Genomic DNA, 43,572 nt, shown 5'->3' on the forward strand with positions numbered 1-43,572 from the left:
GGCTGAGGGAGCGGAGGGGGCGGAGGGAGCTGAGGGAACGGAGCGAGTAAAAATCGGGCGAGCGACGGCTCGCCCGAAACGGTCGCCGCCCTGAAATCGGTCGCCGCCCTGGGAGCGGTCGCCCGCTCGGAAACGGTCGCCGCCCAGGAAAGCGGTCGCCGCGGCCGAACGGTTGGATTCAAGTCCGCCGCAGGGGAAGCGGGTGGTATGCAACCGGGAGATCGCGTCCGCGTCGAGCGCGGGGACGTCACGAACGAGGGCGTACTGCTCCCCTCGACGACTCGCGACCACCTCGTCGTCAAGCTCGACGGGGGGTACAACGTCGGCGTCGACCGCGACGAGGTCGACGACGGGGCCGACGCGGGCGGCGGCGAGGCCTCCGAGATCACCTTCGACGACGACCTGCCGACGGTGTCGCTCATCTCGACCGGCGGGACGATCGCCTCGACCGTCGACTACCGGACCGGCGCGGTCACCGCCCAGTTCGACGCCGAGGACGTGCTTCGGGCCGTGCCCGACCTGGCCGGCCGCGCGAACTACCGCGGGCGCGTCGTCGCCAACATCCTCTCCGAGAACATGGAGCCGTCCATCTGGCGGGAGCTCGCCGAGGCGGTCGCGGAGGAGGTCGCGGCCGGCGCGGACGGCGTCGTCGTGATGCACGGCACCGACACGATGCAGTACTCCGCCTCCGCGCTCTCCTTCATGCTCGACTCGCCCGTCCCGGTCGTGTTCACCGGGAGCCAGCGCTCCGCGGACCGCCCCTCCTCGGACAACGTGATGAACGCGGTGTGCGCGGTCGAGGCCGCGAAGGCCGACCACGCGGAGACGCTCGTCTGCATGCACGCGAGCCCCTCCGACGACGCCTGCGCGCTCCACCGCGGCACCCGCGTCCGGAAGAACCACACCTCCCGCCGCGACGCCTTCGAGACGGTCGGCGCCCGATCGCTCGGCGTCATCGACTACGAGGCCGCGGCCGAGGCGGGCGCCGAGGGCGACGCGGCCGACGCCGCCATCGAGTGGAACCGAGAGCCGCTCCCGCGGGGGAGTGAGGCGAGCGAGGGCGACGGAGACGCGGAGGCCGGCCTCGCGCCCGACCTCGACGGCGACGTGGAGCTCGCGAAGTTCACGCCGGGCATGGACCCGGCCGCGTGGGACTACCTCGACGGCAAGGACGGCGTCGTGATCGAGGGGACCGGTCTCGGCCACGTCCACACCGACCTCGTCCCGCGGATCGCGGAGCTGGTCGAGGACGGCACCGTCGTCGCGATGACGAGCCAGTGCCTCGACGGCCGCGTCTGCGACCGCGTGTACGACACCGGCCGCGACCTGCTCGACGCGGGCGTCGTCGAGGCGGGCGACACCCTCCCCGGCACCGCGAAGGTGAAGCTCATGTGGGCGCTCGCGAACCTGTCGGACCCCGCCGAGGCGATGGCCCGCGACCTCGCCGGCGAGCTCACCGAGGAGTCGCAGCCCTGGCGATGACGGAGTCGGACGGGGAGCCGCCGCGCGCCCCCGGCTCGACGCCCGCCGGACCGACCGTCGTCGTCCGCGAGGCCCGCCCCGCCGACGCCGACGCGGTCGCGGCGTTCACGCGGGACACGTGGGGCGAGCGGCACGAGGACTACCTCCCGCGGGTGTTCCCCGACTGGGTCGCCGCCGACGACCCTGACCGCGGCACCTTCGTCGCGACGCTCCCGCCCGAGGCGATCGACGGAAGCGACGCGGTCGCGGGGAACGACGACCGCGATCCGGGTGACACCGTGATCGAGGGCGACGGCGCGGGCGCGGCCGCCCCCGGCGAGCCAGAGGCCGTCGTCGGCTGCATCCGGGGCGCCCTGCTCACCGAGTGGGAGGCGTGGGGACAGGGGATCCGCGTCGACCCCGCCGCCCGCGGCTTCGGCGTCGGGACCGCCCTCTCGACCGGCGCGCTCGACTGGGCGCGCGACCGCGGCGCGACGGTCTGCCGGAATATGGTGTTCTCGTGGAACATCGCCGGGCTCGGCCAGTCGCGCGCGGTCGGCTTCGAGCCGGCGACGGAGTTCCGGTTCGCGGAGCCCGAGCCGGCGGCGGACGTCGGCGATCCGGAGACCGCGGCGACTGCCTCCGACTCCGACGGGCTCCGCGTCCTCGACGGTCCGGACCCGAACGCCGCGTGGGCGTTCTGGGCCGACAGCGACGCCCGAGACCACCTCCGGGGCCTCGCGCTCGACGACGGCGAGTCGTGGGCCTGTTCCGAACTCACTCGCGAGCGGCTCCGGGTCGCGGCCGACGACGACCGCCTCCTGGCGGTCGCCGACGCCGACGCGCTCGCCGGGGTCGCGCTCCGGGCCCGCGTCTCGGAGCGGCCGGGCGACGACGAGGACGACGCCCCCGAGCGCGTCGCCGTGTACGGCGTCGCCGCCTGGCGAGACGTCGACGCGGCGGGCGCGCTTTATAAATCGATCGCCGCGGACGCGGCCGCGGTCGACGCCGACGCCGCGCGCGTGCTGATCCCCGAGACGGTGGAGCACGTGAGCGACACCGGCGCGAACCGGGTGCCGGTCGCCGGCGAGCCCGACTTCGTCATGCGGGCCGACCTCACGGGCGAACTATAAGCGTCGCCCGCCGAACAGGGTATCATGACGCTCCTCTCCGGGGTCGCCCTCCCGTGGTCGCTCCCGCTCACGCTCGTGGTCTACGGGGTCGTCGTCGCCGCCGCGGCGTGGATCTACCGCGACGCGAGGGAGCGCGGGAGCCGCTACGCGCCCCTCTGGGCGGTCGCGACCCTCGCGTTCACCATCGTCCCCGTGCTCGCGTACCTCTACCTCCACCGCGACGCCGGCCCGGCGCGGTGAGCGTCGCGGACCGTTTTTAGGCTCGGGACACAGATCGACGATCGGAATGCCCTCCACCGCTCGCTCCGGTCCGTTGAGCGCGCTCGCTCGGGGTCGCCGCTTCAGGGCGCTCGCGCTCTTCGTCTCGAATCTCCTCCCGCTCGCGGGCGTCGTCGCGCTCGGCTGGAACGCGGCCGCGCTGATGACGCTGTACTGGTTCGAACTCGGGATCGCCTCGCTCTGGGCCCTCGTCCGCGCGCTGTTCGCCGGCCGACCGTCCGAGATCGAGCGCACCGCGCTGATCGCCGGGCCGCTCGCGAGCCGCCGCGCCGCGCTCTCCGTCCCTCGCACGGGAGTTCAGATCCGTCTCTCATCGCTGCTCGTGCTCCCGGTCATCGCTCCGATACTCTGTGTCGTCTGGCTGTTCGTCGGGGGACTCACGGTGGGCGTCGTCGCCGACGGCGGCCTCTCGCCGAACGCGCTCGACACCGTGACCCTCGCGGTCCTCGCCGTCTTCGTCGGCGAGGGAGCGACGACGCTCGCCGAGTACTTCGCCGGCGGCGAGTACCGCGACCACAGCGCGCAGACGGCCGTTCGCGGCGTGTTCGTCCACGCCGGAGCCGTGTTCTTCGCCGCGCTGTTCACCGTCGCGCTCGTCGGTGCGGCGACGCTCGACGGGGACGCGCCGATATCGGCGCTCGATCCCGGCGCGGTCGGCCTCCCCCTCCTGCTCGGCGTGATCGGGTTGAAGGCCGCCGTCGACCTCGCGGGGCTGTACCGCGACCGGCTCGACGCGTTCGACGAGTCGCAGGCGTTGGACCTCGGGTTCTCGTACGACCCGCCGACCACCGACTCGGTCCACAGCTCCCTCGACGGTCCGGTCGATGCGGTCCGTCTCCCCCGGCGCTCGCGGTTCGCCGGGGCGCTCGCGACGGTCTCCGTCCACCCGGGGCTGTGGTGGCTCGCCGCTGTCCCCGCGTTCGTCGCGGCGCTGTTCGCGATCGGCGGCGACTGGACGACCGTCACCGTCCTCTCGGTCGTCGCCGTCGCAGTCCCGCTCTCTCTCGCCGCGGTCGACCACGAGCTCCGGCACGGTCTCGTCGCGTACCGCGCCGGCGACGACGCGCTCGTCGCCCGCGACCGCCTGTTCGGTGCGACGCTGTGGCGCGTCGAGTCGTGGGATGAGACCGGCTTGCGCGTGGAACGGACGTGGCTCGACCGCCGGCTCGGCACCGAGACGGTCGTGATCGAACTCCGCGACGAGGAGCACCGGGTCCCGGGGCTGTCGGACCCCGACACGGTGCTCGCGGCGTTCGATCGGCGCGCCGATCGACCGGACGACTGACTTCGCGTCGCCCTCGGGTCCGCTATCGATATCGATACCCGAACCCGAACGCCTAATTACGCCCGCGGCGGCCGTGGGGACATGGTCGCCACGCTGCCGGACCTCCTGCGACTGCTCGTCGTCCCCGTCTTCGCGTGGGCGGCGCTGCGGGACGTCCGGACCCGACGCCTCCCGAACCGGATCTGGCCGCCGCTGTACGCGTTCGGGGCGCTGCTGTTGGTCTGGGAGGTGGCGTCGATATGGCCGATCGCCGGGATAGAAGAGACGCGGTTCGCCGTCCAGGTCGCGATCAGCCTCCTGTTCGTCGCGCCGCTGGGCTACGCGTTCTGGTTTCTCGGCGCGTTCGGCGGGGCGGACGCGAAGGCGCTGATCGCGCTCGCGATTCTCTTTCCCACCTTCCCGGAGTACGCCGTCGCCGGCGCGGAACTCCCGCTCGTCGAGACCCAGATCGGCGTGTTCTCGCTCACGGTCCTCACGAACACGGTGCTGCTCGGGCTCGCGTACCCCCTCGGCCTCGCCGCGGTGAACCTCGCGCGCGGCGAGCGCTCCGCGAACATGTTCCTCGCCCGCCCGGTGGCGACGGAGTCGCTGTCGGACCGCCACGGCCGGCTCTTCGAGGACGACGACGGGGAGACGCGGAGCGGGCTGGACCTGGACGCGCTCCGGATGTACCTCCGGTGGCGCGGACTGCGGCTCGCCGACGTCCGCGCCGACCCGGGCCGCCTCCGCGACCCGGAGAGCGTCGGCGAGACGTTCGAGCCGACCGACGGCGGGACGCACGTCGGCCCCCTGACCGACGGTGGGACCGCGGCCGACTCGGACGTCGAGGCCGCCTCGCAGTCGGGTCTCGGACCGGCGGCGTTCGACGACCCGTGGGCCGCCGAGCGGTTCCTCGCCGAGATCGACCACGGCGCGTACGGCACCGACGCCGAGACGCTCCGCGGCGGACTGGCGGTCGTCGCCCGGAAGGACCGCGTGCTGGTGTCGCCCGGCATGCCGTTCGTCGTCCCGATGGCGGTCGGGCTGGTCGTCGCGCTGACGTACGGCGACGCGCTGTTCGCGCTGCTCGGCGTCGTCGGACTGGTCTGAGAGAACCCCGCGGGACGGTCGTCGCGCGGCGCCGCCAGCTCCCGGCGCTGTCAGCTCCCGGCCCGGAGGTCCCCGACCGTGAGCACGCGGGTCCCGACGGGCCGTTTCACGAACTCGCCGATCTCTCGGCCGAGCAGTTCGCTGACCCCGCGCTGGGCCGACACGTCGAGGAGGCGCTGATCGATCCGGCCGTCGACGACGACCGTGTGCGGCGCCGTCTCGGCCGCCTCGACCGCGTCGAAGGCGTCGGCGGCGTCGACCTCCGCGAGGACGCCGCGGTCGTCGCCGAGCAAGCGGGCGCGGTCGCTCCCCGAGTCGACGACCTCCTGTACGTGCTCCTCGATCGATCGCGGCTCGTCGTCGACGGGGGCGTCGTCTGACGGTTCGGCCGGCTCCTCGTCGGTCTCCGTCCCCGACCCCTCGTCGGTCTCCGTCATCGGCTCCTCGTCGGTCTCCGTCATCGGCTCCTCGTCGGGTTTCGTCCCCGACCCCTCGCTGGTCTCCGCCCCCGACTCCGCTTCGGCCGTCTCCGCGGACCCGTCGTCCGCCGGTTCGGTGGCCGTCGCCTCGGCGTCGACGACGTCGACCTCGACAGAGTCGGCGCCCCCGTCGTCCCCCGCGGTCGCGGGGTGCTTCTCGACGGCCTCGACCAGGGCGCTCTCCGTCTCGTCGTTGGCCGCACCGGCCACGACGCCGTCGGTCTCCGGACCCTCGGGGTCGGGCGAACCGGGGTCGGAGGCGTCGGGGCCCGGCGTCTCGGACCCGCCGTCCTCCGCGTCGCCGCCGGTCCCTCGACCCGCGTCGTCCTCCCCGACGCCCTCTCGCCCGGCACCGCCGGCGTTCTCGCGTTCCACGTCCCCGGGACCCTCGTCGTCCGCGGCCGCCTCGCGGAGGTTGGGCTCGTCGGCGAGGGTGTCGTACGGGACCTTCCCGCGGAGCGACTCGAAGACGGCGTTGCGGTCGAGGTCCTCGACCGACTCGCCGGGCGGCGCGAACGCGACGTAGTCGACGTCGCCCACCTGCGCGAGTTCGCGGAGGATGAGCTCGCCCCCGCGGTCGCCGTCGAGGAAGGCGGTGACGGTCCGGTCGGCGGTGAGCTCGGCCACCGCGTCCGGGACGTTCGTCCCCTCGACGGCGACCGCGTTCTTAATTCCGCACTCGAGCAGCGTGAGCACGTCCGCGCGCCCCTCGACGACGATGACGGCGTCGGAGTCGCCGACGCGGGGGCCGGCCGGGAGCCCCTCGTAGTCGACGATCCCCTCGACGCGGGCGGCCTCGCGGACCTCCTCGAGGATGTCGTCGCTCGCGAGGCTCGTCTCCTCGAAGCCGCCGGCGATCAGCTCCTTGGCGCGCTCGACGACCTCGCGGCGCTTCGCCGCCCGCACGTCCTCGATGCTCGTCACCTCCACGGAGGCCTGGCAGGGACCGATGCGGTCGATCGTCTCCAAGGCCGCCGCGAGGATCGCCGTCTCGACTTTGTCGAGGCTCGACGCGACGGTGACCTCGCCGAACGACTGCCCGTTCTCGGACTGGACGGAGACGTCGATCCGGCCGACCCGCGACGACTCCTGGAGGTCGCGGAGGTCCAGCTCCTCGCCGAGGAGCCCCTCCGTCTGGCCGAACACCGCGCCGACGACGTCGCTGCGCTCGACGACGCCGTCCGCCGCGATGGTGGCGTGTATCAGGTATTTCTCTGTGTCTTTCATGATGGTGAATGGTGATGATCGGGCGGCGTCGCCGCCCGTGCGCTGTTGTGCGCGTCGCCGAAAATAGTTATCGCACCCGCCTCCGTCGAGGCCCTTTGAAGAAATATATTCTACAAAAGCCAATATCGAACTCTTTTGGTAAGATTTATCCGTTCAAAGTAGTTATAGTTCGACATGAGGAGACCTCGGAGAGATATCGTGTGGATTCCGACGTTCGCACTGCTCGTCGCGTTCGCGGTGCCGTGGCCGCTGTGGGGCGTCGACCGCGTCGTCGCCGGGCTGCCGGTGTGGATCTGGTGGCACGTCGCGTGGCTCGGCCTGTGTACGGTCCTGTTCTCCCGGTTCGCTCGGAGCGGCGCGTGGGAGCGCGGGATGGGGCTCCGCCCCGGCGGAGACGGCGACGACCGGGCCGCGGGCGGCGACGCGGGGGCCCCCGCCGCCGGGGGTGAGCGGCCGTGACGCTCGGGCTCTCGCTCGGGATCGTCGTCGGCTACCTCTTCCTCGCGCTCGCGGTGGGCCTCGTCGCCTACCGCGTCTCCGAGACGACGGCCGAGGACTACTACCTGGCCAGCCGGTCGATCGGGACGGTGGTCCTGCTTTTCACCACCTTCGCCACGCTGCTGTCGGCGTTCACCTTCTTCGGCGGTCCGAACCTCGCGTTCGCCGCCGGCCCGGAGTGGCTGATCGTGATGGGGACGCTGGACGGCGTGCTGTTCGCGGTGCTGTGGTACGCGATCGGCTACAAGCAGTGGCTGATCGGGAACCGCAACGGCTACGTGACGCTCGGGGAGATGCTCGGCGACCGGTTCGGCTCGACGGGCCTCCGCGCGCTCGTCGCCGGCGTGAGCCTCCTCTGGCTGTTCCCGTACGTCATGCTCCAGCAGATGGGCGCCGGCGAGGCGCTCGTCGGGCTCACGAACGGCGTCGTCCCCTACTGGGGCGGCGCGGCGCTCATCACGGCGTTCATGATCCTCTACGTCGTCCTCGCCGGGATGCGCGGGGTCGCGTGGACGGACACGATTCAGGGGCTGTTCATGCTCTCCGTCGTCTGGGTCGCCGCGGTCTGGGTGGTATCCGCCGTCGGCGGCGTCGGCGCGGCCACCGGCGCGATGCTCGACGCTCGGCCCGACTTCGGGTCGTTCGGCGGCGGGACCTACTCCGTCGGGTTCATCGTCTCCACGGCGATCACCATCGCGTTCGGCGTGACGATGTTCCCGCAGATCAACCAGCGGTTCTTCGTCGCGAAGTCGGGCGAGACGCTGAAGCGGTCGTTCGTGCTGTGGCCCGTGCTCGTCCTCCTGCTGTTCGTCCCCGCGTTCATGCTCGGCGCGTGGGCGGCCGGGATGCCGGTCGACGTGCCGGAGGGCGCGAACGTGCTCCCGGTCGTGCTGAACGAGTACACGCCGGCGTGGTTCGCGGCGCTCGTGATCGCCGGCGCGATGGCCGCGATGATGTCCTCGTCGGACTCGATGCTCCTCTCGGGGTCGTCGTACTTCACCCGGGACCTCTACCGGCCCGTCGTCAACGCCGACGCCTCCGAGCGACGCGAGGCGTGGGTCGCCCGGATCGGCGTCGCCGCCTTCGCGCTGCTGGCGTTCGCCGCGAGCCTCTTCCGGCCCGGCACCCTGATCGAGGTCGGCAGCACCGCCTTCTCCGGGTTCGCGCTGCTCGCCCTCCCGGTTATCTGCGCGCTCTACTGGGAGCGGACCACCCGCACCGGGATGATCGTCGGCGTGCTCGTCCCGCAGCTCGCGTACCTCGCGGTGGTGCTGTCGGCGGTCGTCGGCTTCGTCCCGACGCTCCCCCGCACAGTCGCCGGCGGGTGGGACGTCGCGCTCGGGCTGATGGCGCTCTCGGCGCTCCTCACCGTCGGCGTCTCGCTCCTCACCGCGCCCAGCGCGGAGGGCGACGCCTCGCGGTTCGCGGTCGCCGGGGACTGAGTCCGATCGGGGAGAAAGAGCGCGCGGCGGCCGGCTACTCGGACGCCTCCGACTTCTGCACCTTTGAGACGACGACGTCCCAGTCGGGGTGGCCGGGCCCGTTCCGGCAGTCCCACCCGCCCTCGACGTCGATGCCCTCGTCGTGCGCCTCGCGGAGCAGCGTCTGCAGCTCGTCGCGGAACTCCGCCTCAGCCGTCGGCGCGTCGTCGTCGGGGCTCATGCGGACCGCGCTCCGTCGCTCTCGACGGACGAGAGTTCCGCTCGGACGGGTCGCACCGGGGACGTCACCGAGCTCGGACCGAAAATGACCGAATCGAGGGTAGCACCGCTATCACTAACATACATGCGTAGATCGAACCGGCCGCGTCGGTTCAACTGTACTACTGTTAGTACAGTAGGTATTTATAACGAGTGGCTGTCCCCGTCGGAGGGGGATCGCCTCCTCGTCACGCCGGGGCGACGGTCCCCTCGATGAGCCGGCGATGGCCGCGTTTGATCCGGGAGGAAAGCGACTGCTGGGAGATGCCGAGCTCCGCCGCGACCTCGTCCAGCGACGCCGTTCGCGGCGAGTCGAAGTAGCCGCGCTCCTACGCCAACACGAGCGCCTCCCGCTGGGTCTCCGTCAGGTCGTACCCGTCCCCCTGGACCGGCAGGAGCGAGTGGACCGCCGTGATCCCGATGTCGATGTCGCGGTCCTGGCAGTCCGTCCGGAACTCGCCGATCGCCTCGCGGTCCTCCCCACGGACCTCGAACCGCCAGCCGTCCCGCGTCCCCGCGCCGGAGAGCACGGCGATGTTGGCGTGTGCCAGCGCGTTCAATACGCCGTAGTAGTCGTCGTCCCACTCCGCGCGCATCATGTACTCGTCGTCGACGTCGTCGACGAGATCGACGCCGGCGACGCCGCGATGGGCCTCGAACGCGGACTCGATGTCGGCCGGGCGCGCGCCGCGGACCCAGAAGTAGGGGACGACCACCTCCCGTTCAGGATGAGCCGCTCCAGCTCGACCGTCGCCCCCGGGAGGTTCCCGAAGACCGTCCCAGCGGGAACTCATCCGCCGGGCTCGTGAACTCTATGACCGTGGCCATACCGAACGGTGACGCGCGACGCCCATAACCGACGACGATGGTGTACCAAGCAGCGCGGTCGCGGCGGGGGTCCCGCCGTCCGCCCCCGCGATCGCCCAAACCCTGATATACCAAGCTTTCCCTATTTAACGGGGAATCGAGAACGGATCAACGAGTCCAACCGATGAGTGTAATCGTGGAGTTCCGCGTCCTGTCCAGCGATTTCGAGCTCGGCCAGATCCTCTCCGTCGAAGGGGACTCCACCATCGAGCTCGAGACGCTCGTCCCGCTCGGCGAGGCTTCCGTCCCGCTGTTCTGGATCCGCAACTCCACGCGCGAGTCGTTCGTCGAAAGCGTCCAGCGCCACCCGTCGGTCGAGGAGGCCACGCGGGTCGACGCGTTCGAGGAGCGGACGCTGTTCACCCTCGACTGGGACGCGAACCAGGACCACCTCGTCAGCGCCGTGCAATCGAACGACGGACAGATGTTGAGCGCCGTCGGATCGGCGGCGTCGTGGACGTTCGAGGTCCGGTTCCCGACCCACGAGTCGCTCAGCGCGTTCTCGACGGACTGCGAGGAGGCCGGCATCGAAATGACGGTGACGCGCGTGTACAACCCCTCTGAGCCGGACGTACAGCCGTGGCTCGGCCTGACGGAGCCGCAGCTCGAGGCGCTCACGCTCGCGATCGAGATGGGGTACTACGACATCCCGCGCGGCTGTACGACGAAGGAGCTCGCCGACGAGCTGGGTATCTCCGACCAGGCCGTCACCGAACGACTCCGGCGCGCCATCACGGCGCTGGTGACCTATACCCTCCCGATCGACAGTGAGAGCCGGTGACACCGGTCGCCGAAAGTCAAAAGACCGTTTACCACCGACTGCGGGTATGAACGAGCCCGGCACCGAGGGCGTGCTGTTGGACCAAGGGGCGCTCCACGATCGGCTCGACGACGCGCCCGGGTGGCTGCGGGAGCACTACCGGACCTTCCGCGAGTCGATGCTCGGCGAGCGCGACGGCTCGCCGTTCCCCTGCTACTTCGGCATCGAAGTCGAGCGCGAGGGCGACCTGCTGTACGCCGCCTGCGAGTCGACGACCGACCCCGCCGCGCTCCTCCGGTTCCGCGACGTCCTCTTGGAGTACCTCGACGCCTACGAGGACCACGCCGACCGCGCTCCCCTCGCCGTCTTCTTCCGACCGCCCGACGGCGACCGGGGCGAGGCGCACTACCACGAGCGGCTGTGGCACGTCCTCGAGTTCCTCCACGTCCACGACCCGGAGCCGTGGCCGGAGGAGATCCCGACGGACCCTGACACCCCGCGCTGGGAGTTCTGTTTCGGCGGCGAGCCGCTGTTTCCGACCTCCCGAGCGCCCTTCTACGACGAGCGGAAGAGCCGCTACTCGCCCGTCGGGCTGGAGATCACCGTCCAGCCGCGCGCCGTCTTCGAGGGGATCACCGCCGACACGGAGGCCGGCGAACAGGCGCGGGAGGCGATCCGCGGGCGCATGGAGGAGTACGACGGCGTCTGTCCCCACGCCGACCTCGGCGACTGGGGCGTCGAGGGCGACCGCGAGTGGACGCAGTACCTGTTCCGCGAGGACGACGCGGCGAGCCCCGACGCCTGTCCGCTGACGCCGACCCGGGAGCACCCGAAAGCGCCCGAGGCGCTGCTGGAACCGGGCGCCTGGCGCCGGTTCGCGGAGTCGCCGCCCTCGGAGAGCGCCTCCGGGTCCGACGCGGACGCGGCCGTCACCTCGGGGCTCGACGATGACTGAGGCGGACGTCGCCGACTCGGCCCGCTCGGAGGGCGGCTCCGCGCCCCCCGACGACGCGGTCCTCCTGCTGATCGACTTCCAGGTCGGCTTCGACGAGCCGGGGTGGGGCGAGCGCAACAACCCCGACGCGGAGGCGGTCGCGGGCGCGCTCCTCGACCGGTGGCGCGCGGCCGACCGCCCGGTCGCGCACGTCCGACACGCCTCGACGGAGCCGGACTCGCCGCTCCGCCCCGACGCCCCGGGGTTCGCGTGGAAGTCAGAGACGGCGCCCGCCGAGGGCGAACCGACCTTCGAGAAGTCGGTCAACGGCGCGTTCCTCGACTCGGGGCTCGACGCGTGGCTCCGCGAGACGGACCACGAGTCGCTCGTCGTCTGCGGGCTCACCACCGACCACTGCGTCTCGACGACGACCCGCGAGGCCGAGAACCGCGGCTACGACGTGCGCGTCGTCGCCGACGCGACGGCGACCCACGCCCGCGAGGGGTACGACGGAGAGGCGATCGGCGCCGACACGTCCCACCGCGTCGCGCTCGCGCATCTCGACGGGGAGTTCGCGACCGTCGTCGAGGCCGAGGACCTCCGTTAGGCTCCGCCCCGTCAGTTTCCGGTCGGTTCCGATCCGGTCAGTCGTCCGCGGTCCCCGCGGCCCCGCCCTCGCCGTCGTCTCTCGCGCGGTCCGCGGCGTTCGCGAACATCCCCCGCCGCGTCGTGTACGCGAAGTACGCGCCCAGCCCGAGGAACCCGACGACGTTCGAGACGGCGACCGCCCAGAACACGGCCTCGACGCCCCAGCCGAGTCCCGGCGCGACGGCGACGCCGAACGCCCCGAACGTCGCCGTCGCGGGCACGGCGGCGACCGCGATCGGGAACCGGATCCCCCAGTACTTGAGAACGTCGGCGGCGAGCGAGGTCCGGGTGCGCGAGGCGCCGTTGAATCCGGCGAGCAGCGTGTAGGTCCCGCCGAGCGCCCAGTAGGAGACCGCGAGCAGCCGCAGGTACAGCACTGCGAGCGACCGTCCACCCGGCGTGAGGTCGGGGGCGAGGAGGTCGACGACCCCGCCGGCGACCGCGAACTGGACGGCGCCGAGCGCGAGGAACGCGCCGACGATTATCCCGGTTCCGACCGTCGCGGTGCGTCGGGCGCGGCGCGGGGCGTCCGCGCCGAGGTTCTGGCCGATCATCGACTGAGCGGCCTGTTGGGTCCCGAGCGCGGGGACGACCGCGAGGGTCGCGACGCGCGCGCCGACCGTGTACGCCGCGACTCCGGCCGCGCCGCCGGCGACCGCGACGAGGCTCACGACCAGCACGCGCACCAGTTCGGTCGCGCCGCGCTGGCCGCCCAGCGGGAGCCCGACGGAAACGATCTCGCGGAGGTCGCCGGCGTCGACGGCGAGGGCGTCTCGGGTGAGCCGGAACGTGTCGCGACCGATCCCGGCCGCGTACGCGAGGACGTGAACCAGCCCGGCGACGCCCGCGAGCACCGTTCCGAGCGCCGCGCCCTCGACGCCGAGCGCGGGGAGCGGGCCGAGCCCGAATATCAGCGTCGGCGCCGCGACGAGGTTGACGAGGACGCTCGCGACGCTCACGTGGAGGACGGCCCGCGTGTCGCCGTAGGCGGTGAAGCAGTTCTCGACGGTGTCGCCCACCGCGCCGACCGGGAGGACCGCGGCGATTATCGCGAGGTAGGCGGCCGTGGTGCCGGCGAGCGCTGGGTCGGCCCCGAGGAACCGCACCAGCTCCTCGGCGTAGAGGGCGACGGGGACCGCGACGGCCGCCGTGACCGCGAGGGCGACGAGGCCGCCGTTGACCGCGACGCGACGGGCCCCCGCGTCGTCACCGCCGCCGGCCCGCTGCGCGACGAGGAGCTGCGTGCCGACCGCGGCGACGACGACGACCGCGCCGAGGAGCGACTGGATCGGGAGGCTGAGCCCGACAGCCGCGACCGCGTCCTCGCTCACGCGGCCGAGCCAGAACGTGTCGACGAGGGCGTTGGCGACGTAAACGAGGTTCTGCGCGACGAGCGGGGCCGCGAGCAGCAGGAGCACCCGCCCCACCGGCCCGTCGGTGATCGCCTCATTGTCGACGTCGAACATCGGATAGTTCCGTATCTGGGGCCTCTAATAAAACGCTATTGGTGTCGGATACGATACGTTTTGTCCCCGGGTGAGCGGTGGTGAACTCGTCGGTGTGATCCTCACGTTTTTGCACTCGGCCGCCGTGGTTCGGGTATGCAACGCGGCCGTCGAAAGCCGGACTGGCTGAAGTCGCGGCCACCGTCCGGGTCCCGGTTCACGGAGATCAAGGAGCGCCTCCGCGAGCGCGACCTCCACACCGTCTGCGAGGAGGCTAACTGCCCGAACATGGGCGAGTGCTGGTCCGGCCGCGACGGCCCCGGCACCGCGACGTTCATGCTCATGGGCGACCGCTGCTCGCGGGGCTGTAACTTCTGTGACGTCGCGACGGGCGGGATGGAGCCGCTCGACCCCGAGGAGCCGGAGAACGTCGCCGAGGCCGTCACCGAGATCGGGCTCGACTACGTCGTCTTGACCTCCGTCGACCGCGACGACTTGGCGGACGGCGGCTCGGCGCACTTCGCCGAGACGATCCGCCAGATCAAGCGACGGGATCCGGAGGTCCTCGTCGAGACGCTGATCCCCGACTTCCAGGGGGACCCGGCGGCGGTCGACCGGATCGTCGACGCGGGGCCGGACGTGATCGCGCACAACGTCGAGACGGTCGAGCGCCTCCAGTGGCCCGTTCGCGACCGCCGCGCCGACTACGAGCAGTCGCTCGCGGTGCTCGACCGCGTCGACCGAACGTCCGACGTGCACACGAAGACGAGCCTCATGCTCGGGGTCGGCGAGTACGCCCACGAGGTGTACCGGACGCTCGGCGACCTCAGCGAGGTCGGCGTCGACGTCGTCACCTTCGGGCAGTACCTCCGGCCGTCGCGCTCGCACCTCGACGTGTTCGACTACGTCCACCCGGACGCCTTCGAGACGTGGCGCGCGGTCGCCGAGGAGGAGTTCGACTTCCTCTACTGCGCCTCGGGGCCGATGGTCCGCTCGTCGTACAAGGCCGGCGAGCTGTTCGTCGAGGCGCTGCTCCGCGAGGGCCGCTCGCCCGAGGACGCCCGGCGGCACGCGCGCGCCGCCGGTGGCGACTGATCGAGACGACCCGACCGACGGACGTCTCGAGACGACCCGACCGACGGACGCACCCGAACGACCGGTTCTTCGCTCCGGAACGACCCCCGAGCGAGCCGCGCCCGTCTCCCTCTGAACCGGCCGGCCTGCGAGGCCCGAGGTCCCCGATAGCGATACTGTCTAAAATTCGGCACGATCGACGCGAAACGCGCCCCGAGCGCCGGTGGAAGTTATATACCTTATATGAGAGTTATTGACAGGACTTGTGTAGGAGTTGACAGGGATATACTTATCAGAGAGGGGTCTATATGAGTGGGTATGTCATACCACAAACGACGGCGTGACGTGTTGAAGACTGTCGGTGTCGCTGGCGCGGTCGGACTCGCCGGCTGTGCGGGCGGGGACGGCGGCGACGGGAGCGACGGCGGGGACGGCGGCGACGGCGACGACGGAATGGACGGCGACGATGGCAGCGATGGCAGCGATGGCGGAGACGGCGGCGACGGTGGCAGCGGCGGTCCGGACCTGCTCACCGTCATCGGTTACCCCGAGAGCGGGATCCAGCTGTTCCGCGACTACTACGCCGCGTCCGACGGGGCGGAGGACATCCTCATCCCCGACGGGCTTCAGGACCCATCGTTACCCGGGCAGGTCGGCAACGAGATGAGCAACGTCACCGGGACCGCGCCGGCGGCGGGCGGCCCGAACCAGGAGGCGTTCGAGAGCCTCTACCAGGACGCCTACGACGAGACGCCGGGCGTGTTCACCTCGCAGTCGTACGACTCCGCGGCCGCGCTGATACTCGCGAACGTCGCGGCGGGCGAGAACAGCGGGACGGCGATCCGCGACCAGCTCCGGCGGATCGCGAACCCGGACGGCACCGCGTACGGTCCGGGAGAGTTCCTCGACGCGGTCGAGGCGGCCGCCAACGGCGAGAACATCAACTACCAGGGGGCGTCCAGCGCCGTCAACTTCGACCAGAACGGCGACCCCGCGTCGGCGGCCTACTCCATCTGGGAGTTCGCCGGGCAGGACGCCGACTCCGTCGACGTCCAGGAGACGCAGAGCTTCGAGGGGGAGAACCCCGACGGCGCCGGCCCCTCGGCCGACTCGTCGCCCGGCGGGCTCGGCCGCGAGGTGAGCGTCGGGATCCTGCTTCCGGAGACCGGCGACCTGGCGTCGACGGGGCAGCCCATGATCCGCGCGGCCGAGATCCCGGCCCAGCAGGTCAACGACTCCGACCTCGACCTGACCGTGAACGCTCAGTTCGAGGACACGAACACCTCGCCCGACCAGGGGGTCAGCGGCGCCGAGTCCCTCGTCAGCGCGGGGGTTCCCGCGGTGTGCGGGACGGCCTCCTCCGGCGTGAACGTCCCCGTCTGTCAGGAGACGCTCATCCCGAACGAGGTCGTCGGCTGCTCGCCGTCCAGTACCGCGCTGTCGGTGACGAACCTCGAGGACGACGACTACATCTTCCGGACCGCCCCGAGCGACCAGCTGCAGGGCCGGGTCATGGCGCAGGTCGCCTCGGAGCGGCTCGGCGCCTCGACCGCCGCGACGCTGTACGTCAACAACGACTACGGTCAGCAGCTCTCCGAGCGGTTCAGCAACGTGTTCGAGGACACGTTCGACGGCGAGGTGTTCGACCAGATCAGCTTCAACATCGGCGAGTCGTCGTACTCCAACGTCATCGAGCAGGCGCTCTCCAGCGGGAACTGACCGCGATCGGAACCGACGCGTCTCTCGGGCGGCCGATCAAGCGCTACTGTTTTTTCAGACTACCCGACCGAGAAGCGGTGCGGGTCTGACGCGCATCGCTCGCGAGCGACGCGTCGCTTCTGGGCCTTTCGCTCCGCCTCAAAAACGGACCGCCGCCGCGTGGGGCCGACGGCGCGCGGACGCGACCGACTACCCGCCGAGGAACTCCCGGCGGACCTCCTCGTCGTGCAGCAGCACGGCCCCCTCGTCCTCGAACCGGTTCTGCCCGTTCGCGAGCACGTACCCGCGGTCGCAGCGTCTGAGCGCCTCCTTGGCGTTCTGTTCGACCATCAGGACCGCCGTCCCCGACTCGTTGATCTCGTCGATCTTGTCGAACATCTCGTCGACGAGGTCGGGGGCGAGCCCCGCGCTCGGCTCGTCGAGGAGGAGGAGATCGGGGTCGAGCATCAGCGCCCGACCCATCGCGAGCATCTGGCGCTGACCGCCGCTCATCGTCCCCGCCTGCTGGTGTTTCCGCTCCTCTAAGATCGGGAAGCGATCGTACACCTTTCGGAGCTCCTCCTGCGGGACCTCGTCGAGGATGTACGCGCCCATCTCGAGGTTCTCCTCCACGTCGAGCTCCGCGAAGATGTTCTCGTTCTGCGGGACGTACCCCAGTCCCTTGTGGATGACGTCCTCGGGCTTCGTCCCGCTGATGTCCTCGCCGTCGAACGTCACCGTCCCGCCCATGTGCGTCGTCAGTCCGAACACGGACTTCATGACGGTGGACTTGCCGGCCCCGTTCGGGCCGACGATGGTGACGTACTCCTCGTCGTCGACGTCGAGGTCGACGTCGGTGAGGATCTGGAGGTCGCCGTAGCCGGCGTCCAGGTCGCGGACCTCGAGGAGGCTCACACCTCACCCCCGAGGTACGCCTCGATGACCTCCTCGCTCTCCTTGATCTCCGTCGGGGTCCCGTCCTTCAGGATCCGGCCCTGGTGCATGACGATGACCCGCTCGCAGTTGTTCATGATGAGGTCCATGTCGTGTTCCACGATGAGGAAGGTGTACCCCTGCTCGCGCAGCTCGTGGACGTGTTCGAGCAGCCGCTTCTCCAGCGAGGGGTTGACCCCGGCGAACGGCTCGTCCAGGAGCAGCACGTCCGGGTCCGTCAGGAGCGCTCGGGCCATCTCCAGCAGCTTCCGCTGGCCGCCGGAGAGGTTCCCCGCGTACTCCTGCGCGAGGTGGTCGATCTCGAAGAAGTCGAGCACCTCCCAGACCCGTTCGAGCTGTTCGGTCTCCTGCTCGCGGACCGCCCCGCGCGTCATCGGCATGATCGACCGCCACAGCGACTCGCCGACCTGTCCCTTCGGCGCGAGCATCATGTTCTCGAGGACCGTCATCTCCTCCAGCTCGCGCGCGATCTGGAACGTCCGGGCGAGCCCGCGGTTCGCGACCTCGTGGGGCTGGAGCCCCGTGACATCCTCGCCGTTGAACCGGACCGCCCCCTCGTCGGGGTTCAGCATCCCCGTGATGAGGTTGAACGTCGTCGACTTCCCGGCGCCGTTCGGGCCGATGAGTCCGGTGAGCGTCCCCTCCTCGACATCGAAGCTGACGTCGTCGACGGCGACGATTCCCCCGAACTCCTTGCGGAGCCCCTCGACCTCGAGCGGGGCGTACCGCTCCCCGTCGCTCCCGCTCGGGAAGTCGGCCTCGGACCCCATCGCCTCGTTCAGACCGGTCTCGGACGCCGACCCGTCGGCGGGGGCCTCGCCCGCGGCGTCGTCGCCGTCCGTCTGGGCGTCGTCCGTCGCGGCGTCATCGACCGGCGTCGACGCGCTCGGGGCGGACTCGTCGGTCTCGCTCATCGCTCTTCACCCCCGTCGGCGGCCGCCGGCTTTCCGGGCGCCTCGTCGGTTCCCGGCCGCGCGAGGTCGACGCTCGACGCGGTCTCCTTGCGGTGGCCGAGCAGCCCCTCCGGTCGGTTGTGCATCAGCCAGATCAGCACCACGCCCATGATCACCAGCCGCAGCTGGCTGACGCTGTCGAGCGTGTACAGGACGAACGGCATCGGGTCGAGCGAGGCGAACCCCGCCATCGCCTCGCCGAAGTTCCGCGGCGCGTCGCCGAGCTCGAACGCCGTCTCGACGAGGTTCTTGAAGTACCGCGGCCCCTCGTACAGCAGTCCGGCGAATATCGCGCCGCCGAGGAAGCTCCCGGTGTTCGAACCCGCGCCCCCGATGATCAGCGCGATCCAGATGAAGAACGTGATGTTCGGGCGGAACGAGGGCGGCGTGATGCTCCCGCGGCTGGAGTACCAGAGGATCCCGCCGAGCCCCATCAGCGCGGAGCCGAGCACGAACGCCGTGAGCTTGAACCGGTCGGTGTCTTTCCCCAGCGCGTTCGCGACGTCCTCGTCCTCGCGGATCGCCTTCAGGACGCGCCCGAACGGCGACTTGCCGGTCCGCGAGAGCAGGACGTAGAACAGCCCGACGCCGACGAGGAGGAGGATCCCGTACGCCACCCCGTCGATCACCGGCTTGGGGTTGTTCGGGATGTAGTTCCGCTCGACGAACGCGACGACGCCGAGGTACGGCTCCCAGAGGAACAGGGATCTGAGCAGCGCCTCGAGCGGGTCCGCGTAGTTCAGGATGAGCCCGCCGCCGCCGCCGAGACCGACCGTGTCGGCCGTCGGGTCGAACGTGAACAGCCAGAGGTCGATCGTGTCCGGCACCGTGAACGTCTGGAACGTCCGGGACATCATCGTGAACCGGACGATCTCGGAGAACGCGACCGTGACGATCGCGAGGTAGTCCGCCCGGAGGCGGAGCGCGGGCAACGCGACGAGGAGCCCGAACAGCCCCGCCGCGATCACGCCGGCGGCGATCCCGACGCTGAGCGGGAGCCCGAAGCCGCCGACCTGCGCGGCGCCGCCCTCGGCGACCGGCGGCTTCGACACCAGCGCGGTCACGTAAATGCCGATTCCCATGAAGCCGACGATGCCGATGTTGAACAGCCCGGTGTACCCCCAGTGGAGGTTCAACGCCAGCGCGAGCATGCCGAAGACGCCGATGTAGAACGTGAGGTTCGCGACCGAGTTCAGCTGTCCCCGGAGCCCGTATCCGAACGCGACCCCGGCGAGGATGTACGCGAGGTAGAGCGTTCCGAGGACGGCGAGGACGAGCGTCACGTCCCGCTCGAAGAGGCCCTCGATCCGCCCGCGGATGTCAGTGGCGCTCATGCCGTCGTCCTCCCGCTGAAGATGCCTTCGGGCTTGAACAGTAGGATCACGATCATCACCAGGAACGCGGCCGCGCGGCCGAACTCGGAGGGGATCCAGACCACGGAAACGGACGCGGTCAGACCGATGATGATGCCCCCGCCGATCGCGCCGTAGATCGACCCGATACCGCCGAGGATGACCGCGGCGAACACGAGCAGCAGCAGCAGCCACCCGTCGTTGAACCCGAGCGTCCCCTTCCAGAGGACGAACATGTAGCCGGCGACGCCCGTGAGCCCGGCGCCGACGATCCACGTCGTGCGGATGACGCGCTCGGTCGGGATGCCGGTGATCCGCGCGAGGTCCTCGTTGTCGGACATGGCGCGCATGGCCTTCCCGAGCTTCGTCCGCTGCAGGAGCAGGTGCACCCCCAGCATGAGGCCGCCCGCGACGACCACGAGGCTGATGTCGTGGGCCGTCACCCGGAACGTCCCGTCTATCGCGGGGACGTTCACGCGCGGGACCGACCCCGCCGCGGTCGTTCCGCGCACGCCCGCCCCGTAGACGAACTGGAGCAGGTACCGCAGCGCGAACGCGACCCCGATGCTGGTGATGAGCAGCGCGATACCGCTCTCGTCGCGGATCGGCCGGTAGACGAACCGGTCGATCGCGAGCGCCAGCGCGATCGTGACGATCCCCGCCAGAAGAGCCCCGAGGACGACGGCGATCGGCGCGGTCGTGACCCCGATCCCGAGCGCGCCGCCGAACACCGACCCGCCCGCGCCGACGAGCAGGAGCGCGCCGACGCTGTTCTCGCCGATCCCGGCGACGAGGTAGCTGGTCCCCATCCCGGCGAACGCCCCGGTAGTGAGGTAGTCGCCGTGCGCGAAGTTCGCGAAGTTGAGAATGCTGTACGTCATCGAGAGTCCGATACCCGCCAGACCGATGATCAGGCCCCGAAGTAACCCGTCCCAGATCAGGGACGCGAGGCTGCTGATCTGAATCCCCCCGGTCAGGAGCCCGGACACGAGCGACCAAGCCATCCACAGGGCCACGAGCAGGACCCCGATGGCGAGCGGTTCCTCGCTGAGGGTTCGGCGGTATCGGACGTACGTTTCAGAGACACTCACGTGATAACACTCCTCATCATAGCGTATGAATCAACCTATAAGACGTTTTCTACCCAAAATCCACCGACGTATGCCGTGTTTAGACACATAAGTAGTGTCTGAGGAATATAACCACATGCGCGCTCGACTGCCGAACACGCCGCCCCGCTCGACCGGTCACCGCGGGCCCATCGGTCACCGATAGTCGAGGCGGCGACGGAAAGGCGGTGTGAACGCGGCGAGAAAGACGGTGTCAACGCGGCGAGAAAGACGGTGTGAACGCGGAGAGAGGGACCCGCGGGCGGACGGGGCCGTCTCTCGCCTGCGGACCCCCTCTCGGGTCGTCGCCCGACCCGCCCCGAGTCAGTACCCCTGCGCGTTGCCGTCCTTCCGGGGCTCGGTGGCGGCCGAGAGGACCCCGTCCTCGTTGCGGACGATCTGCGCGCCGCCGAACTGGACCGGCGAGAGCGTTCTGACGTCGTGGTTCTTCCGAACCAGCTTCGCGGTGACGTCGTCGTCGAAGTGCGGCTCGACGCCCAGCTCGCCGCTCTCGCGGTACCGCCACCGCGGCTCGTCGAGGGCGCGCTGGAGCGGCATGTCGTAGTCGACGACGTTCGATATCACCTGCACGTGCCCCTGTGGCTGCATGTACCCGCCCATCACGCCGAAGGCGGCCCAGTCGTCCTCGCCGAGGCGAACGATCGCGGGGACCAGCGTGTGGAACGGGCGCTTACCGGGTTCGAGGCTGTTCGGGTGCTCGGGGTCGAGCGAGAAGGACGCGCCGCGGTTCTGGAGGGCGATCCCCGTCTCGCCCGCGACGAGCCCGGAGCCGAAGCCGGCGAACCGCGAGTTGATGTAGGAGACGACGTTCCCCTCGTCGTCGGCGACGGTGAGCAACACCGTGTCGGCGTCTTCGGCGTCGGCGTTCGGTACGCCGAACGAGACGTCGTGGTCGGCCGTGGGCCCGACGCCGGCCGCCCGCTCCGCCGCCCAGTCGGCCGACCCGAGCGGCGGGATCTCCTCGTACTCGGGGTCGGCGATGTAACGGTGGCCGTCGTGAAAGGCCAGCTTCAACGCCTCGGCGAAGTAGTGGACGCGGTCGGCGGTGTCGTAGCCGTGCTCGCCGGCGCCGAGCTCGCTCGCGATGTTGAGCGCCTCCAACGCGATGAGCCCCTGGTTGTTCGGCGGGAGCTCGTACACCTCGGCGCCGTTGTACGTCGTCGAGATCGGGTCGGGCCACTCGACCTCGAAGTCGGCGAGGTCGTCCACGGTCATGAACCCGCCCTGCGACTGGATCTCCCCGGCGATCTCCTCGGCGATCTCCCCCTCGTACACCACGTCTGCGCCGTGCTCCGCGATCTTCTCCATCGACTCGCCGAGCCGCGGGAGCGTGACCGTCTCGCCGACCGCGGGCGCCTCGCCGTCGAACAGGAACGCCTCCCGGGCGTGGTCGTCGGTGAACAGCTCCTCGGCGCCGGCCCAGTAGGACGCGATGACCTCGGAGACGGGGTACCCCTCGGTGGCGTACCGGATGGCCGGTTCGAGGGCGTCGGCGAGGGTGAGCCGCCCGAGCTCCTCGATCGTCGCCTCCCAGCCCCGGGCCGTGCCCGGCACCGTGACCGCGTGGGGGCCGTAGAACGGCATGCCGGCCTCGTCGGTGTCGTCGACCGCGTAGCCGCCGTCGTCGGGGTAGTACGAGGAGACGTCGTCGGTCTCCCGCAGCGAGTCGCGGACGTTCTCGATCGTCGCGTCGGCGGGCGCGCCGCCGCAGGCGCGCATCGATCCCACCTCGCCGTCGGCCGTTCGGTACAGCGCGAAGACGTCGCCGCCGAGCCCCGTCGACGTCGGCTCGACGACGTTGAGCGCGGCCGCCGTCGCCACCGCCGCGTCGAAGGCGTTCCCGCCCTCGCGAAGCGTCTCGATCCCGGCCTGGCTGGCGAGGGGCTGGCTGGTGGCGACGACGCCGCGCTGACCGTACACCGTCGATCGGCGAGAAGTGAACCGGTCCAAGTCTGGTTCCATACCCTCGATCCGGCGCCCCACATTATAAACGTCGGACCGGATCTATTCGGTCGAATCGGCCCCGGCCACGCGATTCCGCACCTGGCTCCCTCGTCCTCGCGGGGCGTCCCCTATGTTTTCCTCCCGGACGAGGGTCCGTTTCGCTGTCACACGCCCCTCACACCCTCGATGATCGTTCGTGTCAATACCGCTTATCGAAACAGAACCGGCGGATTACTGAACGGACGGTGGTTTGCGATAAAGAATAGAATGGTTTTTAACAGACGACGCGTACGTGTGGGTATGTCTCATTCCGACAACGGACAGACGCGATCGGCAACGACTCGCCGACGAGTTCTCGCCGCGATGGGCGGCGCGAGCGTCGTCGGTCTGGCGGGCTGCGTCGGCGGCGACGGCGGCGACGGCGGCGACGGTGGCGACGGGTCCGACGGCGGCGACGGCACGAACGAGTTCGTCGCCTCGGCCGCCGCGAATCCGGGCACGTTCGACCCGACGATCATCACCGACGCGACCTCCAACTCCGTCATCGGGACGATGGCGTACGAGCGGCTGGTCGCGCTGACCTTCGACCTCTCCGAGGTCCGAGGCGAGCTCGCGTCCAGCTACGAGCAGGTCGACGACACCACCTTCCGGTTCCAGCTCCGCGAGGGCGTCACGTTCCACAACGGCGACGAGTTCACCGCGGAGGACGTCGCGTTCTCCATCAACCGGACGAGCGGCACGACGAACGACGCCGACGTCTCGTTCATCGAGAACGTCGAGGTCCTCGGCGACTACGAGATCGAGATCACGTCGAGCGACCCGCACGCGCCCTTCTTGAACGACCTCGCCGCGGTCCCGATCCTCACGAGCAAGACGGACGCGATCAGCGAGAACCCGGAGCAGGACGAGCACGACTTCACCGAGCAGACCCTCGGGACCGGCCCGTGGGAGCTAGAGGAGTTCTCGGCCGAGGACCGCGCCGTCCTCGTCCCCTACGAGGACTACTGGTACGACGGCGACGAGTACCCCGGCACGGCGCCGTGGGACCAGGTCACGTTCCGGGTCATCCCGGAGCAGGTCTCTCAGGAGGAGGCGATGGCCGCCGGCGAGCTCGACATGATCGACAACGCGGCCCCATTCGAGCTCGACCAGTGGGAGAACCAGACCGGCGAGGTCGTCACCGGCAGCGCCGTCGGGTTCGACTTCATCTCGTACCCGGTCAACCAGAGCCCGTTCACGAACGAGAAGCTCCGGCGCGGGATGACCCGTCTGCTCCCGAAGTCCGATGTCATCGAGGCCGTCTTCGGCGGCTACGCGACCGAGCTCGCGGCCCCGATCAGCCCCGGTCTCGGCGCGTTCTGGGACCCCGAACACGAGCAGAACCTCCTCGACGAGTACGTCGGCCAGGACGAGGAGGAGGGGCTCCGACTCATCGGCGAGGCGTTCGAGGAGGAGGACATCGAGGCGCCGTTCGACGTCTCCTTCATCACCAACGTCAACCGGACCCGCGAGCGGTGGATGGAGATCATCCAGCAGACGATGGACGAGACCGAGTACTTCAACGCGGAGCTCGACGTCCGCGCGTTCGACGACCTCGTCCCGTTCCTGCTCGACCCCGAGGGCGCCGCGGCCAGCACGGACGTCGTCGGAATCGGTTGGACCGGCGGCTCCGACCCCGACGGCCACGTGAACCAGCTGCTCCACTCCAGTCAGCACGTCCCCGACGGGTTCAACTGGAACCTCTACGAGAACGAGGAGATGGACCAGCTCATCACCGAGGGGCAGACGACCCTCGGCGCCGAGGAGCGGCTCCCGATCTACCAGGACCTGCAGGAGCTCGTCGCGCAGGACGTGCCGATGGCGAACATGTGGACCGGCGACCAGATAGACGTCCTCAACCCGGAGAACATCGAGTCGATCGATCAGTGGAGTCCCCACCCCAACTCCAGCAACCGGTACAACACGCTGTACAAGCCGCACCTCGACGAGATCGTCTACCCGGCGGAGTAACGGCCCCGAACACCCGATAGCCCTCTCATTTCACCTCGATGAGCCTTCAACGATTCGTACTCAAACGCGGCCTGATAACCATCCCGCTACTGTTAGGGATCTCCCTGCTCACCTTCGGGATGGTCCACGCCATCCCCGGTGATCCGATCGACTTCATCACGCTGTTCACGGACCTCGATCCGCAGACGGAGATGGAGATACGAGCCGAATACGGTCTCGATCAGCCGGTGTACATCCAGTATATCGACTGGGTCACCAGCGCTGCGACCGGCGACTTCGGCCGGTCGATCATCACCCGCGACCCGGTCATCGACGAGATCATGACTCGGCTCCCGTACACGCTCGTGATGGGGATCATGGCGTTCGGCGTCACCCTCGTCACGGCGATCCCCACCGGCGTGATCGCGGCGTACTACCGCAACACCAAGATCGATCAGGCCAGCCGCGTCTTCGCGCTGCTCGGGATCGCGATCCCGAACTTCCTGCTCGGCCTGCTGCTGCTCCTGATCTTCGCGAGCTGGCTCGACCTGTTCCCGATCCTCCCGCCGACCGATCAGGGAATACTCAGCTACGACATGCTGGTGTACACGCTGTTGCCCGCGATCACCATCGGCACCGGCTCCACCGCCCTGTTGATGCGACTGATGCGGTCCTCGATGGTGGAAGAGCTCGACAAGGACTACGTCCGGACGGCGCGCGCGAAGGGCCTCCCGGAGCGGACGGTCGTGCAGAAACACGTCCTCCGGAACTCGCTGATCTCGGTCGTCACCGTGGCCGCCATCCAGGTCGCGTTCATCATCAGCGGCTCCGTCGTCGTCGAGATCGTCTTCTCGTATCCGGGCATCGGCCGCCTCCTCGTCAATCGAGTGGGGAACCGCGACTTCCCGGTGATCCAGGCGATCGTCCTCCTGATCGGCGTCGCCGTGATACTCGCGAACTTCGTCGCGGACGTGCTCTACGCGTACCTCGACCCCCGAATCCGATACTAAATAATGTCAAGCGAAACCTCACAGCGGACGACGGAACGCGGACGAATACGGGTCACCGGCTTCGACGTCGACCGCGTCGAGTCCCGGGACCCGCTCTCCTCGTGGGAGCCGGACCTCCAGTCGGAGGAGGGACGCGGTCGCCTCGAGTACGCGTGGAAGCGGTTCAGACGCAACCACCTCGCGCTGTTCGGCGCGGCTACCATCGGCTTCATGATCCTGCTCGCGGTGTTCTCCCGACCCATCCAGCTCCCGAGTAGCTTCCCGGTGCTGGCCGGCCAGACGGTACAGCCGTTCTCGCTCGCGCCGGCCGACCCCGCGAATCAGGACGTTATCACCGGCTACCGGGAGCCGACGCTCGAAAACGTCCTCACGTGGCCCCCCACGGGCCTCTACCTGTTCGGCGCCGACTGGGCCGGCCGCGACATCCTCTCGCGGGTGATGTACGGCGGCCGCTGGAGCCTCTCTATCGGCTTTATTGCGGTCGCCATGGCGCTGCTCGTCGGGATCCCGCTCGGCTCGGTCGCGGGCTACTACGGCGGCAAGGTCGACGAGCTCATCATGCGGATCGTCGACATGCTGTACGCGTTCCCGTTCATCGTGCTCGCGATCGCGGTCATCGCGGTGCTGGGGCGCGGCTACTGGGAGATGATCCTCGCCTTGGTCGTCGTCGGCTGGCTCCCGTACGCCCGCATCATCCGCGGCGAGATCTTAAGTGTCAAAGAAAACGAGTACGTCACCGCCGCGAAGGCGCTCGGCTCCCGCGACCGGTCGATCATCGTCCGCCACATCCTGCCGAACGCGATGGCGCCGGTGATCGTGCAGGCGACGCTCAGCATCGGCACCACGGTGCTCGTCGCCGCGGCGCTCGGGTTCATCGGGCTCGGCCTGTCGCCGGCGAGCGCGGAGTGGGGCGTCATGCTCAACGTCGAGCAGGACGCGATCGCCCGCGGTCGCTGGTGGGCCGGGCTGTTCCCGGGCCTCGCCATCTTCGTCTTCGTGATGGCGATCAACCTCGTCGGCGACGGCGTCCGCGACGCGTTCGACCCGCAGGGCGATCAGACGGACTCCGACACCGGGGGGCTCCGCTGATGGCGATGCTCGAAGTCGAGGACCTCAACGTGCGCTTTTACACCGACGACGGCGTCGTCAAGGCGACGAACGACCTCTCGTACCGGATCGAGGCCGGCGAGCGGTTCGGCGTCGTCGGCGAGAGCGGGGCCGGCAAGAGCGTCACCAGCCTCGCGCTGATGCGCCTCATCGACGAGCCGGGCGTCATCGAGAGCGGGGAGATCCGTTTCAAGGGGCAGAACCTCCTCGAGATGAACGAAGAGGAGATGCGCTCGCTCCGCGGCAACGAGATCGCGATGATCTTCCAAGACGCCGAGACCGCGCTGAACCCCTCGTACACGGTCGGCGAGCAGATATCGGAGGCGATCCGGTACCATCTCGACCTCGACGAGGCGGCGGCCCGCGAGCGCGCGATCGAGACGCTGGAGTCGGTCGGGATCCCGTCGGCGGCCGAGCGGTACAGCGACTACCCGCACGAGTTCTCCGGCGGGATGCAACAGCGCGTTGTGATCGCGATCGCGCTGTCGTGTGACCCCGACCTCATCATCGCCGACGAGCCGACCACGGCGCTCGACGTCACCATCGAGGCGCAGATCCTCGAGCTGTTAGAGGAGGTCGCGACCGAGTTCGACACCGCGATCCAGCTCATCACCCACGACCTCGGCGTCGTCGCCGAGTTCTGCGACCGCGTGATGGTGATGTACGCGGGCCACCCGGTGGAGATGGCGCCTGTCGAGGACGTGTACTACAACCCGCAACACCCCTACACCGTCGGACTGATGAGCTCGATCCCGCGGATCGGCGACGACCGCGATCGGCTACAGACGATCCCCGGGCGGATGCCGGACCTGATAGAGATGCCGCCGGGGTGTAACTTCCATCCCCGGTGTCCGTACGCCGAGGAGTCGTGCACGCGCGTGGATCCGCAGCTCGTCGACGTCGAGACCGGCGATCCCGCGGACCCGATCAACAGCGACGCGCAGACCGCCGCGTGCCTCGCGCACACCGGCGAGCTCACGGGGGAGCTGGAGTACGAGGTGACCGTCCGCGGCGAGGACGACTTCCCCGGGCCGGACGGCGCGTCGAGCTCCGCGGAGGTGACCGACCGATGAGCGGCTCCGAGCCGCTCCTCCGCGTCGAGGGGCTCGAGAAGTACTACGAGTCCGAGAGCGACTTCATCGACCGACTCCTCGGCCGCCAGAAGAAGGTGAAGGCGGTCGACGGCGTCTCCTTCGAGATCAACGAGGGCGAGACGCTGGGGCTGGTCGGCGAGAGCGGCTGTGGAAAGAGCACCATCGGTCGGTCGATCCTCCAGCTCCGGGAGCCGACCGCCGGATCGGTGTACTTCAAAGGGCAGGATATCACGACCCTCTCCGACAGCGAGCTCCGCGACCTCCGGAAGGAGATGCAGATCATCTTCCAGAACCCACAGTCGAGCCTCAACCCGCGCCTGACGGTGAACGACATCATCGGCGAGGCGCTCGACATCCACGGGATCGAGGGCGACGTCACCCGCGACGCCCGCATCAAGGATCTGCTCGAACGGGTGGGGCTCAACGCGAGCCACGCCAACCGCTACCCGCACGAGTTCTCGGGCGGGCAGCTCCAGCGGATCGGGATCGCCCGCGCGCTCGCCGTGGACCCGGACTTCATCGTCTGCGACGAGCCCGTCTCGGCGCTCGACGTGTCCGTGCAGGCGCAGATCCTCAACCTGCTGGAGGACCTCCAAGACGAGCTGGGGATCGCCTACCTGTTCATCGCGCACGACCTCTCGGTCGTCGAGCACATCGCCGACGAGATCGCCGTGATGTACCTCGGGAAGATCGCCGAGATCGGCACCCCCGAGGAGCTGTTCGTGCCGCCGCAACACCCCTACACCGAGGCGTTGCTGTCGGCGATTCCGGAGCCGGACCCGTTGTGGGAGGGCGACAGGATACTCCTGGAGGGGTCGGTCCCCTCGCCGATCGACCCGCCCTCCGGGTGCAAGTTCCACACGCGGTGTCCGCGCGTCATTCCGCCGTCGGACTACGAGTTCGAACAGGAGGAGTGGCGCGCCGTCATGTCCTTCCGCCACCGCGCCCGCGAGGAGGACATCGCTGTCGAGACGTTCGGCGACGACGACGATGCGCTCACCGAGGCGCTCCGCGACGAGCTCGACCTGCCGTCGTCGCTGACTGACCCGGAGGCGGAGCGGGTGGTCGAGGAGGCGCTCCGGTCGGTCGCGGACGAGGAGTTCGCCGCCGCGGAGAGCGTCCTGAGAGAGACGTTCGAGACCCCCTGCACGACGGACGAGCCGGCGCTCCGCCGGACCGACGCCGGACGGGTCGCGTGCCACCTCTTCGACCCGGCCTACGAGAGCGGACCGACCGACGGGACGAGGACCGACGACGGGGCAGTGACCGGGGACGGAGCGGCGGCGAGCGGCGACGACTGAGCCCGTTCGGCTCGGCGTCGACCTCGCCCGCCCCGACGACACGCTTATTCCTCCCGACGGGTACCCTCACTCATGCGTCGATCACGCGGGCGTGACGGGGTCGACCGTTCCGACGACGACCCGTTCCGACCGAACGAGTCCGCCGAGCGCCACCGCCCTCGGGCCGCCAGAACGCTTCCGGCGGCGACGCTGACCCGGTGGCTGCTCCCGGCGCGGCTCCACCGCTGGGCGGTCTCCGTCAGCGTCGACACGCCGGCGGCGGCGTACGAGCGGGGCGAACCGGTTCCGGTCGCGATCGAACTCCGGAACCCGCTGCCGGTCCCGGTGACGGTGCGGACTACGTCGCCGGTCCCGTGGACGTGGCACGTCGACGGCCACCGCGACGCCTCGCACGTTCCCGAACCGCTCCCGGAGTCGGAGACTCGGTTCACGCTCGACCGCGGCGAACGCCGTCGGTTCACCCGGCGGTGGGAGCAGAGCTTCCGGGTCTCGAAGAGGGACTGGGAGCCGGCCGAACGCGGCGAACACACCATCGGAGCCGGGCTCGCCGTGGACGACCCGGCCGGAAAGGGCGTGTACGACGAGACGACAGTGCGTATCGAGTGACCGGGGCCGCGGGCCCGCGGCCGCCGGCCTACTCGTCGGCGTCGCTCGGGATGTCGATCTCCTCCTGATGATACCGCTCGGTCGCGAGCTCCGCGACCGTCCGGAGCGACTCGACGAGCTCGTCCGACTCGTCGAGCGCGTACCGGTTCGGCTCGCGGCCCTCGGTGCGGTCGATCGTCAGGAGTCCGAACGGTTCGAGCCCGTCGAGCCCCTCGTGGACGACGGTCTGATCGACGCCGGCGCCCGCGGCGATCCGCTCGACTGACAGGGGTTCGGAGGCGTAGAACAGCGTCGCGACGATCCGAGCCCGCACCCGATTCGCGAACAGGAGCGCGAGCCCGTTCTCCTCGACGAGTCGCGTGTACTCCTCGGTCGATTGCTCGTCCATGCCCGTCGTTCACGAGCGAGCGGGATGACGGCTTCGGAATCCGCGGTCCTCGGTGGCGGGGATCTGAGCCGGCCGCGGTGGCGATTGCTGTGGGAACGTTTAACGTGGCCGGTGTCGTCCGGTCGGTAGATCGCATGACGGGTGACGACGACGCGACGGCGGACGCCCCGGACCGGTCGGTCGACGACCGTCGGCGCCGCGCGCTGGTGTACGGTGGACTCGCCGCGCTCGCGGGCACGGGCACCGCCGGCGCGTGGTACGTCTCACGCGACGATCCGGCGCCGCCGCAGGAGCCCGACGACGGGGAACCGGAGGAGACGGGAGCGCCGGACGAGGTCGACCACGACGGCGAGACGGCCCCGTCGATCGTCCGGCGGTACGCGCCGGACCTCTACTTCGGGGCCCTCGAGAAGTGGTACCCCACGGACCCCCGTCCGTACGTCGTCGAGACCGCTGCGGGCTCGGTCGTCGACGGATTCACCGCGCTCGACGGTTACGCGGCGGCGTTCCGCGAGGCGGGGGCGCCGCCAGCGCCGACCGTGTTCTACAGCGTCGTCGAGGCCGCCGAGGGAGTCGACGCCCTGCAGTACTGGCTCTACTCCGCGTTCGACCAGTTCGCGGTCAACTTCCACTGGCACGACTGGGAGCTGTTGCAGGTGTTCGTCGAGCGCGAGACCGGCGAGCCGCTGCTGCTCTCGGCGAGCGCTCACTCCCGCGCGAGCCCGAACAACGAGTTCCTCGAGCCGGAGATCCCGGACGGGGCCCGTCCCGGGATCCTCTCCGAAGTCGGCTCCCACTCGAGCGCGAGCGAGGTCAACGGCCTCGTGCCGACCTTCGAGCGGCTCCCGACGGCCGACCTGCTCTCCGACGTGACCAACGACGTGGTCGACGTCTCGGCGTCGCTCCGCGCGCCATTCGCGTACGGGCTTCCCCGCGACGAGGGGGCGCGGCTCCCGTTCGTGCTTCCCGAACTCGACGGCGTCCCCCTCCACGAGCACCCGTCGCTCTCGATCGACCGGACGGACCTCATCGACGAGCGGGTGACGGTCGGATCGTGGGGAGGGCTCCCAGTCCCGCCCGGCGACCTTCCGCTTCGCGAGCCGGGACTCGTGCTCGCGCACCCCGAGAGCCGCCTCGCGACCGGCGAGGGCGACGGCGACGCCGCGGCCGACGCCACCTACGCGCTCGAACCGATCGCGCCGCTTCGGGAGGCGATCGACGACTTCGTCGGCCCTCAGCTGAGCTTCGAGTTCGCGGTCCCAGGGTTCGCCGAGGACGCGATCGCGAGTCACATAACCTCGGTCGGGGTCCCGTGGGAGCAGGACCGGTTCGCGGATCCGCTCTCGGACGTGACCGACCCGGCCCACCGACGGCGGGTCGACGGCGCCGAACCGACGGGGCTCACGGATCGGGTCGTCGGACGGGTGCGACAGCTCCGGGCGGGCACCGAGGGCGCACTCGACGGCGTCTCGGACGCGGCGCGCGACGCGGTCGCCGGCGTCGCCGGCGTCTCGCTGTTCGCGCCCCAGACGGAGCTCGCCGTCCGACTGGCGAGCGAGGATCCCACGGCGACGGCGACCCGCGGCGGGGCGTTCGGCTTCCTCCGCGTCGAGCCCGGGCCGCACCTCCTCGTGGTCAACGGCCCCGGGTTCGCCCCGATCGCGGAACGGTTCGTCCACGAGGGCGGACTCGTCCGCGCCGGCGGCGACGGCGAACTCGTCGCGGTGGCGACCGAGGACGCCGGGTGGATCCGCGGCGACGGGCGAGAGACGGGGGGAGTCGACCGCGTCCGGGTCGTCGAGGACTACGCGGGCGTGATCTACGAGGGAGCGCCGGCGGAGACGGACCGGTTCGCGGTCGCGGTTCACCGCGAGGGCAAGTACACGGTCGAGGTGGTCGACCGCGACGGTCGCCTCGGGGCCTACCGGGTGACGGCGGACTCGTTCGACGCGAACGGGGAGGCGGTCCGCGAGGAGGTCCGGACCGGGAAGCTCGCGCTCGCGCGGACCCTCCGCGACGAGGTCGCCGAGCTGTACGGGCTCGCGGAGTCGCTCTCGGAGTCCGCCCGCGACGACTCCGACGGCGAACACGACCCGGCGCTCGACCGGCTCAGCCGCGCCCGGCGCGCGGCCGACGGCGCGGTCGCGGCCGCGGAGGACGGCGAGGAGGAACCGGCCGACGATCGGCTGTTCGACGTCGGGTCCGCGCTTTCGGAGTTCCGAGAGCTCCTCGCCGGCGAGGACCGGAGCGGATACGACGACGCGGCGGTCGCGGCGATGGCCCCGAAGGCGCTCGCGGGGATCGAGCGGGTCGACGCCGCCGTCGACGCTCCCCTCTGACCGGCGGAGGGAGACCGCGGGCTCCCGAATTTCACTGGGCGGTGGGTTCGCCGAAGCGACCCCGTCGGACTCACCGGCGGCCGTCGATCGGCCCATCCAAAGCGCCGCCGTGTCGCGTTCGTAAACCCGCATCCGCGATATCAATAACGGGTCGTCACGGATCGCCGCGGACTCACGCGTCGCTCCGGTCCGACGCCGCTCGGCGCTCGCCGCCGGGGTCTCGACCTCGGTCGCGCGCTCTCGCCCCCGCTTCGGAGTAAGCCGGTCGTACCGCCTTTGCAACCCCATAACTAACCGATCGGGACTGCCATCCACCGTATGGCCGTTACTCCGCTCACACCGTCGTTCGACCTCTCCCCGTCGTCGGGAATCGGCGCCCCGCCGCTCCAGTTTTCGGGCGACTTCCTCGAACTGGCGGTGGTGTTTTTCCTCATCGCGATCGTGGCGGCGATCTTCGGCGCGCGCGGGGTCGCCGGGGTCTCGATGGCGGCCGCGAAGTGGCTCGTCATCGTCTTCGTCGTGCTGGCGATCATCTCGGTGCTGCTCTGAGGGGGTCCCGACCGTGGTCGCCGAGAGCAGAGAGCGCGCGAACGCGGGCCTCGGCTCCGTGAGGTCCGCGATCGACCCGGTGACGCGGTTCGAATCGCGGCGTCCGGGTCTCCGATAGATGGACGCCCAACGCTGGTGGCCGCCGCTCGTCGAGCTCGCGGCGATCGCTTGGATCGCGCTGTTCCTCGCCGACCTCGCGATCGGCGTCGATCTGCTCGTCGCCTCCGCGGGGACCGAGAAGGCGGTCCGCGGCGCGCTGCAGTGGCTCCTCGTCGTCTTCCTCCTCGACCTCGTGCTCCTCTATCGGTGGTCGGACAGCGGCCCGAGGGAGTTCGTCCGTTCGAACTGGGTTCTCGTCCTCACCGCGGTCCCGTGGTTCCGTCCGTTCCGACTCCTCCGCGTCGGTCGCTCGGTGCGCGCGTTACGGCTCCTCACCGGATCGCGTCGGATCGGGTCGCTCCTGACAAAGCTCCGCCGCAAGTGTCGGAGCTTGTGGCGACGCTTACGCGACTGAGGTCCTCGCCGAGGTCGGAATCCATTCGTCGAGCGACGGTCTCCACTCATCGAACGGCCACCGCACGCCCCGCTCGCCGTCGCCGGTGGCCGGCGCGCGCTGGTAGTCGACGAACCGAACGTCGACGCGGACCGATCGAGCCGTCCGGTTGTCGATCTCGGCCTGGAGATCGGTCGCGAGCCGCTCGTGTTCGCTGTCGCCGGAGCGCCCCACAGTTACCGTCACCGAGACCTCGTCGCTGAACGCGCCCGCGTCGTTGTACTCGGTCGCGACGCCGGCGAGTTCCAGCTCGCTGTACTCCTCGCCGTCGAGGACCGTTTGGACCCCGTCGTTCGCCTCCTGCTCGAAGACGAGGTGCTGGTACGTGCCGAGGGCGGTCACCGCGACGACGACGACGAACAACAGGACGATCACGGCGTACGCGCCCGACCGCAGCGAGACGTCGGCGCTCTCGCGGACGGCGGGAATGACCGACGAACGGTAGCCGAGCGCGACGAGCGTGAGGTACGCGGTGAGGTTGATGAAGACGATGTTCATCAAGAGCAGGACGGTTCCGCCCGCGACGACGAGCGGCTGGCCCCAGGCCGTGCCGATGCCGGCCACCGCCGCCGCGGGGACGATGGCCGCCGCGACGGCGACGCCGGCGATGGAGACGGGGAGGTCGGTCGCGATCGCGAGCGCGCCGGCGAACCCGGCGGAGACGGCGATGGCGAACGTCAGGAGGTTCGGGGTGACGAACGCGCCCACCTGCCCGATGGTCGCGACGTCCAGCGTCGACGGGACGAATCCGCTCCGCTGCAGGAACACGCTCATTGCGACCGCGCCGAGGTACGCGACGACGAGTCCCGTCACCTGCGAGGTGGCGCTGTCGACGACCATCTCGTGGTCGCTGATGACGGCGCCGACGCTCGCGGAGAGCGTCGATCCGGCGAACGGCGCGATCACCATGGCGCCGACGATGACGATCGCGGAGTCCAGGAGGAGGCCGCCGACCGCGACGACGGCGCTCGCGACGGCGAACGCGAGGTAGGTCGCCGTGTCCGGCGTCAGATCCTCCGCGCGCGCCCGGATTTCGACGTTCGGAGCGCCTCTTTTACCCTTCGGCCCCTCGACGTACCGGTCTTCCAACTCGTCCGCGTTCGGCACCGTCGCCTCCTCGACGTCCGTGACGACGGTGTACGTGTCCTCGTCGAGTCCGGCCTCGTACAGCCGGTCGAGGACCACGCCCACGGCGCCTGACGGCACCGGTATCTCCGCCAGACTCCCCTCTCGGCGACCGTTCGCGTCGGTGAAGACGAACTCCACCTCCATCTCCGAGAGCGCCTCTCGGACGGCGTCGCGGTCGTCTTTCGGGACGAAAACCTGAACGAGTCTCACACCGGCCAGTCGCGGCAGATGCGTTTTACTAATCACCTGCTACGGATCAGTAACGGAGAACATATTCGACCGAGCGGTCCGACATCGAGCGCAACGCTCGACGCTATCGGAGTTAAAACCGACTCACGACACGTGAGAAACCGGTCCGGACGCTCGCGACCCGCGTAGCGACGAGGCCAGGGCCCTCTACTCGTGAACCGCTGACACCTCGCCGGTTTTGCGACAGTATAACTAATGAATCGTCTCCGCCACTACCCGCATGGACACCGCGTCACTCGCGACACCGGTCGACCGACGCCCGCCGTCGACCGTGAGGCCTCGACCCCCGTTCGACGCCCTCGATGACTGAAGACGGAGCCTCCGTCGGCGCATGAGGCCGTCGGGATCCGACGACGCGAGGGGCCCCTCCCGCGCGTCGGTAAGGCAACTCGCGGCGGCGGTCGTCGCGCTCGCCCGGAAAAACGATATCGGCGTCGTCGCTTCGGGCGTCGCGTTTTACCTGTTCAACTCCCTCGTGCCGCTGCTGTTGTTCGCGTTTATCGGGCTCTCGGCGGCCGGGTGGCTCGGCCCCGCCGTCGGCCTCTTCGGAGCCGTGGCCGGGATCGACGCCGGCGCGCTCGCCGCCTCGTTGGATTCGATCGTCGGCGACGACGCGGACCGACGACGGGCGGTCGTCATCGCCGGTCTGATCCTGTTGTGGAGCTCGCTGCGATTGGTGCAGGCGATCAACGTGTCGTTCCAGACGATACACGGCGTGCGCCACGAGCACTCGGTGGTCGAGACCGTGTTGGACAGTCTGATCGTGTTCGCGACGATCATCGTCCTCGTTCCCGTCGGGTCGCTGCTCGTGGTGGCGCTGACGGTCGCGACGGACGTCTCCGTCGTTAGGGCGGTCAGTGCTCCGCTGCTGTGCGTCGCGCTCTTCGCCGGGTTTCTGCCGATGTACTACCGGTTCTCGGCCCCGGAGACGACGCTCTCGCAGGCGTTTCCGGGCGCGGCGCTCGCCGCGGTCGCGTGGGCGCTCTGCGCCGTCGGGCTCCGGCTGTACATCTCGACCTCACAGAGCGTCAGACTGTACGGCGTCGCCGGCGGCGTCCTTCTGGTGTTGACGTGGCTGTACGTCGGCGGCCTGACGCTCCTCGCCGGGGCGGCCCTGAACGCCGTTCTGACGGGGAGCGTCGACATCGACGCCGGCGAGCGTCCCGACGGGTGACCGGGAGACGGGCGGCATCGGAAGAAACGGTGGCCTCGGCACTCACGACTCACAACCTATCCAGAGGGCGCGTCCTTTCCAACTCTTTCGAGATATCCACTCGGAAACCAGTTCTACGGGACTGATCATTTCACAACGGGAACGAGCGGAGCACGAAATCGCATCAACTCAGCCGATAGTGAATTCATCTTGAGGGCTCGGCCCCGATAACCGCAAAAGTGCTTTGGCCGTGGGAAACACATTAGGAGTATGTCAGAGACGACGGAAACCGATGAGGTCGATCGGCTTCCGGTGTGGTCTGCGCAAGAGGACTGGTGCGCAGTTACGACCGGAATGGATGTTATCGGGTACAAGTGGCATCCAGTTATTATCGACCGATTGTTGAAACACGAACGCCTCCGTTTCAACGAACTTTCCCGGGAGATCGGTGGCGCCATCACGAACAAGGTACTCTCGTCGAGTCTCGACGACCTTGAGCAGAAAGACCTGGCCAAACGAACCGTCATCAACGACAAGCCCGTCGAAGTCGAGTACTCACTTACCGAGCGGGGGCGATCACTCGAGCCAGTGATCGAATCGCTGGAAACGTGGGCCGCGAACAACTTCCAGCCAGCGGAGTCCAAGGCGGAATCGATCGTGGACCACGAGCGATAGCGCGGTCGACTGCTTGCCGTCAATATCGATCGACTGCCAGGGGATCTAGTTTCGCTCGTCCTTTGAACGATCGAATATTTTCGTGCCCCTCTGTCTCGGTGGAATCCTCGTGCCGATGCGGACGCTATATCCAGGGCGTCTCGGGATCGACGACGCTATCTGGGGTTTCGTCCCGCAAGACAGCGGCAACTGCGCGGGCGACCCCCGCTGAGAGGTCTCTCTGGCTTGCTCGGGAGTACCACGCTGTATGTGGTGTGACGACGACATCGTCGCGTTCGAGGAGCGGATTCTCTGGATCGGGTGGCTCCGATTCGAGGACGTCGAGCCCTGCGCGGGCGATTTCGCCGCTTTCGAGTGCTGCTACGAGAGCAGTCTCATCGATGACTGGGCCACGTGAGGTGTTGATGATGATGCAGCTCTCGGGGAGCCGCTCGAATTCGTCGGTCGAGAACATGTGCCGTGTCTCGTCGTACAGCGGAACGTGAATCGACAGATAATCGACTCGCTCGAGCAACTCGTCGAACGATACCTTCCCGACGTCGTAGTCACGCATCGTCGACGCATCGACGTAGGGATCCGTCGCTATCACGTCGACGCCGAAGGCTCGGAGTTTGGCGGCGAGTCGACGAGCGATACCACCGAATCCGACGAGTCCGAGCGTGCCGCCCGATAACCGATGGAGCGGGCGACCGGTTTTCCAGTCCCACGTTCCAGACTTCACTGTGCGGTCGTACTGTGAGATCGCCCTGTTACACGCCAAAAGCAGCGCGAACGCGTGCGTCGAGACTTCTTCGAGCGAGTAATCGGGAACATTCACCACGGTGACACCGTTGTCAGCGGCCGCTTCCACGTCGATGTTGTCGACGCCGATACCGGCCCGTCCGACGACCCGGAGCGTGTCAGTGCTTTCTAAGACATGCTGTGTGACTGGGGTGGCCGCGTCAACGATGATCCCGTCTGCATCACCGACGGCCGCTGCTACGGCAGCTTCGGTTTTCGCGTCCAGCGTTTCAATAGTTGCACCGTTGGCTTCCAGGATCTCGGCTCGGTCGGTTCGGTCGACGGTCTTGTTGTCACAGAGGACGATCTTGTGTTCCATCGGTTTGAGCGGTGAGTCGTGTTAAAGTTCCATCTGAGTGGGCCTCAGGAGAATCTCGTTGACGTCAACGTGGGGCGGTTGACTGACCGCGTACCTGACAGAGCGAGCAACGTCAGCGGGGTCGAGCGTCTCCATCCACTCCGGTGGCAGCCCCTCGGAGAGATCAGTTTCGACGAATCCGGGTTCGATGTCCGTCACACGGATGTATTCCGTATCTTCACCACTGAACTCCTCCCGAAGCGCCTCCGAGAACCCGTTCACGGCGTACTTCGACGCACTGTATCCGCTGGCCCCCGGGAACGATTTTCGTCCCGCAAGCGAGGAGATGTTGACGACGTGCCCCGAGCCCTGACGCTGCATGAGTGGCAGGACCGCCTGGGTGACCCGCATCAATCCGTTCAGATTCACGTCGATCATCCGCTGGAACTCCGTTATATCCGCCTCTTCCACCTGATCGAGAATCATCATGCCGGCGCTGTTGACCAAGATATCGAGGCGACCAAATCTGTTCTCTATCTGTTCTATCGCCTCTCGTACGTCGTCCTCGTCGGTGATGTCAGTTTCGACGACGAGTGCTGTACCTCCGTCGGACTCAACACGTTCCTTGAGCTGTTGGAGTTTGTCTTTTCGTCTGGCGGCTAGTGCTACACGAACTCCTTCACGAGCGAGCGTCTCTGCCGTCGACCTCCCGATGCCCGACGAAGCACCGGTGATGAGTGCGACTTTCTGTGCAGTATCCTCAGCGTCCGAATCTGTGAGTGCAGCCATTGATTTCGTTCCACTTGAGTCCATGTCGGGAGCGGTGATAAAGTATAAAGTTACTGACTATTCACGAGGTTTCGCGGACGAAACTACCGTATGGATACGACATCTCAGAGTGAACTCCGTTCGCCCGTCGACTATGACGACTCACCTAGGGGGTAGCAGATGCGATTCTCTGACGTTCGTTCACTTCTTTTCGTAACCGATTGGACAGAAGGTTGGCCTCGGCACTCACGACTCACAATCTATCCATAGTGAATGTACTTAACGCAGTTATAGACGCCGCTCAGTCCATTATCTGTTCACTCTCGATTACCACTCTTCGGCCGGTCGACCCTACGTGGAAGCTCGGACATGCCGTACGGCTTCTCGATACTACTGACCAGCCGCGCTGTTTATGCCTGTGTATTTCTACCATACATATATAAACAAAAATCAATACATCAGCGTTGCCCGATTCCGGCGCCAACCCCCTTATCGAACCGTTTCGCTCGGTTCCTGCCGGAACGCATCGCGGAGACTGGCAAAACACCGTTTGACGAAACTAATAGATCACCGATATATCATGTTTCGACACGGCCGAACCGCCTCAGCGGAGCAGCGCACGCCCGGCTGCACCACACAGCGCTCTCGTTCACCATGACACACGAAGCAAAAGTTGTTGACACGTATCAGATCACGCCCCGAGTGAAGGGGTTCCGTCTGCGAGTACCCGGTCACGAGTTCGAGTACGACCCGGGACAGCACACGACGATCCGGTTCGAATCGGGCAACGAGCGAATCGTCCGCCCGTACACGCCGACGAATCTGCCCGGTAGCGAAGAGCTGGCACTGACGATCAAACGCTACGATGACGGACTGGCGTCGTCGTACATGCACCAGAAGCGACCGGGTGACACGGTCGAGATCGGCTCGATAGAGGGCGCGATCACTCGTCGACACGAGCCGAGACGTCGCTTTCCTCGCGTCCGGCACGGGCCTCACACCGATGATGGCGATGCTCCGGCAGTATCTGCGCGAGGGCACTGGCCACGCGCACATCCTCCTCGGCGAGAAGCGAGCGGAGACCATCATTCACCGAGAGACGCTCAATGAACTGGCGGCGAACAATCCCAATCTCAACCTGACCTTCGTGCTCTCGGACCCCAACTGGGAATGGACCGGGCGGATCGGATACGCACAGGAACACCTCGAAGACCTGTTCGACGAGTTCACCGAGCGGGACTTCTACGTGTGCGGGGTCCCGCCGATGGTCGTCCAGGCGAAAAACCGACTGGCCGAGCTTGGAGCGCCCGACGAGCGAATTCACAGCGAAGGCTGGGAAGACAGCGTCGTCGCAGACGACTAACGAGGAGTGACGATATTCGGTGAGTGCAAGGACCGTTCGCAGTCGGTTCGCTTGATCTGACCGTCCCCGGTTCGGCTCCTGGTACGGTATCCCGGTAGGCCCGGCTTGACTATCGTTTGAGACGGCGCTCGGAGAGCCGCGGACAGCCGAGTCGGTCCATCGTGCCGTGCGCTACGAGTTCACGGAGTAGACCAAGATCTGCGCTCGCGTACGCTTTCAGGCAGTGAGCGAGTTGTACCGAATCGACCGATCCGTCCTCGGGACCGAGATACCGCTCGACGAGCGTCGCATAGTCACCGTCGGTCATCCGAGGGTCGGATACGTCCGAGAGCGGCATGGTGTCGACCTCGCCGCGCCAGTCTGCCCGGTCGATCCCGATGTCGTAGTCGCTGAGTAGAACCGGATCGACCTCGATGCCAAGTTGACGAGCCGCTTCGACAACCGTGTCAGCCTCCGATCTGACCGGGACGCTCTCCGGGGTTGCGTGGAAACACCCGTTCAGCACCCGCTCTGCTCCGGTCCCAACGACATCGCCCCCCGATGCTTGCGCGAGACGTTGATAGAGAATTTCGAGCGGAAAGCGGTCGTATCCACGCGTCACAAGCGTTGCGCCTTCTGCCTCCGAAAGGTCTTCGACGACGTGCTCGAGCAGGAGCTGTTCGTCTCGCGTGTCGGGTTCCTCGCGATGATATACCGTCGCATCACTGGACCGGTCACAGTATGCGAAACAAACGGCGGCGATTTCGTACGTCTCCGGGTCTTCCACCCGGATACCCCCCGTCTCATCCGTCGGCCGGGGTTGGACTGTCACAGCGATACGTTCGTCGCTTGCCCCTAGCTGGACCAGCCACGGCGTGTCAAGTTCAGCCAGTGGCGGGTGTGTCTGAGGCTCCGGTGCCTCGATACGTTCCACGCCACTGTTCCCGGATGGAAACACGAGCTGGGCCCCGAGTGACCTCGACCGGACGACCCGGTCGAACCGGTACCATTTGCCCGTCTCCAACGACGATTCAGTGGCCGATGGCTCTTGGACTGCTACCCGTAGCTCCGTCCCCTCGATATCGGTACAGTATACCATGGACGTGGGTTCGGCCGGGTCGTCTGCAACGTAGTCAACCCGGAGTGGAACCTCTAAGCCACGCTCCGCCGAAATCTCTCTCGAGGCTATCATCTGTTCGAGAAAATACGGCCTGTACTGTCAAAAACTACAACCTGTCTCTGTGGAGTGTTAATCGGGAGTTCATCAACCTCCTCTGCAACTAATCGTTCTCACTCTTTTCAGAGATTCTGAATCCATGGTCGGACATATTCTCTGTCTCTGTGCTAATTCGTATAGCTCTTGAGACAGAGTCGTACGGACCATTGCCTCACGTCGTCTCTAACCGCTCAAATTGTACTCTATTCGACCTCAAATGACGACTGTCCCCTCTCAGAGGGCAGCAGACGCGATTCTCAGGCGTTCGTGCACTTCTCCTCGAAAATGTATGGATAGAAAGCTGGCCTCGCACTCATAGGGCTCGTCATCGCCTCCCTCGTGCCGGCCCTAACTTCGATCCCGCCCTGAGGGGACGTTCCCCGTGCGCGACCGGAACGTGGCGAGTGCGGACCGGTCACCGATCGAGTTCTGAATGCGGCAGAGCGTCGGAACGTCTCTCCCGCAGCCCGGACTTTGGGGCGAACGCGTCCGTCAGAGAAACCGCCTCGGCGCTCGTGACTCTCGAGCTACCGGCGGTGAATAGTGCACTCCGCCGATTCCGACGAGAAGGCCGATTGCGGTCGAAAGCCAGTCGATCGGTCGGTCCGACCGGTCGGCAATCGGCGCCGCGTCCGGGCTCAACCCCCGTCGTCGACCTTCCCGAGACGGATCGGTTCCTCGTCCCCGTCTGAGCGTTCGACCCGGACCGTCCTGGTCGGGAACGCCATGTCGAACCCGGCGTCCGCGAACGCCCGTTGAATCTCGCCGTTCACCGCCCCTCTGACCTCCTTCCAGCGGTCGAGGGCCTCGATGTGGTACTCGAGCCTGATCCGCATCGCCGAGTCCCCGTAGTCCCAGAACCACGCGCCAGTCCGCTCGGCGTCGACGCCGTCGACCTCGTTCGTCGTGTCGACGACCAGTTCGACGGCGGATTCCATCTCCGCCGGCGTCGTGTCGTACGACAGCCCGAGGAAGGTCTTCACCCGTCGGGTCGGCTCTGCGGAAATATTTCGCACCTCGGCCTTCGCGATCGACGCGTTCGGGAGCGTCACAACCCGCCCGTCGAAATCTCGGATGCGCGTCGTCCGGAGTCCGATCTCTTCGACGGTACCGGTCGTCCCCTCGATATCGACGATGTCGTCGACGAGGAAGGGCTTCGTCGAGAGGATGTGCGCGCCGCCGAAGATGTCGGCCATGGTCTCGCGGGAAGCGAAGGCGACTGCGACCCCGGCCACGCCGAGTGAGGCGATGACGGCCACGACGTCGTACCCCAGCGAGTCCAGCACGACGATGCCCGCGACGGAGACGATGGCGATGTTGGCGATCCGGCTGACAATCGGAACGAGCTCGTCGTCGAGCTTGGACTCCGTGCGTTCGACGTACCTCATGAGGTAGGTCTCGACGAACCCGTCCGTCAACCGGACTGCGATCCACGCGATAGCCACGATGACGGGAATCTCGACCGAGGCGTTCAACACCGACTCCAGCGGCTCGACGGGCGAGAGGATGCGTCGTCCCGCGACCGCACCGAACACGACGCCGAGGAGGACGACGGGCCGCCCGAGCGCGTAGACGACGATGTCGTCGACCTCCGTCTCCGTCGCTTCGACTTTCCGCCGCAGTCTACGCCGGTAAAAGAAGCTCAGCGACCGGCCGACCACTGCACCGAGGCACAGCACGGCGAAAAACAGGAAGTACTGCTGGATCGTGCTTCCGAAGTACGTCTCCGACAGCAACGAGACAACTGGCATACAGGAGGCGTGTTCCCCGGTATCATAACTCTATGGCCGCGTCCGACGCACGGGTCGCGTCTGCCGCGTATCGGTGCGTCACTCGCCGGCGGCGACCGGGCGGTCGACGGAGTGCGTCAGGGCGAACGCGAAAACGTGGCCTCGACGCTCGAACCCCGACGACTTACCAGTACCAACCGACTTCGGCCTGCGATTATACAGGCTGGAAGGCGAATACACCCGCCTTTAGGCGGGTGATGAAGCCGACATGGTGGGAAGCAATCCACTGGCCCAACGTCTGTACCGAGTTTCATATACCGAGGTTTAACTGACAGGCCGCTCTATACGCAGCTGTCTCTTATACACCCTTGACGCTGCCGACGACCC

Annotated in this window: 39 protein-coding genes and 1 pseudogene; 25 read left to right on the top strand and 15 right to left on the bottom strand. The window is 68.3% G+C overall.

Annotated features, from left to right (window positions below):
• The first annotated feature begins 207 nt into the window (after window positions 1-207).
• The 5 genes from gatD (at window position 208) to DJ81_RS00200 (ending at window position 5,247) form a co-directional block, all read left to right on the top strand.
• On the top strand, window positions 208-1,482 hold the full coding sequence (gatD, locus tag DJ81_RS00180; RefSeq protein ID WP_094587883.1) for a Glu-tRNA(Gln) amidotransferase subunit GatD: 1,275 nt from the start codon (window positions 208-210) through the stop codon (window positions 1,480-1,482).
• A complete protein-coding gene (locus DJ81_RS00185; protein ID WP_094587885.1) occupies window positions 1,479-2,594 on the top strand; it encodes a GNAT family N-acetyltransferase in 1,116 nt (371 codons plus the stop codon). Before gatD ends, DJ81_RS00185 begins: the two co-directional genes overlap by 4 nt.
• Before the next feature lie 24 nt (window positions 2,595-2,618).
• Entirely contained in the window at window positions 2,619-2,834 is a 216-nt protein-coding gene (locus DJ81_RS00190) for a hypothetical protein (protein ID WP_094523515.1), read from the top strand.
• A gap of 46 nt (window positions 2,835-2,880) precedes the next feature.
• The gene (locus DJ81_RS00195; RefSeq protein ID WP_094527194.1) at window positions 2,881-4,158 is read left to right on the top strand and encodes a DUF6498-containing protein; all 1,278 of its coding nucleotides are present in this window, start codon (window positions 2,881-2,883) and stop codon (window positions 4,156-4,158) included.
• A gap of 81 nt (window positions 4,159-4,239) precedes the next feature.
• Window positions 4,240-5,247, top strand: coding sequence for an A24 family peptidase (locus DJ81_RS00200; RefSeq protein ID WP_094527193.1), 1,008 nt, complete (start codon window positions 4,240-4,242; stop codon window positions 5,245-5,247).
• Between the two features lie 50 nt (window positions 5,248-5,297).
• Here the strand turns inward: DJ81_RS00200 and dnaG are convergent, their stop codons facing one another.
• On the bottom strand, window positions 5,298-6,953 hold the full coding sequence (dnaG, locus tag DJ81_RS00205) for a DNA primase DnaG (protein ID WP_094587887.1): 1,656 nt from the start codon (window positions 6,951-6,953) through the stop codon (window positions 5,298-5,300).
• 174 nt (window positions 6,954-7,127) lie between these two features.
• On the opposite strand from dnaG, the gene DJ81_RS00210 reads away from it, so the two are divergent.
• Window positions 7,128-7,412 carry a hypothetical protein gene (locus tag DJ81_RS00210; RefSeq protein WP_094523523.1) on the top strand — a complete coding sequence of 95 codons (285 nt, stop codon included), beginning with the start codon at window positions 7,128-7,130 and terminating at the stop codon, window positions 7,410-7,412.
• Window positions 7,409-8,893: a sodium:solute symporter gene (locus DJ81_RS00215; protein WP_094527191.1), complete on the top strand. Its 1,485-nt coding sequence runs from the start codon at window positions 7,409-7,411 to the stop codon at window positions 8,891-8,893. Before DJ81_RS00210 ends, DJ81_RS00215 begins: the two co-directional genes overlap by 4 nt.
• 34 nt (window positions 8,894-8,927) lie before the next feature.
• Here DJ81_RS00215 and DJ81_RS00220 read toward each other — a convergent pair whose 3' ends face one another.
• Window positions 8,928-9,113, bottom strand: coding sequence for a hypothetical protein (locus DJ81_RS00220; protein ID WP_094527190.1), 186 nt, complete (start codon window positions 9,111-9,113; stop codon window positions 8,928-8,930).
• Window positions 9,114-9,339: 226 nt separating this feature from the next.
• Window positions 9,340-9,979 (bottom strand): annotated as a pseudogene (locus DJ81_RS19930) (helix-turn-helix domain-containing protein).
• 163 nt (window positions 9,980-10,142) lie between these two features.
• Here DJ81_RS19930 and DJ81_RS00230 point away from each other — a divergent pair.
• The 3 genes from DJ81_RS00230 to DJ81_RS00240 are packed head-to-tail and all read left to right on the top strand — an operon-like array spanning window position 10,143 to window position 12,319.
• On the top strand, window positions 10,143-10,799 hold the full coding sequence (locus tag DJ81_RS00230) for a helix-turn-helix domain-containing protein (RefSeq protein WP_094527189.1): 657 nt from the start codon (window positions 10,143-10,145) through the stop codon (window positions 10,797-10,799).
• A 46-nt stretch (window positions 10,800-10,845) separates the two neighbouring features.
• A complete protein-coding gene (locus DJ81_RS00235) occupies window positions 10,846-11,733 on the top strand; it encodes a YqcI/YcgG family protein (protein WP_094527188.1) in 888 nt (295 codons plus the stop codon).
• Window positions 11,726-12,319 (top strand): cysteine hydrolase family protein, encoded by a 594-nt coding sequence (locus DJ81_RS00240; RefSeq protein ID WP_094523533.1) that lies wholly within the window; start codon window positions 11,726-11,728, stop codon window positions 12,317-12,319. The genes DJ81_RS00235 and DJ81_RS00240 overlap by 8 nt, the downstream gene beginning before the upstream one ends.
• A 37-nt stretch (window positions 12,320-12,356) precedes the next feature.
• On the opposite strand, the gene DJ81_RS00245 is transcribed toward DJ81_RS00240, so the two are convergent.
• On the bottom strand, window positions 12,357-13,826 hold the full coding sequence (locus tag DJ81_RS00245; RefSeq protein WP_094527187.1) for an MATE family efflux transporter: 1,470 nt from the start codon (window positions 13,824-13,826) through the stop codon (window positions 12,357-12,359).
• A 135-nt stretch (window positions 13,827-13,961) separates the two neighbouring features.
• On the opposite strand from DJ81_RS00245, the gene lipA reads away from it, so the two are divergent.
• Window positions 13,962-14,900, top strand: a complete 939-nt coding sequence (gene lipA, locus DJ81_RS00250; protein ID WP_094587889.1) for a lipoyl synthase — start codon at window positions 13,962-13,964, stop codon at window positions 14,898-14,900.
• A 297-nt stretch (window positions 14,901-15,197) separates the two neighbouring features.
• The gene (locus DJ81_RS00255; protein WP_094587891.1) at window positions 15,198-16,598 is read left to right on the top strand and encodes an ABC transporter substrate-binding protein; all 1,401 of its coding nucleotides are present in this window, start codon (window positions 15,198-15,200) and stop codon (window positions 16,596-16,598) included.
• Window positions 16,599-16,787: 189 nt separating this feature from the next.
• On the opposite strand, the gene DJ81_RS00260 is transcribed toward DJ81_RS00255, so the two are convergent.
• From DJ81_RS00260 to ggt, 5 genes are all read right to left on the bottom strand, one after another.
• A complete protein-coding gene (locus tag DJ81_RS00260) occupies window positions 16,788-17,492 on the bottom strand; it encodes an ABC transporter ATP-binding protein (protein WP_094527184.1) in 705 nt (234 codons plus the stop codon).
• Window positions 17,489-18,301, bottom strand: a complete 813-nt coding sequence (locus tag DJ81_RS00265) for an ABC transporter ATP-binding protein (protein ID WP_094527199.1) — start codon at window positions 18,299-18,301, stop codon at window positions 17,489-17,491. Before DJ81_RS00265 ends, DJ81_RS00260 begins: the two co-directional genes overlap by 4 nt.
• A gap of 140 nt (window positions 18,302-18,441) precedes the next feature.
• The gene (locus DJ81_RS00270) at window positions 18,442-19,818 is read right to left on the bottom strand and encodes a branched-chain amino acid ABC transporter permease (protein WP_094527183.1); all 1,377 of its coding nucleotides are present in this window, start codon (window positions 19,816-19,818) and stop codon (window positions 18,442-18,444) included.
• Entirely contained in the window at window positions 19,815-20,927 is a 1,113-nt protein-coding gene (locus DJ81_RS00275) for a branched-chain amino acid ABC transporter permease (protein WP_094527182.1), read from the bottom strand. Before DJ81_RS00275 ends, DJ81_RS00270 begins: the two co-directional genes overlap by 4 nt.
• A 342-nt stretch (window positions 20,928-21,269) precedes the next feature.
• Complete coding sequence (gene ggt / locus DJ81_RS00280) at window positions 21,270-22,928, bottom strand: gamma-glutamyltransferase (RefSeq protein ID WP_094587893.1); 1,659 nt, start codon at window positions 22,926-22,928, stop codon at window positions 21,270-21,272.
• Between the two features lie 282 nt (window positions 22,929-23,210).
• Here ggt and DJ81_RS00285 point away from each other — a divergent pair, with 282 nt between their 5' ends.
• From DJ81_RS00285 to DJ81_RS00310, 6 genes are all read left to right on the top strand, one after another.
• On the top strand, window positions 23,211-24,920 hold the full coding sequence (locus DJ81_RS00285) for an ABC transporter substrate-binding protein (RefSeq protein WP_141212496.1): 1,710 nt from the start codon (window positions 23,211-23,213) through the stop codon (window positions 24,918-24,920).
• A 38-nt stretch (window positions 24,921-24,958) separates the two neighbouring features.
• A complete protein-coding gene (locus DJ81_RS00290) occupies window positions 24,959-25,909 on the top strand; it encodes an ABC transporter permease (protein ID WP_094527179.1) in 951 nt (316 codons plus the stop codon).
• Between the two features lie 3 nt (window positions 25,910-25,912).
• Complete coding sequence (locus DJ81_RS00295) at window positions 25,913-26,998, top strand: ABC transporter permease (protein ID WP_094587897.1); 1,086 nt, start codon at window positions 25,913-25,915, stop codon at window positions 26,996-26,998.
• Window positions 26,998-28,089 carry an ABC transporter ATP-binding protein gene (locus tag DJ81_RS00300; RefSeq protein ID WP_094523554.1) on the top strand — a complete coding sequence of 364 codons (1,092 nt, stop codon included), beginning with the start codon at window positions 26,998-27,000 and terminating at the stop codon, window positions 28,087-28,089. The genes DJ81_RS00295 and DJ81_RS00300 overlap by 1 nt, the downstream gene beginning before the upstream one ends.
• Window positions 28,086-29,411, top strand: a complete 1,326-nt coding sequence (locus DJ81_RS00305) for an ABC transporter ATP-binding protein (RefSeq protein ID WP_094523556.1) — start codon at window positions 28,086-28,088, stop codon at window positions 29,409-29,411. The genes DJ81_RS00300 and DJ81_RS00305 overlap by 4 nt, the downstream gene beginning before the upstream one ends.
• Before the next feature lie 72 nt (window positions 29,412-29,483).
• Entirely contained in the window at window positions 29,484-30,017 is a 534-nt protein-coding gene (locus DJ81_RS00310; RefSeq protein ID WP_094527178.1) for a hypothetical protein, read from the top strand.
• A gap of 28 nt (window positions 30,018-30,045) precedes the next feature.
• Here DJ81_RS00310 and DJ81_RS00315 read toward each other — a convergent pair whose 3' ends face one another.
• Window positions 30,046-30,405, bottom strand: coding sequence for a hypothetical protein (locus DJ81_RS00315; RefSeq protein WP_094557425.1), 360 nt, complete (start codon window positions 30,403-30,405; stop codon window positions 30,046-30,048).
• A gap of 134 nt (window positions 30,406-30,539) precedes the next feature.
• Between DJ81_RS00315 and DJ81_RS00320 the strand changes: the two genes are divergently transcribed.
• From DJ81_RS00320 to DJ81_RS00330, 3 genes are all read left to right on the top strand, one after another.
• Window positions 30,540-32,744 (top strand): hypothetical protein, encoded by a 2,205-nt coding sequence (locus DJ81_RS00320; RefSeq protein ID WP_249269030.1) that lies wholly within the window; start codon window positions 30,540-30,542, stop codon window positions 32,742-32,744.
• A 318-nt stretch (window positions 32,745-33,062) separates the two neighbouring features.
• Entirely contained in the window at window positions 33,063-33,293 is a 231-nt protein-coding gene (locus DJ81_RS00325; protein WP_094523562.1) for a DUF1328 family protein, read from the top strand.
• Between the two features lie 118 nt (window positions 33,294-33,411).
• Window positions 33,412-33,807: a hypothetical protein gene (locus DJ81_RS00330; protein WP_094523564.1), complete on the top strand. Its 396-nt coding sequence runs from the start codon at window positions 33,412-33,414 to the stop codon at window positions 33,805-33,807.
• Here DJ81_RS00330 and DJ81_RS00335 read toward each other — a convergent pair.
• Window positions 33,796-35,184 carry a DUF389 domain-containing protein gene (locus DJ81_RS00335; RefSeq protein ID WP_094587899.1) on the bottom strand — a complete coding sequence of 463 codons (1,389 nt, stop codon included), beginning with the start codon at window positions 35,182-35,184 and terminating at the stop codon, window positions 33,796-33,798. The two genes, DJ81_RS00330 and DJ81_RS00335, sit on opposite strands and share 12 nt — an antisense overlap.
• Before the next feature lie 370 nt (window positions 35,185-35,554).
• Between DJ81_RS00335 and DJ81_RS00340 the strand changes: the two genes are divergently transcribed.
• Window positions 35,555-36,397 carry a YihY/virulence factor BrkB family protein gene (locus tag DJ81_RS00340; RefSeq protein WP_094523568.1) on the top strand — a complete coding sequence of 281 codons (843 nt, stop codon included), beginning with the start codon at window positions 35,555-35,557 and terminating at the stop codon, window positions 36,395-36,397.
• Window positions 36,398-36,646: 249 nt separating this feature from the next.
• Window positions 36,647-37,051 carry a helix-turn-helix domain-containing protein gene (locus DJ81_RS00345; RefSeq protein ID WP_094587901.1) on the top strand — a complete coding sequence of 135 codons (405 nt, stop codon included), beginning with the start codon at window positions 36,647-36,649 and terminating at the stop codon, window positions 37,049-37,051.
• 124 nt (window positions 37,052-37,175) lie between these two features.
• Here the strand turns inward: DJ81_RS00345 and DJ81_RS00350 are convergent, their stop codons facing one another.
• Together DJ81_RS00350 and DJ81_RS00355 are read right to left on the bottom strand one after the other, a co-directional pair.
• A complete protein-coding gene (locus DJ81_RS00350) occupies window positions 37,176-38,150 on the bottom strand; it encodes a C-terminal binding protein (RefSeq protein WP_094587904.1) in 975 nt (324 codons plus the stop codon).
• A 21-nt stretch (window positions 38,151-38,171) separates the two neighbouring features.
• Window positions 38,172-38,942, bottom strand: coding sequence for an SDR family oxidoreductase (locus DJ81_RS00355; protein ID WP_249269031.1), 771 nt, complete (start codon window positions 38,940-38,942; stop codon window positions 38,172-38,174).
• Window positions 38,943-39,551: 609 nt separating this feature from the next.
• Here DJ81_RS00355 and DJ81_RS19505 point away from each other — a divergent pair.
• Both DJ81_RS19505 and DJ81_RS19510 read left to right on the top strand, forming a co-directional pair.
• Complete coding sequence (locus DJ81_RS19505; protein ID WP_249269033.1) at window positions 39,552-40,007, top strand: ferredoxin--NADP reductase; 456 nt, start codon at window positions 39,552-39,554, stop codon at window positions 40,005-40,007.
• The gene (locus tag DJ81_RS19510) at window positions 39,901-40,260 is read left to right on the top strand and encodes a ferredoxin--NADP reductase (protein ID WP_249269032.1); all 360 of its coding nucleotides are present in this window, start codon (window positions 39,901-39,903) and stop codon (window positions 40,258-40,260) included. The genes DJ81_RS19505 and DJ81_RS19510 overlap by 107 nt, the downstream gene beginning before the upstream one ends.
• A 109-nt stretch (window positions 40,261-40,369) precedes the next feature.
• Here the strand turns inward: DJ81_RS19510 and DJ81_RS00365 are convergent, their stop codons facing one another.
• Both DJ81_RS00365 and DJ81_RS00370 read right to left on the bottom strand, forming a co-directional pair.
• Window positions 40,370-41,431, bottom strand: coding sequence for a hypothetical protein (locus DJ81_RS00365; RefSeq protein ID WP_094587908.1), 1,062 nt, complete (start codon window positions 41,429-41,431; stop codon window positions 40,370-40,372).
• 662 nt (window positions 41,432-42,093) lie between these two features.
• On the bottom strand, window positions 42,094-43,206 hold the full coding sequence (locus DJ81_RS00370; protein ID WP_094523574.1) for a mechanosensitive ion channel family protein: 1,113 nt from the start codon (window positions 43,204-43,206) through the stop codon (window positions 42,094-42,096).
• Window positions 43,207-43,572: the final 366 nt, after the last annotated feature.

Origin of the sequence: Halorubrum sp. Hd13 (genome assembly GCF_002252755.1) — an archaeon.
GTDB lineage: Archaea > Halobacteriota > Halobacteria > Halobacteriales > Haloferacaceae > Halorubrum.

Coding starts and splice junctions, on each gene's coding strand:
- gatD (WP_094587883.1), top strand. CDS start 208: ATGCAACCGGGAGATCGCGTCCGCGTCGAGCGCGGGGACGTCACGAAC.
- DJ81_RS00305 (WP_094523556.1), top strand. CDS start 28,086: ATGAGCGGCTCCGAGCCGCTCCTCCGCGTCGAGGGGCTCGAGAAGTAC.
- dnaG (WP_094587887.1), bottom strand. CDS start 6,953: ATGAAAGACACAGAGAAATACCTGATACACGCCACCATCGCGGCGGAC.
- DJ81_RS00270 (WP_094527183.1), bottom strand. CDS start 19,818: ATGAGCGCCACTGACATCCGCGGGCGGATCGAGGGCCTCTTCGAGCGG.
- DJ81_RS00235 (WP_094527188.1), top strand. CDS start 10,846: ATGAACGAGCCCGGCACCGAGGGCGTGCTGTTGGACCAAGGGGCGCTC.
- DJ81_RS00230 (WP_094527189.1), top strand. CDS start 10,143: ATGAGTGTAATCGTGGAGTTCCGCGTCCTGTCCAGCGATTTCGAGCTC.
- DJ81_RS00300 (WP_094523554.1), top strand. CDS start 26,998: ATGGCGATGCTCGAAGTCGAGGACCTCAACGTGCGCTTTTACACCGAC.
- DJ81_RS00245 (WP_094527187.1), bottom strand. CDS start 13,826: ATGTTCGACGTCGACAATGAGGCGATCACCGACGGGCCGGTGGGGCGG.
- DJ81_RS00325 (WP_094523562.1), top strand. CDS start 33,063: ATGGCCGTTACTCCGCTCACACCGTCGTTCGACCTCTCCCCGTCGTCG.
- DJ81_RS00295 (WP_094587897.1), top strand. CDS start 25,913: ATGTCAAGCGAAACCTCACAGCGGACGACGGAACGCGGACGAATACGG.
- DJ81_RS00340 (WP_094523568.1), top strand. CDS start 35,555: ATGAGGCCGTCGGGATCCGACGACGCGAGGGGCCCCTCCCGCGCGTCG.
- DJ81_RS00290 (WP_094527179.1), top strand. CDS start 24,959: ATGAGCCTTCAACGATTCGTACTCAAACGCGGCCTGATAACCATCCCG.
- DJ81_RS00200 (WP_094527193.1), top strand. CDS start 4,240: ATGGTCGCCACGCTGCCGGACCTCCTGCGACTGCTCGTCGTCCCCGTC.
- DJ81_RS00240 (WP_094523533.1), top strand. CDS start 11,726: ATGACTGAGGCGGACGTCGCCGACTCGGCCCGCTCGGAGGGCGGCTCC.
- DJ81_RS00265 (WP_094527199.1), bottom strand. CDS start 18,301: ATGGGGTCCGAGGCCGACTTCCCGAGCGGGAGCGACGGGGAGCGGTAC.
- DJ81_RS00310 (WP_094527178.1), top strand. CDS start 29,484: ATGCGTCGATCACGCGGGCGTGACGGGGTCGACCGTTCCGACGACGAC.
- DJ81_RS00285 (WP_141212496.1), top strand. CDS start 23,211: ATGTCTCATTCCGACAACGGACAGACGCGATCGGCAACGACTCGCCGA.
- DJ81_RS00220 (WP_094527190.1), bottom strand. CDS start 9,113: ATGAGCCCCGACGACGACGCGCCGACGGCTGAGGCGGAGTTCCGCGAC.
- DJ81_RS00345 (WP_094587901.1), top strand. CDS start 36,647: ATGTCAGAGACGACGGAAACCGATGAGGTCGATCGGCTTCCGGTGTGG.
- DJ81_RS00350 (WP_094587904.1), bottom strand. CDS start 38,150: ATGGAACACAAGATCGTCCTCTGTGACAACAAGACCGTCGACCGAACC.
- DJ81_RS00365 (WP_094587908.1), bottom strand. CDS start 41,431: ATGATAGCCTCGAGAGAGATTTCGGCGGAGCGTGGCTTAGAGGTTCCA.
- DJ81_RS00190 (WP_094523515.1), top strand. CDS start 2,619: ATGACGCTCCTCTCCGGGGTCGCCCTCCCGTGGTCGCTCCCGCTCACG.
- DJ81_RS00195 (WP_094527194.1), top strand. CDS start 2,881: ATGCCCTCCACCGCTCGCTCCGGTCCGTTGAGCGCGCTCGCTCGGGGT.
- DJ81_RS00210 (WP_094523523.1), top strand. CDS start 7,128: ATGAGGAGACCTCGGAGAGATATCGTGTGGATTCCGACGTTCGCACTG.
- DJ81_RS00315 (WP_094557425.1), bottom strand. CDS start 30,405: ATGGACGAGCAATCGACCGAGGAGTACACGCGACTCGTCGAGGAGAAC.
- DJ81_RS00185 (WP_094587885.1), top strand. CDS start 1,479: ATGACGGAGTCGGACGGGGAGCCGCCGCGCGCCCCCGGCTCGACGCCC.
- DJ81_RS00255 (WP_094587891.1), top strand. CDS start 15,198: ATGTCATACCACAAACGACGGCGTGACGTGTTGAAGACTGTCGGTGTC.
- DJ81_RS00320 (WP_249269030.1), top strand. CDS start 30,540: ATGACGGGTGACGACGACGCGACGGCGGACGCCCCGGACCGGTCGGTC.
- lipA (WP_094587889.1), top strand. CDS start 13,962: ATGCAACGCGGCCGTCGAAAGCCGGACTGGCTGAAGTCGCGGCCACCG.
- DJ81_RS19510 (WP_249269032.1), top strand. CDS start 39,901: ATGATGGCGATGCTCCGGCAGTATCTGCGCGAGGGCACTGGCCACGCG.
- DJ81_RS00355 (WP_249269031.1), bottom strand. CDS start 38,942: ATGGACTCAAGTGGAACGAAATCAATGGCTGCACTCACAGATTCGGAC.
- DJ81_RS19505 (WP_249269033.1), top strand. CDS start 39,552: ATGACACACGAAGCAAAAGTTGTTGACACGTATCAGATCACGCCCCGA.
- ggt (WP_094587893.1), bottom strand. CDS start 22,928: ATGGAACCAGACTTGGACCGGTTCACTTCTCGCCGATCGACGGTGTAC.
- DJ81_RS00370 (WP_094523574.1), bottom strand. CDS start 43,206: ATGCCAGTTGTCTCGTTGCTGTCGGAGACGTACTTCGGAAGCACGATC.
- DJ81_RS00330 (WP_094523564.1), top strand. CDS start 33,412: ATGGACGCCCAACGCTGGTGGCCGCCGCTCGTCGAGCTCGCGGCGATC.